48 protein-coding genes, 1 tRNA gene and 1 pseudogene (1 of these 50 only partly in view) are annotated in these 57,339 nt (G+C 69.7%); 25 read left to right on the plus strand and 25 right to left on the minus strand.

Translation table 11 applies throughout. The features are described 5' to 3' along the window. Positions 1 to 13 precede the first annotated feature (13 nt). Positions 14 to 841, plus strand: coding sequence for a nucleotidyltransferase domain-containing protein (locus tag ACIHIX_RS09730; RefSeq protein WP_399952365.1), 828 nt, complete (start codon positions 14 to 16; stop codon positions 839 to 841). Here ACIHIX_RS09730 and ACIHIX_RS09735 read toward each other — a convergent pair whose 3' ends face one another. The 4 genes from ACIHIX_RS09735 to ACIHIX_RS09750 form a co-directional block, all read right to left on the minus strand. Further along, positions 842 to 1,672 carry an MBL fold metallo-hydrolase gene (locus ACIHIX_RS09735; RefSeq protein WP_399952368.1) on the minus strand — a complete coding sequence of 277 codons (831 nt, stop codon included), beginning with the start codon at positions 1,670 to 1,672 and terminating at the stop codon, positions 842 to 844. Between the two features lie 110 nt (positions 1,673 to 1,782). Next, positions 1,783 to 2,652 (minus strand): NUDIX hydrolase, encoded by an 870-nt coding sequence (locus ACIHIX_RS09740; protein WP_399952370.1) that lies wholly within the window; start codon positions 2,650 to 2,652, stop codon positions 1,783 to 1,785. 85 nt (positions 2,653 to 2,737) lie between these two features. Beyond that, complete coding sequence (locus ACIHIX_RS09745; protein WP_399952373.1) at positions 2,738 to 3,205, minus strand: RidA family protein; 468 nt, start codon at positions 3,203 to 3,205, stop codon at positions 2,738 to 2,740. Further along, positions 3,202 to 3,360: a DUF4177 domain-containing protein gene (locus ACIHIX_RS09750; protein ID WP_003967454.1), complete on the minus strand. Its 159-nt coding sequence runs from the start codon at positions 3,358 to 3,360 to the stop codon at positions 3,202 to 3,204. The genes ACIHIX_RS09745 and ACIHIX_RS09750 overlap by 4 nt, the downstream gene beginning before the upstream one ends. Before the next feature lie 118 nt (positions 3,361 to 3,478). Here ACIHIX_RS09750 and ACIHIX_RS09755 point away from each other — a divergent pair, with 118 nt between their 5' ends. Next, positions 3,479 to 4,456, plus strand: coding sequence for an ArsA family ATPase (locus tag ACIHIX_RS09755; protein WP_399952376.1), 978 nt, complete (start codon positions 3,479 to 3,481; stop codon positions 4,454 to 4,456). Next, positions 4,453 to 5,727, plus strand: coding sequence for an ArsA family ATPase (locus ACIHIX_RS09760; protein ID WP_399952378.1), 1,275 nt, complete (start codon positions 4,453 to 4,455; stop codon positions 5,725 to 5,727). Before ACIHIX_RS09755 ends, ACIHIX_RS09760 begins: the two co-directional genes overlap by 4 nt. 181 nt (positions 5,728 to 5,908) lie before the next feature. On the opposite strand, the gene wblA is transcribed toward ACIHIX_RS09760, so the two are convergent. Further along, entirely contained in the window at positions 5,909 to 6,247 is a 339-nt protein-coding gene (gene wblA, locus ACIHIX_RS09765) for a transcriptional regulator WblA (RefSeq protein ID WP_362943536.1), read from the minus strand. 474 nt (positions 6,248 to 6,721) lie between these two features. On the opposite strand from wblA, the gene ACIHIX_RS09770 reads away from it, so the two are divergent. Further along, positions 6,722 to 8,992 carry a transglycosylase domain-containing protein gene (locus tag ACIHIX_RS09770; RefSeq protein ID WP_399952381.1) on the plus strand — a complete coding sequence of 757 codons (2,271 nt, stop codon included), beginning with the start codon at positions 6,722 to 6,724 and terminating at the stop codon, positions 8,990 to 8,992. A 221-nt stretch (positions 8,993 to 9,213) separates the two neighbouring features. On the opposite strand, the gene ACIHIX_RS09775 is transcribed toward ACIHIX_RS09770, so the two are convergent. Beyond that, positions 9,214 to 9,681, minus strand: a complete 468-nt coding sequence (locus ACIHIX_RS09775) for a GatB/YqeY domain-containing protein (protein ID WP_399952383.1) — start codon at positions 9,679 to 9,681, stop codon at positions 9,214 to 9,216. Positions 9,682 to 9,781: 100 nt separating this feature from the next. Between ACIHIX_RS09775 and ACIHIX_RS09780 the strand changes: the two genes are divergently transcribed. The 4 genes and pseudogenes from ACIHIX_RS09780 (at position 9,782) to ACIHIX_RS09795 (ending at position 13,074) form a co-directional block, all read left to right on the plus strand. Beyond that, on the plus strand, positions 9,782 to 10,708 hold the full coding sequence (locus ACIHIX_RS09780; protein ID WP_399952386.1) for a metallophosphoesterase: 927 nt from the start codon (positions 9,782 to 9,784) through the stop codon (positions 10,706 to 10,708). A gap of 372 nt (positions 10,709 to 11,080) precedes the next feature. Next, the gene (locus ACIHIX_RS09785) at positions 11,081 to 11,875 is read left to right on the plus strand and encodes a Pr6Pr family membrane protein (RefSeq protein ID WP_399952389.1); all 795 of its coding nucleotides are present in this window, start codon (positions 11,081 to 11,083) and stop codon (positions 11,873 to 11,875) included. A 42-nt stretch (positions 11,876 to 11,917) separates the two neighbouring features. Beyond that, positions 11,918 to 11,991 (plus strand) — tRNA-Pro (locus tag ACIHIX_RS09790). Positions 11,992 to 12,195: 204 nt separating this feature from the next. Continuing rightward, positions 12,196 to 13,074: pseudogene (locus ACIHIX_RS09795) on the plus strand (IS5 family transposase). Here the strand turns inward: ACIHIX_RS09795 and ACIHIX_RS09800 are convergent. Continuing rightward, positions 13,017 to 13,277, minus strand: a complete 261-nt coding sequence (locus ACIHIX_RS09800; RefSeq protein ID WP_399952392.1) for a hypothetical protein — start codon at positions 13,275 to 13,277, stop codon at positions 13,017 to 13,019. The pseudogene ACIHIX_RS09795 and the gene ACIHIX_RS09800 overlap by 58 nt on opposite strands. 198 nt (positions 13,278 to 13,475) lie before the next feature. Next, positions 13,476 to 14,816 (minus strand): helix-turn-helix domain-containing protein, encoded by a 1,341-nt coding sequence (locus tag ACIHIX_RS09805; protein ID WP_399952394.1) that lies wholly within the window; start codon positions 14,814 to 14,816, stop codon positions 13,476 to 13,478. Positions 14,817 to 14,988: 172 nt separating this feature from the next. Between ACIHIX_RS09805 and ACIHIX_RS09810 the strand changes: the two genes are divergently transcribed. From ACIHIX_RS09810 to ACIHIX_RS09820, 3 genes are read left to right on the plus strand one after another with little or no spacing between them, the layout of a single operon-like run. Next, entirely contained in the window at positions 14,989 to 18,441 is a 3,453-nt protein-coding gene (locus ACIHIX_RS09810) for a helicase-related protein (RefSeq protein ID WP_399952397.1), read from the plus strand. Continuing rightward, positions 18,438 to 21,122 carry a DUF1156 domain-containing protein gene (locus ACIHIX_RS09815; protein ID WP_399952400.1) on the plus strand — a complete coding sequence of 895 codons (2,685 nt, stop codon included), beginning with the start codon at positions 18,438 to 18,440 and terminating at the stop codon, positions 21,120 to 21,122. Before ACIHIX_RS09810 ends, ACIHIX_RS09815 begins: the two co-directional genes overlap by 4 nt. A 41-nt stretch (positions 21,123 to 21,163) precedes the next feature. Next, complete coding sequence (locus tag ACIHIX_RS09820; protein WP_399952403.1) at positions 21,164 to 23,959, plus strand: ATP-binding protein; 2,796 nt, start codon at positions 21,164 to 21,166, stop codon at positions 23,957 to 23,959. Between the two features lie 820 nt (positions 23,960 to 24,779). On the opposite strand, the gene ACIHIX_RS09825 is transcribed toward ACIHIX_RS09820, so the two are convergent. After that, the gene (locus ACIHIX_RS09825) at positions 24,780 to 25,727 is read right to left on the minus strand and encodes a DMT family transporter (RefSeq protein ID WP_399952406.1); all 948 of its coding nucleotides are present in this window, start codon (positions 25,725 to 25,727) and stop codon (positions 24,780 to 24,782) included. Continuing rightward, entirely contained in the window at positions 25,724 to 26,335 is a 612-nt protein-coding gene (locus tag ACIHIX_RS09830; protein ID WP_399952409.1) for a TetR/AcrR family transcriptional regulator, read from the minus strand. The genes ACIHIX_RS09825 and ACIHIX_RS09830 overlap by 4 nt, the downstream gene beginning before the upstream one ends. Positions 26,336 to 26,478: 143 nt before the next feature. On the opposite strand from ACIHIX_RS09830, the gene ACIHIX_RS09835 reads away from it, so the two are divergent. From ACIHIX_RS09835 to ACIHIX_RS09845, 3 genes are all read left to right on the plus strand, one after another. Beyond that, positions 26,479 to 27,480: a formylglycine-generating enzyme family protein gene (locus tag ACIHIX_RS09835; RefSeq protein ID WP_399952412.1), complete on the plus strand. Its 1,002-nt coding sequence runs from the start codon at positions 26,479 to 26,481 to the stop codon at positions 27,478 to 27,480. Between the two features lie 141 nt (positions 27,481 to 27,621). Beyond that, positions 27,622 to 27,945: a zinc-ribbon domain-containing protein gene (locus tag ACIHIX_RS09840; protein ID WP_399952414.1), complete on the plus strand. Its 324-nt coding sequence runs from the start codon at positions 27,622 to 27,624 to the stop codon at positions 27,943 to 27,945. Further along, on the plus strand, positions 27,935 to 28,411 hold the full coding sequence (locus ACIHIX_RS09845; RefSeq protein WP_399953750.1) for an O-methyltransferase: 477 nt from the start codon (positions 27,935 to 27,937) through the stop codon (positions 28,409 to 28,411). The genes ACIHIX_RS09840 and ACIHIX_RS09845 overlap by 11 nt, the downstream gene beginning before the upstream one ends. Here ACIHIX_RS09845 and ACIHIX_RS09850 read toward each other — a convergent pair. Beyond that, entirely contained in the window at positions 28,401 to 29,201 is an 801-nt protein-coding gene (locus ACIHIX_RS09850; RefSeq protein ID WP_399952417.1) for an NAD(P)H-dependent oxidoreductase, read from the minus strand. The genes ACIHIX_RS09845 and ACIHIX_RS09850 overlap by 11 nt on opposite strands. 125 nt (positions 29,202 to 29,326) lie before the next feature. Here ACIHIX_RS09850 and ACIHIX_RS09855 point away from each other — a divergent pair, with 125 nt between their 5' ends. Beyond that, the gene (locus ACIHIX_RS09855) at positions 29,327 to 30,160 is read left to right on the plus strand and encodes a helix-turn-helix transcriptional regulator (RefSeq protein WP_399952420.1); all 834 of its coding nucleotides are present in this window, start codon (positions 29,327 to 29,329) and stop codon (positions 30,158 to 30,160) included. A 414-nt stretch (positions 30,161 to 30,574) separates the two neighbouring features. On the opposite strand, the gene ACIHIX_RS09860 is transcribed toward ACIHIX_RS09855, so the two are convergent. Next, positions 30,575 to 31,282, minus strand: coding sequence for a TIGR03943 family putative permease subunit (locus ACIHIX_RS09860; protein ID WP_399952422.1), 708 nt, complete (start codon positions 31,280 to 31,282; stop codon positions 30,575 to 30,577). Further along, positions 31,279 to 32,304: a permease gene (locus tag ACIHIX_RS09865; protein ID WP_399952425.1), complete on the minus strand. Its 1,026-nt coding sequence runs from the start codon at positions 32,302 to 32,304 to the stop codon at positions 31,279 to 31,281. The genes ACIHIX_RS09860 and ACIHIX_RS09865 overlap by 4 nt, the downstream gene beginning before the upstream one ends. Positions 32,305 to 32,522: 218 nt before the next feature. Here ACIHIX_RS09865 and ACIHIX_RS09870 point away from each other — a divergent pair, with 218 nt between their 5' ends. After that, positions 32,523 to 34,421 carry an NAD-binding protein gene (locus ACIHIX_RS09870; protein ID WP_399952428.1) on the plus strand — a complete coding sequence of 633 codons (1,899 nt, stop codon included), beginning with the start codon at positions 32,523 to 32,525 and terminating at the stop codon, positions 34,419 to 34,421. 544 nt (positions 34,422 to 34,965) lie between these two features. Here ACIHIX_RS09870 and ACIHIX_RS09875 read toward each other — a convergent pair. Next, entirely contained in the window at positions 34,966 to 36,825 is a 1,860-nt protein-coding gene (locus ACIHIX_RS09875) for a prolyl oligopeptidase family serine peptidase (protein WP_399952431.1), read from the minus strand. A gap of 158 nt (positions 36,826 to 36,983) precedes the next feature. On the opposite strand from ACIHIX_RS09875, the gene ACIHIX_RS09880 reads away from it, so the two are divergent. After that, entirely contained in the window at positions 36,984 to 37,358 is a 375-nt protein-coding gene (locus tag ACIHIX_RS09880) for a nuclear transport factor 2 family protein (protein WP_399952434.1), read from the plus strand. A gap of 52 nt (positions 37,359 to 37,410) precedes the next feature. Beyond that, positions 37,411 to 38,196: an SURF1 family protein gene (locus tag ACIHIX_RS09885; protein ID WP_399952437.1), complete on the plus strand. Its 786-nt coding sequence runs from the start codon at positions 37,411 to 37,413 to the stop codon at positions 38,194 to 38,196. Positions 38,197 to 38,251: 55 nt separating this feature from the next. Here ACIHIX_RS09885 and ACIHIX_RS09890 read toward each other — a convergent pair whose 3' ends face one another. From ACIHIX_RS09890 to ACIHIX_RS09905, 4 genes are all read right to left on the minus strand, one after another. After that, positions 38,252 to 39,409 (minus strand): hypothetical protein, encoded by a 1,158-nt coding sequence (locus ACIHIX_RS09890; RefSeq protein WP_399952439.1) that lies wholly within the window; start codon positions 39,407 to 39,409, stop codon positions 38,252 to 38,254. Continuing rightward, positions 39,406 to 39,981 carry a SigE family RNA polymerase sigma factor gene (locus ACIHIX_RS09895; RefSeq protein WP_079309383.1) on the minus strand — a complete coding sequence of 192 codons (576 nt, stop codon included), beginning with the start codon at positions 39,979 to 39,981 and terminating at the stop codon, positions 39,406 to 39,408. The genes ACIHIX_RS09890 and ACIHIX_RS09895 overlap by 4 nt, the downstream gene beginning before the upstream one ends. Before the next feature lie 460 nt (positions 39,982 to 40,441). Beyond that, the gene (locus tag ACIHIX_RS09900; RefSeq protein WP_399952442.1) at positions 40,442 to 41,512 is read right to left on the minus strand and encodes an aspartate-semialdehyde dehydrogenase; all 1,071 of its coding nucleotides are present in this window, start codon (positions 41,510 to 41,512) and stop codon (positions 40,442 to 40,444) included. Beyond that, complete coding sequence (locus ACIHIX_RS09905; protein WP_399952445.1) at positions 41,512 to 42,789, minus strand: aspartate kinase; 1,278 nt, start codon at positions 42,787 to 42,789, stop codon at positions 41,512 to 41,514. The genes ACIHIX_RS09900 and ACIHIX_RS09905 overlap by 1 nt, the downstream gene beginning before the upstream one ends. Positions 42,790 to 43,066: 277 nt before the next feature. On the opposite strand from ACIHIX_RS09905, the gene ACIHIX_RS09910 reads away from it, so the two are divergent. Genes ACIHIX_RS09910 through ACIHIX_RS09925 form a run of 4 tightly spaced genes read left to right on the plus strand, consistent with a single transcriptional unit; the run spans position 43,067 to position 47,077 of the window. After that, a complete protein-coding gene (locus ACIHIX_RS09910; RefSeq protein ID WP_399952448.1) occupies positions 43,067 to 43,795 on the plus strand; it encodes a tRNA-dependent cyclodipeptide synthase in 729 nt (242 codons plus the stop codon). Continuing rightward, entirely contained in the window at positions 43,785 to 44,972 is a 1,188-nt protein-coding gene (locus ACIHIX_RS09915) for a cytochrome P450 (RefSeq protein WP_399952451.1), read from the plus strand. The genes ACIHIX_RS09910 and ACIHIX_RS09915 overlap by 11 nt, the downstream gene beginning before the upstream one ends. A 60-nt stretch (positions 44,973 to 45,032) precedes the next feature. Further along, positions 45,033 to 45,725: a response regulator transcription factor gene (locus ACIHIX_RS09920; RefSeq protein WP_399952454.1), complete on the plus strand. Its 693-nt coding sequence runs from the start codon at positions 45,033 to 45,035 to the stop codon at positions 45,723 to 45,725. Beyond that, positions 45,722 to 47,077, plus strand: coding sequence for a sensor histidine kinase (locus tag ACIHIX_RS09925; protein ID WP_399952457.1), 1,356 nt, complete (start codon positions 45,722 to 45,724; stop codon positions 47,075 to 47,077). The genes ACIHIX_RS09920 and ACIHIX_RS09925 overlap by 4 nt, the downstream gene beginning before the upstream one ends. Here the strand turns inward: ACIHIX_RS09925 and ACIHIX_RS09930 are convergent. Then, positions 47,043 to 47,552 carry an SgcJ/EcaC family oxidoreductase gene (locus ACIHIX_RS09930; protein ID WP_399952460.1) on the minus strand — a complete coding sequence of 170 codons (510 nt, stop codon included), beginning with the start codon at positions 47,550 to 47,552 and terminating at the stop codon, positions 47,043 to 47,045. The two genes, ACIHIX_RS09925 and ACIHIX_RS09930, sit on opposite strands and share 35 nt — an antisense overlap. A gap of 159 nt (positions 47,553 to 47,711) precedes the next feature. Beyond that, positions 47,712 to 49,781, minus strand: coding sequence for a tetratricopeptide repeat protein (locus ACIHIX_RS09935; RefSeq protein ID WP_399952463.1), 2,070 nt, complete (start codon positions 49,779 to 49,781; stop codon positions 47,712 to 47,714). Between the two features lie 63 nt (positions 49,782 to 49,844). Between ACIHIX_RS09935 and ACIHIX_RS09940 the strand changes: the two genes are divergently transcribed. Then, on the plus strand, positions 49,845 to 50,576 hold the full coding sequence (locus tag ACIHIX_RS09940) for a TSUP family transporter (RefSeq protein ID WP_399952466.1): 732 nt from the start codon (positions 49,845 to 49,847) through the stop codon (positions 50,574 to 50,576). Here the strand turns inward: ACIHIX_RS09940 and ACIHIX_RS09945 are convergent, their stop codons facing one another. The 4 genes from ACIHIX_RS09945 to ACIHIX_RS09960 all read right to left on the minus strand — a co-directional run bounded on the left by ACIHIX_RS09945 (position 50,577) and on the right by ACIHIX_RS09960 (position 52,892). Further along, positions 50,577 to 51,071 (minus strand): Uma2 family endonuclease, encoded by a 495-nt coding sequence (locus ACIHIX_RS09945; protein ID WP_399953753.1) that lies wholly within the window; start codon positions 51,069 to 51,071, stop codon positions 50,577 to 50,579. It abuts the gene before it with no gap. A gap of 128 nt (positions 51,072 to 51,199) precedes the next feature. Beyond that, on the minus strand, positions 51,200 to 51,859 hold the full coding sequence (locus ACIHIX_RS09950; protein WP_399952469.1) for a DUF5063 domain-containing protein: 660 nt from the start codon (positions 51,857 to 51,859) through the stop codon (positions 51,200 to 51,202). Continuing rightward, positions 51,852 to 52,451, minus strand: a complete 600-nt coding sequence (gene recR / locus ACIHIX_RS09955) for a recombination mediator RecR (RefSeq protein ID WP_329336605.1) — start codon at positions 52,449 to 52,451, stop codon at positions 51,852 to 51,854. Before recR ends, ACIHIX_RS09950 begins: the two co-directional genes overlap by 8 nt. A gap of 99 nt (positions 52,452 to 52,550) precedes the next feature. Beyond that, positions 52,551 to 52,892, minus strand: a complete 342-nt coding sequence (locus ACIHIX_RS09960) for a YbaB/EbfC family nucleoid-associated protein (RefSeq protein ID WP_399952472.1) — start codon at positions 52,890 to 52,892, stop codon at positions 52,551 to 52,553. Positions 52,893 to 53,189: 297 nt separating this feature from the next. Here ACIHIX_RS09960 and ACIHIX_RS09965 point away from each other — a divergent pair, with 297 nt between their 5' ends. Continuing rightward, positions 53,190 to 53,939, plus strand: a complete 750-nt coding sequence (locus tag ACIHIX_RS09965) for an SLATT domain-containing protein (RefSeq protein WP_399952475.1) — start codon at positions 53,190 to 53,192, stop codon at positions 53,937 to 53,939. A gap of 154 nt (positions 53,940 to 54,093) precedes the next feature. Here the strand turns inward: ACIHIX_RS09965 and ACIHIX_RS09970 are convergent, their stop codons facing one another. Further along, complete coding sequence (locus tag ACIHIX_RS09970; RefSeq protein ID WP_399952478.1) at positions 54,094 to 56,055, minus strand: protein kinase; 1,962 nt, start codon at positions 56,053 to 56,055, stop codon at positions 54,094 to 54,096. 215 nt (positions 56,056 to 56,270) lie between these two features. Here ACIHIX_RS09970 and ACIHIX_RS09975 point away from each other — a divergent pair, with 215 nt between their 5' ends. Further along, positions 56,271 to 57,339, plus strand: the 5' portion of a protein-coding gene (locus ACIHIX_RS09975) for an aspartate aminotransferase family protein (protein ID WP_399952481.1). It continues 287 nt past the right edge of the window; 1,069 of the gene's 1,356 nt are visible here — the first part of the coding sequence; it begins with the start codon at positions 56,271 to 56,273; the stop codon falls past the right edge of the window.

Genomic DNA, 57,339 nt, shown 5'->3' on the forward strand with positions numbered 1-57,339 from the left:
ATGTAGTGGGCCCATGTCTGAAAAGGTGCCCTCCAGAGGTCTCGACCCACAGGGCTACATCGCGCGCGAAGGCGCCCTCGCGCGCGTGCCGCACGACTTCCGCCCCGTGGTCGCCGCCGCGCGTGACCGCGTCCTCGACCTCTTCGGGGGCCGGCTGCACAGCGCCTACCTCTACGGCTCGATCCCGCGCGGCACCGCGCGCGTGGGGCGCAGCGACCTGGATCTGCTGATCGCCCTGCGCGAGGAGCCCACGGCGGCCGACCGGGACGCCGTACGGGCACTGGGCGAGGACCTCGACAAGGAACACCCGGCGATCGACGGCGTCGGGACGCTGCTGTACAGCCGCGCGCGGCTGCTGAGCGAGCCGGAGACCTACGACCTGGGCTGGTTCGTGGCCTGTCTGTGCACCCCGCTGCTCGGTGACGACCTCGCCGAGTTCCTGCCGCGTTACCGGCCCGACTCCCTGCTCGCCCGCGAGACCAACGGGGACCTCGCCCTGCTGCTGCCGCGCTGGCGCGCCCGCATCGAGGCCGCCGACGACAGCGAAACGTCCCTGCGGCCGCTCGTGCGCTTCATGTCCCGCCATCTCGTCCGCACCGGCTTCACCCTCGTCATGCCCCGCTGGAACGGCTGGACCAGCGATCTGCGGGAGATGGCGGAGGTGTTCGGCGCGTACTACCCGGAGCGGGCCGAGCAGCTGCGGGCGGCGGCGGTGCGGGGCCACGAGCCCACGGGTGACCGCGCGGTGCTCACGTCGTACGTCGACGACCTCGGGCCCTGGCTGGCGGGGGAATACGCGCGCGTGCACGGCGTGAAGGCGCCCCGCCCCGACGGGCCCTAGCTAGATGAGCCCGTGCTCGTCCAGGTAGTCCATCTGCGCGCGCACCGACAGCTCGGCGGCCGGCCACAGGGAGCGGTCCACGTCGGCGTAGACGTGGGCGACGACCTGGGACGGCGTCAGATAGCCGTCCTCGACCGCCGTCTCCACCTGGGCGAGCCGGTGGGCGCGGTGGGCGAGATAGAACTCCACCGCCCCCTGGGCGTCCTCCAGGACGGGACCGTGGCCCGGCAGGACCGTGTGGACGCCGTCGTCGACCGTGAGGGACCGCAGGCGGCGCAGGGAGTCCAGATAGTCGCCCAGGCGGCCGTCGGGGTGCGCCACGACCGTCGTACCGCGGCCCAGGATGGTGTCGCCCGTCAGGACGGCCTGATCCGCCGGGAGATGGAAGCACAGGGAGTCGGAAGTGTGGCCGGGGGTCGGGACGACCCTCAGCTCCAGGCCGCCGACGGTGACGACGTCCCCGGCCGCCAGCCCCTCGTCGCCCAGCCGCAGCGCCGGGTCCAGCGCACGCACGCGCGTGCCGGTCAGCTCGGCGAAACGGGCGGCGCCCTCGGCGTGGTCCGGGTGACCGTGCGTCAGCAGGGTGAGCGCGACGCGCCGGCCAGCCTTCTCGGTGACGTCGACGACATGGCGCAGGTGGCTCTCGTCCAGCGGTCCGGGGTCGACCACGACGGCCAGTTCGGAGTCGGGCTCGGCGAGGATCCAGGTGTTCGTGCCGTCCAGCGTCATCGCGGACGCGTTGGGCGCGAGGACGTTCACGGCACGCGGGGTGGCGGGACCGGAGAGGGCCCCGCCGCGTGGCTGGCCGGGAAGGGCTGCTGCGTCCGTCATGCGAGCGCTCCTTGGGGCGGCGTCGACCGTACCCTCATGCGAGGGCTCCGTCCGATGGTGTGGACCGGATCGTCATGCGAGGGCTCCGATTGACGGTGTGGACCGGATCGTCATGCCGGGGCTCCACCGGTCGGGATGTGTTTCGTGAACTCCTCGTGCCCCGGCCAGGACAGCACAATCTCCTCGCCGTCCAGCCTGGCCCGCGCCAGGACCGGCGTCAGGTCCCGGTCGGGCGCCGCCGCGAGCGCCTCGGCGGCGGCGGGGTAGGCGATCAGCTGGCGCAACGTCGCGATCGTGGGCGGCATCATCAGCAGCTCGCCCTTGTCGTACGAGGCCGCCGCGTCCGCCGGACGGATCCACACCGTGCGGTCCGCCTCCGTGGACGCGTTGCGCGTGCGCTGGCCGGCCGGGAGGGCGGCGACGAAGAACCAGGTGTCGAAGCGGCGGGACTCGAACTCCGGGGTGATCCAGCGCGTCCACGCCCCGAGCAGGTCCGAGCGCAGGACCAGGCCGCGGCGCTCCAGGAACTCGGCGAAGGACAGGTCCCGCGCGACCAGGGCCGCACGGTCGCTCTCCCAGTCCGCGCCGGTCGTGTCCCCGACCACCGAGTCGGCGGTGGGGCCGGCGAGCAGGACGCCCGCCTCCTCGTACGTCTCGCGGACGGCCGCGCAGACGATCGCCTGGGCCTCCGTCTCGGTCACCGCGAGCCTGCGGGCCCACCACGCGCGCGTGGGGCCCGACCAGCGGATCCCGTGGTCGTCGTCGCGCGGGTCGACGCCGCCGCCCGGATACGCGTACGCGCCTCCGGCGAAGGCCATGGAGGCGCGTCTGCGCAGCATGTGCACGGCGGGGCCGGTGTCGGTGTCCTTGAGGAGCATGACCGTGGCCGCGCGCTTGGGGACGACCGGGGTGAGGGTGCCCTCCGCGAGCGCGCGGATGCGTTCCGGCCAGTCCTGCGGAAACCACTGCCCATTCGCCATGGGCGGAGGCTATCCCGTGGTGCGCGAATGTTCGAGAGGGGCCCTCAGGTGCGGCGATGCCGCTCCAGGGGCCCCAGGAGCCGCTCTACGCCTCCGTGAGCTCCACCTGGACCTCGACCTCCACCGGGGCGTCCAGCGGCAGCACCGCCACGCCCACGGCGCTGCGCGCGTGCACGCCCTTGTCGCCGAGGACCTCGCCGAGCAGCTCGCTCGCGCCGTTGATCACGCCGGGCTGGCCGGTGAAGTCCGCGGCCGAGGCCACGAACCCGACGACCTTCACCACGCGCGCGATCCGGTCCAGGTCACCGGCGACCGACTTGACGGCCGCCAGCGCGTTCAGCGCGCAGACGCGGGCCAGCTCCTTGGCCTCCTCGGCGGTGACCTCCGCCCCGACCTTGCCGGTGACGGGCAGCTTGCCCTCCACCATGGGGAGCTGTCCGGAGGTGTACACGTACACGCCCGAGCGCACGGCCGGCTGGTACGCGGCCAGCGGCGGCACGACCTCGGGCAGCGTCAGACCGAGTTCGGCGAGCTTCGCCTCGACCGCGCTCACGCCTTCTCCCGCTTGAGGTAGGCCACCAGCTGCTCGGGGTTGTTCGGCCCGGGCACGACCTGGACGAGCTCCCAGCCGTCCTCGCCCCAGGTGTCCAGAATCTGCTTCGTGGCGTGTACGAGCAGCGGCACAGTCGCGTATTCCCACTTGGTCATGTGGCCGACTTTAGCCGCTGCCCGCACCCGGCCCCGCGGCCGTGGGCCCCACAGGCTCCGGCCGCCTTATCCACAGCCTGCTGCTTGACGCGCACGCCGAGTGGTTACGCTCGAAGACGTGAGCAGGCTCCAGGTCGTCAGCGGCAAGGGCGGAACCGGTAAGACCACGGTGGCCGCAGCCCTCGCGCTGGCCCTGGCCACCGAGGGGAAGCGCACGCTTCTCGTGGAGGTCGAGGGCCGGCAGGGCATCGCACAGCTCTTCGAGACGGAGGCGTTGCCCTACGAGGAGAGAAAGATCGCGGTCGCACGGGGCGGCGGGGAGGTGTACGCCCTCGCCATCGACCCCGAACTGGCCCTTCTGGACTACCTCCAGATGTTCTACAAACTCGGCGGCGCCGGCCGCGCCCTGAAGAAGCTCGGCGCCATCGACTTCGCCACCACCGTCGCGCCCGGCCTCAGGGACGTGCTCCTGACCGGCAAGGCGTGCGAGGCGGTGCGGCGCAAGGAGAAGTCCGGGCGGTTCGCCTACGACTACGTCGTGATGGACGCGCCGCCCACCGGGCGCATCACGCGCTTCCTGAACGTGAACGACGAGGTCGCGGGCCTCGCCAAGATAGGGCCGATACACAATCAGGCGCAGGCCGTGATGCGGGTGCTGAAGTCGCCGGAGACGGCCGTGCACCTGGTGACGCTGCTGGAGGAGATGCCGGTCCAGGAGACCGCGGACGGCATCGCCGAGCTGCGGGCGGCGAAGCTGCCGGTGGGCCGGGTCATCGTGAACATGGTGCGTCCGGAGGTGTTGGACGCGGCCGAGCTGGAACTCGTACGCGGCACGGCTCGTTCCTCCTTCGCGCAGTCGCTGTCCGCCGCGGGCCTCGGCGGGGCGCGGCGCGGCGGGCATGCCGAGCGGCTGGTGGATCCGCTCCTGGCCCAGGCCGAGGAGTACGGCGCGCGGTACACGCTGGAGCACGAACAGCGCGCGGTCCTCGGCGCGCTGGACCTCCCGCTGCACGAACTGCCGCTGCTCGCCGAGGGCATGGACCTGGCGGGGTTGTACCAACTGGCCACGGAACTGCGGAAGCAGGGGATGTCATGAGCCCGGACGCCGAGCGGCAGCACCGCCTCTCCCCCGCGCGCGTGCTCGATCTCGACCCCCTGCTGGACGACCCGGCGACCCGCATCGTGGTGTGCTGCGGCTCGGGCGGGGTCGGCAAGACCACGACCGCGGCGGCGCTGGGGCTGCGGGCCGCCGAGCGGGGCCGGAAGGTGGTCGTGCTGACCATCGACCCGGCCCGCCGGCTCGCCCAGTCCATGGGCATCGACTCGCTGGACAACACCCCGCGGCGCGTGAAGGGCGTCGAGGGCGACGGCGAGCTGCACGCGATGATGCTCGACATGAAGCGCACCTTCGACGAGATCGTCGAGGCGCACGCGGATCCCGAGCGGGCCTCCGCGATTCTCGGCAATCCCTTCTACCAGTCGCTCTCGGCGGGCTTCGCGGGCACGCAGGAGTACATGGCGATGGAGAAGCTGGGGCAGCTGCGGGCGAAGGACGAGTGGGACCTGATCGTCGTCGACACCCCGCCGTCCCGGTCCGCGCTGGACTTCCTGGACGCGCCCAAGCGGCTCGGGTCCTTCCTCGACGGCAAGCTGATCCGGGTCCTGCTGGCGCCCGCGAAGGTCGGCGGGCGGGCCGGGATGAAGTTCCTGAACGTCGGGATGTCGATGATGACGGGCGCCCTCGGCAAGCTGCTCGGCGGCCAACTGCTCAAGGACGTCCAGACGTTCGTGGCCGCCATGGACTCCATGTTCGGAGGGTTCCGCACGCGCGCGGACGCGACGTACAAACTGCTCCAGGCGCCCGGCACGGCGTTCCTGGTGGTGGCCGCCCCGGAGCGGGACGCGCTGCGGGAGGCCGCCTACTTCGTGGAGCGCCTCGCGGCCGAGGACATGCCCCTCGCGGGGCTGGTGCTCAACCGGGTCCACGGCAGCGGAGCCGCCCGGCTGTCGGCCGAGCGGGCACTCGCCGCCGCGGAAAATCTTGAAGAGTCCCGCATTGTGGATCAGGAGGCCGGGAAAGCTGGAGTTCGTAACTCTCCCGACACAGACGGCAGTTCAGGTTCCCCCACCTCGGACCAGACCGTCGGACAACTCACCGCGGGCCTGCTCCGGCTGCATGCCGAGCGCATGCGGCTGCTCTCCCGCGAGCAGCGCACGCGCGACCGCTTCACCGCGCTCCACCCCGAGGTGGCGGTGACAGAGGTGGCCGCGCTGCCCGGCGACGTCCACGACCTCGCGGGGCTGCGGGACATCGGGGCACGGCTCGCGGCCGCCCGGCCGGAGCTGCCCGAGAGCGCGGAGGAATGACCCGAGGGTGCCCTTGCGGGCCCAGGCCCTGACAGGGGCCCCGACGGGTTACCGAAGAGCCCGATGAGCGGCCCGGAGGTCCTATGGAGGCCCAGGAGCTCGATGGAGGCCCGGGGACCCCGATGGACGGCCCTAAGGCCCCGATGGACGGCCCGAGGGCCCCAATGGGCGGCCCGGGGGCTCAGCCCACCGCCGCGTAGTTCTCGTACACCTCGTCGTCGTCGAGGGGCAGGATGCCGGCCCCTCGTTCGTACTCCGTGCGCGCGGTCTCGAGGAGCCGGCGCCAGGAAGTGACCGTTGGCCGCCTGCGCAGCAGTGCGCGGCGCTCCCGCTCCGTCATGCCTCCCCACACGCCGAACTCGACGCGGTTGTCGAGCGCATCGGCCAGGCACTCGGTCCGCACCGGACATCCGGTGCACACCGCCTTGGCCCTGTTCTGCGCTGCTCCTTGAACGAACAGTTCATCCGGATCGGTAGTGCGGCAGGCCGCCTGCGCACTCCAGTCGGTTACCCAGCCCATACCGGCGCCGTCCTCTCCCGAATCGAGGCTCCCCCACGGCGGCAGCGGCATATTCACCGCCGCCAGTTGAGGACGTTACGGAAGGTGGGCACAGCGCAACACCCCCTTCGGGCCCAATCTTGAATGGCCCGAACGGACTATGCGTAAGCGGCAGATCACCCGGGGGAGTGAGCCCGCGACATGCGTGATCATCCCGGCAAAGCGGGACAGTTCTGTTGAGTCACAACGGGCACCAGGTGACACACAAGGCGGATTCGGACACGCCCCCACCAGAAAGTCGGGGAACCTCCGGAACGATTCGGGGTCGCCGGACGTATTGATACGTGGCCGCACTGCTGTGACAGTTGAGAGCAGCTTAGGCCAAGGCCTGCGCGCGTGTCCGGCGAATGAGAAGGTAGGCCCTCTCTTTGCCATGCGCTCGAAACGGCCTGCCGTCTTCGTCGAACGCTCATGAGTACGGATTAGGCTGCCCCCATGTCGAAGAAGCGCTCCGGTGGCGGTCTCTCCCCCACCCAGCAGGCCGCGAAGTTCCTCGGTGTCAGCGTGCTCGCGGGTGCGGTGCTGGCCGGCATCGCACTGCCCGCCTTCGGCGCGCTCGGACTCGCGGCCAAGGGATCGGTGGAGAGCTTCGACGAGCTTCCGGCCAACCTGAAGACCCCGCCGCTGAGCCAGCGCACCACGATCCTCGACGCCAAGGGCGGCACCATCGCCACGGTCTACTCGCGGGACCGCACGGTGGTCGAGCTCAAGGACATCTCGCCGTACATGCAGAACGCCATCGTCGCGATCGAGGACTCGCGCTTCTACAAGCACGGCGCGGTGGACCTGAAGGGCGTGCTGCGCGCCCTCAACAAGAACGTGCAGAGCAGCGGGGTCGCCGAGGGCGCCTCGACGCTGACCCAGCAGTACGTGAAGAACGTCTTCGTGGAAGAGGCGGGCGACGACCCGACGAAGGTCGCCCAGGCCACCCAGCAGACCATCGGCCGCAAGATCAAGGAGCTGAAGTACGCGATCCAGGTCGAGGAGGAGCTCGGCAAGAAGAAGATCCTCGAGAACTACCTGAACATCACGTTCTTCGGCCAGCAGGCGTACGGCGTCGAGGCCGCCGCCCAGCGCTACTTCTCCACGTCCGCCAAGGACCTCACCCTCGCCCAGTCGGCGCTGCTCGCCGGCATCGTCCAGTCGCCGAGCCGGTACGACCCGATCAACGACGAGGCGGAGGCCACCAAGCGGCGCAACGTCGTGCTGCAGCGCATGGCCGAGGTCGGTGACATCTCGGCGGCGGAGGCCAAGAAGGCGCAGAACGAGAAGCTGGGCCTGAAGGTCAGCAAGCCGAGGAACGGCTGCATCACCGCGGTCGACGACGCCGGGTTCTTCTGTGACTACGTGCGCAACGTCTTCCTCACGGACCCGGTCTTCGGCAAGACCAAGGAGGCCCGGGCCAAGACCTGGAACCAGGGCGGCCTGACCATCCGTACGACGCTCGACCCGCAGGCCCAGGACTCCGTCAAGCAGTCCCTGAAGGACCACGTCTACGAGAGCGACAAGGTGGCCGCCGCGGCCACCCTCGTCGAGCCCGGCACCGGCAAGATCGTGGCGATGGGGCAGTCGAAGCCGTACGGCACCAACGCCAAGCAGCACCAGACGGTGATCAACTACTCCGTCGGCTACGGCATGGGCGGCTCCAACTTCGGCTTCCCGACCGGTTCGACGTTCAAGCCGTTCGTCGCGGCGGCCGCGCTGGAGGAGGGCAGGCCGGCCGACCAGGAGTACTCGTCGCCGTACCAGATGGAGTACCCGAGCCCCGTGCAGACCTGCGACAGCAAGCCGTGGGTCAACACGAGGGGCGAGAAGCTGGAGAACGAGTCGGAGTCGGAGAAGGGCCCCTACCGCCTGCGCAAGGCGATGGAGCTGTCGGTCAACACCTACTTCGTGCAGATGATCTCCGATATCGGCCTGTGCCCTGTGGTCAACATGACCAACAAGCTCCAGGTCGTCCAGGGCAACGGCGACAAGCTGCCCGAGGTGCCCGCCATCGCGCTGGGTTCCAAGGGCATCTCCCCGCTGACGATGGCGACCGCGTACGCCGCCTTCGCCGCCCGCGGCATGTACTGCACGCCGGTCGCCATCGAGTCGATCACCCAGAAGGTCGGCCAGGAGAAGAAGTCCCTGGAGGTGCCCAAGTCGACCTGCTCGCGCGCCATGTCCGAGACGACCGCGGACACCGTCAACCAGCTCCTGAAGGGCGTGGTCGACTCCGGCACCGGCAAGACGGCGGGCCTCTCCGACCGTGACAACGCCGGTAAGACGGGTACGACGGACTCCCGCAAGAACGCCTGGTTCGTCGGCTACACGCCGAACCTCTCGGGCGCCGTCTGGGTGGGCAGCGCCTCCCAGAAGGTCGAGATGAAGAACATCTACATCGGCGGCGAGTACAACTCCCTCGTCTACGGCGGCCAGGTCCCGGGCCCGATCTGGAAGGACGCCATGACCGGCGCCCTCGCCGGCAAGGACGCCCCGAAGTTCAACTTCGTCGACATCCCGGAGGACAACCCGGGCCGCGGCGACGGGAACGGCGATGGCAACGGGGACGGAAACGGCGACGGGGACAACGGCGACGGAAACGGCAACACCGGCGGCCAGGGCGACGGCGGTACCGACGGCGGTTCGTTCCCGACGCCCACCTTCTCCATCCCGGAGAACCTGTTCCAGGGCAACAACGGCAATGGCGGTGGCCGCGGATAGCGGGTCGTTCCCGCCCGGCGGAGCGAGCGGGCCAGGACACCGGAGGCTGCGGCTTCCGGCGTCCTGGCCCTGTGCTGTCCGGCCACGTCGGCGTGCTGGTGTGAAACCCCTTCAAGGCAGGCCGCGTTGAGGCTCATTCCTCAGGCTGCACCTGCTGTATTCGGCCGCAGTTGGCCGTAGGCCGTACTCGGGCCACACTCGGCCCGCACACGGGCTGTTGCTCAGCCGGCGAGCAGCTTCTTCACCACGGCGGCGACGCGGCCGCCCTCGGCGAGACCGGCGACCTTCGGGTTCACGATCTTCATGACGGCGCCCATGGCCCGCGGCCCCTCGGCGCCCGCCGCCTTCGCCTCCTCGACGGCCTGGCCGACGATGTCGTGCAGCTCGTCGTCGGACAGCTGCTTGGGCAGGTACTCGGAGAGCACCTCGCCCTCCGCCTTCTCCCGCTCGGCGCTCTCGGCCCGACCACCCTGGGCGAACGCGTCCGCCGCCTCGCGGCGCTTCTTCGCCTCCTTGGTGATCACCTTGAGGACCTCGTCGTCGGAGAGCTCACGCTTCTCCTTGCCCGCGACCTCCTCCTTGGTGATCGCGGCGAGGGTCAGCCGGAGCGTCGAGGAGCGGAGCTCGTCGCGCCCCTTGATCGCGGCGTTGAGGTCTGCCTGCAGCTTCGACTTGAGCGTGGTGGTCATGGGTTTGATTGTCGCAGGTGTACGACGAGAGACGCCCGTGCATTTACGGGACCCCGGCCGACTGGTCAAGTGCGCGCCCGCCATCTGACACGATGGAGGCATGCGCGCGCGATACGGAGTTCCTTTGGGAATGGCGGCGGTTGGCGCCGCCGGACTGCTGTACTCGGCGGGCTTCGAAGCCCGCTCCTTCCGCCTGCGACGGGTGACGGTCCCCGTCCTGCCCGCCGGCATGCGGCCCCTGCGCGTGCTCCAGGTCTCCGACATCCACATGGTCGGCGGCCAGCGAAAGAAGCAGCGCTGGCTGCGCTCGCTGGCGGGCCTCCGCCCGGACTTCGTGATCAACACGGGCGACAATCTGTCGGACCCGGAGGGCGTGCCCGAGGTCCTGGACGCGCTGGGTCCGCTGATGGAGTTCCCGGGGGCGTACGTCTTCGGCTCCAACGACTACTACGGCCCGAAGCCCCGCAACCCCGCCCGCTACCTCCTGGAGAAGATGAGCGGCCGGCACGGTCTGAACGGCAACCCGCCCGCGGTCGGCGTGGTCCACAACCCGTGGGAGGACCTGCGGGACGGTTTCGACGCGGCGGGCTGGCTCAACCTGACGAACACGCGCGGCACGCTGAAGGTCGAGGGCGTGTCGGTGGAGCTGACGGGACTGGACGACCCGCACATCAAGCGGGACCGGTACGCGGAGGTGGCGGGCGGCCCGTCGTCCTCGGTGGACTTCTCGATGGGCGTGGTGCACGCGCCGTATCTGCGCGTCCTTGACGCGTACGCGGCCGACGCCTACCCCTTGATCCTGGCCGGCCACACGCACGGGGGCCAGCTGTGCATCCCCTTCTACGGCGCCCTGGTCACCAACTGCGACCTCGACACGGACCGGGTGAAGGGTCTGTCGACGCACACGGCGGAGGGCAGGACGTCGTACCTGCACGTCTCGGCGGGCTGCGGCACGAACCGCTACACGCCGGTACGGTTCGCGTGCCCGCCGGAGGCGACGCTGTTGACGTTGGTGGGGCGGGGGTAGGGCGGGGTTGTTGCGCGGGTAGGGCGGGGTTGGTGCGCGGGTAGGACGGGGCTGTTGCGGGGGGGGTAGCGCGGGGCCTTTGCGGGGGGCAAGGCGGGGCTGTTGCGGGTGGGGTGACTGGGCGGGCCGGGGGATTGCTCGGGAGCGGAGTCTGGGCGGGCCGGGGGACTGGGCCGGCCGGGGGCACCGGACGCGCAGGGAGACTGCGCGGGCGCGGAGACCGGGGCAGGCGCGGAGTCTGGGCAGGCGTGGAGTCTGGGCGGACGCGGAGTCTGGCTGGTCAGGGAGACTGAGCGGTCAGGGAGACCGGGCGGTTAACCCGCACGGCCCGCCCGTATCGCCCCTTTTGTCACCCCTGCTTAGCGTGAGGGCATGACCGCCCCGATACCCAGGGACATCCCGGATCTTCCCGCGATCCCAGGCATGCCCGCGCTGCTGGCCTCCCCCGTCCCCGCCACGGCGGTGGTAGCCCCTGTACGCCGCCCGCTGACCGCCGCGTACCGCCTGCTGGTCGCTCTGACGGCCGCCGCGGCGGTGACGATCGACCTGCTCCTGGGCAGCCCGCCCCGAGTCCTGAGCTACTTCACGATCCAGAGCGCCGTGCTGCTGGCGTTGGTCTCCACGGCGTCGGCCCGCAGGGCCTGGACCGCACGCCGCCCGCTGCCGGCCGCACTGACCGGTGCGACGCTGTTGTACGTCCTGCTCACGGGCCTGGTGTACCACCTGCTCCTGGCAGAGACGACTACGCCGTTCTCCATGACGGACACGGTGGCGCCGACGGGCTGGGCGAAGATCACGAACGTGGCCCTGCACACGGCCCTGCCGATCGCGGCGACCCTGGACTGGCTGCTCCTGACGGCCCCCGGCCGCCTGCGCCTACGCAACGCGGCGACCTGGCTGGTGTTCCCCCTCGCCTACCTGGCCTTCTCCTTCACCCGAGGCGGGCTGCTGCTGCCCGGAACGCCGGCCCGCTACCTCTACCCGTTCCTGGACGTCGACCTCCACGGCTACAAGACCGTCCTCGGCAACGCCCTCCTCCTCGGCCTCTCCTTCTACGCCCTCGCCGTCCTCCTCGTCGCCCTCGACCACATCCGCCCGAACCCCCTGCGCCACCGCACCCACCACCGCGCCAAAACCGGATTTCGTCTCCAGCCACCAGTGGGCTAAAGTAAACGACGTCGCCGCGACAAGCAGGATCTGCAGCGACATCGGGGTGTAGCGCAGCTTGGCAGCGCGCTTCGTTCGGGACGAAGAGGTCGTGGGTTCAAATCCCGCCACCCCGACAGTGAAGTACCAGGTCAGGGGCCTGATCCAGTTGCTGGATCAGGCCCCTGAGTGGTTCCTGGAGATCGCTTGGGAGAAATCTGGGAGAAGATCTTGATCGGGTTCTCCCAGTGGGTGACTGGTGAGGCCGTCTGAAGTGCGGCGGCTTAGGTCCTGTCCGGCGGATCATGTGACTGTCGGGTCGCTGGCTCGTTGTCCTCGGTGTGGGGCGGGGTGATCTGACGAACGCGGAGTGGGTGCGGCTTCAGCCGCATCTGCCTCCGCCAGGGCTGCGTGGCGGTCGGTGGAACGACCACCGTTCGGTGGTCAACGGGATCCTGTTCCGGGTCCGCACCGGCATACCGTGGCGCGACCTGCCCGAGCGTTTCGGCAGCTGGAAGACCGTCTATGAACGCCACCGGCGGTGGTCGGCAGACGGCACCTGGGACCGGATCCTCGCGGCCGTCCAGGCGGACGCCGACCTGGCCGGCCGGATCGACTGGAGCATGGTCGGCGTGGACTCGACGTCCTGCGGGCCCATCAGCACGCGGCCGGTGCACGCAAGACTCCGCCACGCGTCCCGAAAAAAGGTCGACGCCCCGAAACCACCACCCCGACGAGGGACTTGGACGGTCCCGGGGCGGCCTGACCTGCAAAATCCATCTGGCCGGAGAAGGCGGATGCCGCCCCCTGGCCGTCCTGCTCACACCGGGCCAGTCCGGTGACGCCCGCAGATGATCGAGGTCCTCGACCGCGTCCGCGTTCCCCGCCCCCAGGGCGGACGCCCGCGCACCCGGCCGGATCATCTCAGCGCAGACAAGGCATACAGCTCCCGCAGAAACCGCCGCTACCTGCGAAGACGCCAGATCAAGCACACCATCCCGGAACCGAAGGACCAACGGGCCCACCGCAAAAGACGCGGCAGCAAGGGCGGCCGGCCCGCCGGCTTCGACAGCGAGATCTACAAACGCCGCAACGAGGTCGAGCGGACCATCAACCGGCTCAAGAACTCCCGGGCCGTCGCCACCCGCTACGACAAGCGGGCCTACGTCTTCCACGGCACCGTCACCGCCGCAGCCATCAGGCTATGGCTCCGACCATGATCCGCCGGACAGAACCTAGTCGGAACGCCCATCTCCCGCGCGACCAACACCAGCCGCAACGGCTGCCCATCGGCCAGCGAGCCGAAATCCAGCACCCTCGGATGGCGCGCGAGGAGTTCCTGAAACTCCTCCTCGGTCTCGAACGCGGCTGGCTCCAGGGCCTCCAGATTGCTGCCCAGGACGAATACCGGCTGATCAGTCACTTGCTGCCCCAACCTTGTCGTCTTGCGATGGTGTTCACTGTTCGCTTCCGCATTGCTTGATGCCGAAGGCCACCAACCGCAGCGACTCCACCACCTTGCCGGTATCGGCCGCCTGGCTCCAACTTGTCTTTCAGCACGCCAAGTTCGGGCGAATCACCGACAGGCCAGTCATGCCCGCTGAAATGATCCGGGATCGTTTCAGTTCGAGTCCGACGTGGACGCGAGCCACGCTTCCATCTCGGCCCGCTCACGCTGCGCGAGGCGCTGCGACCGGACGGTCGCGTCTGGCCTCAGCAAAGTCGGTTCGTACACACCGTAGTCGGCGAGCAGATCGGACGAGATGGCATGGGCCATCGTGCACAGCTGCATGCTTCCATTGCACAGGGCTTCCAGATATCCAATGCGATGGCACGGACTTCCCGTATCACTCGACACCGGCACCCCCGGCACGAAGCGGGCGGTTCCATTGAGCGGCGTGCGGTCCAGGAGCACCTGTGCAGGAGACGAAGTGCCGGCGAGCACATCGGCATCTCCATAGGCTCCGGCCCACTCCGCATAGGCGCACGCGAGATGAAGACCGTAGAGCACGCTGGCTTCCAGACGGGTGAGGTTCAGCACGGGGGCGGCTGCATCCTCTGCCGTGGGCGCAGGTTCCGAAGCCAGATCGACCTGAAGGTGAGCGCTGCCGTCGGAGTGCCAGACCGCGTGGACGCCAGGTCCGGAGATCCGCATGCGGCCCCGGCGGATCACCGGAGCGTGGCCCAGCAGGTCGCGGGACAAAGCGGCCGACGGTGCACCCCCGGGTCGCGCTAATGCACCGAGGAACCCTCGCACATCCTGGAGGAAAGTGCGGTCGATGCGGCGCTCCGCTCGTCCCGTAGGGACCAGAGAAATGTCCAGTCTGATGCTGCCATCAACGGGAGCCGCCAACCACGCGCAGTCGTCCTCGAACTGTGCGGTTACCCGATGGGAGTGGTCTTCTGCCAGCTTGAAACGGTCGCGATAGAGGGCCGCTATCTCTGATTCGTCCAGCCAGGCAGTGGTCCGGCCCAGCCGACGCGCGTACCCGTACCGCTGCTGCCCCTTACCTCCGGTGGGGCGAACGGCGTGCGGGGCGACCGGACTACGCGGAACCCCGATCAGGATGTAGCCGCACTCCGGAGTGGTGGGACTGTCAGCGATCATGCGTATGCGGAAGTCCGGGGGCAGGAAGGGGAAGACACGACTACGTAGGCCCTGGACAAGCTGGTTGTGCAGTTTGTCGCTGATCGTGATGGGGTTCAAACGCTCCGCGTTACCCTGGTCGTTCTCGGTGACGCCGACGACGATCAGGCCGCCTCGCGCGTTGGCCATGGCTGACACGTCCTTGGCGAATTCGTCCAGTCCATCGGCGTCCTTGGTGTACGCGTTGTCCTGTTTGAAGTCCAAGTCCACGTCTTCGGCTGCATGCTGGTCGCAAAGCTCGACCAGATGGCTTCGATCCAGGCCGTCGAAGTCCGCGCCGAGCAACTGAGCAAGTCTGGGGATCCTCACCGTCACCTGCGCAGGTTACGCCCGATAGGCGCAACGGAAACCTCAACTCTGCGATGTGTACTGCCCGTTGAGACGTACCCTGAAGGGTGACTCCCTGTCGACGGTGTGTACGCTCTCCGAATCTACGAACGGTCGAGGCGCAGCTCAGGCGCAGCGGCTTGTCGGGGGAGGGACGTAGATGTCACTTTTCGATCCGCAGAAGCTGATCGCGGGCGCACGATTAAGGCTGCCGGGACACACCGAGCCTGTCACCGTGATCCAGGTCCAACCAGGTGCCTACTGGGAGTTCCTGGTCAAAGGCGACGCCGGGGACTACCGGAGTGTCAGTCTGCCCGAGGACGAGCTCCCGGGCATCGAGGTGGTCGACGCCGGCGGAGAGCGCCCCTACGACTCGGACGCGCGAGTCTTCCGGCTTGGTGTGGAAGCCCGCAGGATCCGCACACGCTTCCAGAACGACATGGGGGCTCTTTCCGTCTCTAGCATCGAACCGCTGCCGCACCAACTCGAAGCGGTGTACGGCAGGTTCCTGGAAGAGCCCCGGCTGCGCTTCCTGCTCGCCGATGACCCTGGGGCCGGCAAGACCATCATGACTGGGCTCTACATCAAGGAGCTCCAACTCCGCGGTGCGGCCGACCGAGTGCTGATCGTCGCCCCTGCCAACCTCGGCTTCCAGTGGCAGCGCGAACTCGACGAGCGCTTCCGGATCGCGGCCCGCCGCATCACCAGGGACACCTTGGACGCGGACCCCATGGCCAACCCCTGGGAGTCCGACGGCGTTTTCATCGTCTCCCGCGATCTACTGAAGACGGAGGCAGTCCTCGCGTCCTTCGCCGCCGCGCAGCGCCCTTGGGACCTGGCGGTCCTCGACGAGGCCCACGGCTACACCCTGAAGGTCAATAAGCGTGGGGCGATCGATAACCGCACCGGCCGGTACAAGGCCGCCGAGCGCGTGGCGCGTCACACTGAGCGACTGCTACTCCTCACAGCAACTCCGCACTCGGGCCGCGAAGAGTCCCTGTGGGGGCTGATGCGGCTGCTGGATCGCGATGCATACGGCGACCGTTGCCCTGACCGCGTAGAGATCATGCCGCATCACTACTCCAGGACCACCAAGGAGCAAATGGTGGACCTCCGCGGCCAGCCCCTCTTCCGGCCACGCTTCGCGCACACGGTCGCCTACGCCCTCGACGGTGCGGAGCTCGACTTGTACAACCGGGTGTCCCAGTTCATCACCCAGGGTCTCGCTGAAATCCGTCGTGAGCGCACCGACGGCGGCCGCGCGTCCGTGTCCGGCTTCGCCCTGACGACCATGCAGCGTCGGCTGGCGTCCTCCGTACGGGCCATCTGCCGGACCCTGCAACGCAGGGTGGAGCGTCTGGAGCGGGAACTGGAGCAGCCGACAGCGACAGCAACGGACGTCGGCTCCACCCTGCTGGACAAGAACACCAACGGTGACCGTCCCGAGGACGAGCGCTGGGCGCTCGAGGAGCAAGCTCTCGATCAGCTCTCCCTCTTCAGAGACCCGGAGGAGATCGAGGCTGAACTCGGCCTTCTCCGCCCGCTGCTTGCGCAAGCCGAGGATACAGCGCTTCTGGGCGGGGAGATCAAGCTGCAGGAGTTATGGAAGATCCTGGATCAGTATGGGGTCGGCGATGACGCCTCGAAGAAGCTCCTGGTCTTCACCGAGCACAAGGACACCCTGGACTTCCTGGTCCACGAGCTATCCCCGCACTTCGACGTGGCTGTCATCCACGGTGGCCTGCGTCCCGCGGAACGGGTACAGGCTGAGCGTGACTTTCGGGAACACGCCCAGATCATGGTTGCCACCGAGGCGGCCGGCGAAGGGATTAACCTCCAATTCTGTCACCTCATGGTCAACTACGATATTCCGTGGAACCCCAATCGCCTTGAACAGCGCATGGGACGAGTGCACCGCATCGGTCAGACCGAGAACGTTCATATTTTCAATCTTGTCGCGGCCAACACCAAGGAGGGGCATGTACTGGCCACGGTGCTCGGAAAGATCGAGACCATGCGCCAGAACGAAGCCTTGGGGGACCAGGTTTTCGACGTCATAGGCGAGATATTGTCCGGCTACCGCCTCCCCGAACTACTCGAAGCCGTCGTATCAGGCGAGAGGACGTCCGAGGACGCGGCAGCCCAATTCGGCGCAGATGACGGGGAGTTCGACGCGCAGCTCATCGCGCGCATGCGTGAACTATCCGAGAAAGCCCTGGTGACGGGGCACATCGACTGGCGGATTCAGCGCCAGGAGACGACCCGGGCAGAGGAACGACGTCTGCCCCCGGAACATCTCAAACGCTTCTTCCTCGACGCCGTCGACCATCTGGATGGCCAGGCGCGCGAACGGCTGGACCACGCCAGTATCAGGGTCACCCGGACCCCCGACATCCTGATCGCCCGCGACCGTGATCTGGGTACGCTTCGCCAGCTGCAACCGTCATACGAGCGAGTCACCTTCGACAAGAGTGTCGCCGTGCAGCGGCTGGCGCAGGACGCGGAGTCCGGGGCGCCCCGGGCTGAACTCTGCGGTCCGGGGCACCCTTTGTTCGAGGCGATCTTGGACCTGGTCATCGAGCAGACAGCGAGCGCTCTGCAGCGCGGCGCCGTCTTCCACGATCCCGGACTCAGCACTCCCGCACTGCTGCACATCCTGGAAGGCGAAGTCACCGACGGTCATCGCTCGACAGTCCATCGCAGCATGGCTTCCGTCATCGAGGCCGCCGGCGAGTTCCTTCCCACGAGCGGCGCCCTGTATGACCTGCTGCCTGGGAAACCCGCGCAGCCAAACGGAGAAGAGTTAACGCCCGCCCGTCCGGAATCCCAACTCGTCGCGTGGGCAAGAGGCAATATCTACGAGGCTCGACTGCGCGAAGTGCGAGAGCGCCGTGCCCGCACGGCCGACATTCAAGAGGAGTTCCTGACCGCCTCATTCCGTACCTTGCTGGCTCGCTACGACGCCGAACTACTCGATCTTGACGAGGAGTTAGAGGAAGGAAGAGCCGGTGCCGAGGGCCGTCATCGCAGGACGGAGCTTATTCGGCGCACAGTGCTCGAACGCCGTGACAGGCGTATCGCGGACACGGCTCGCACTCGGCAAGTGGACCGCGGACCTGTCACCGTCCTAGCGCAGGCACTGCTCCTGCCTCCGCCCGCGTCGTCCAATCCTGTCGATGCCTGGGCCGAGCGTGCGGGGAACGGGCGCGGACTCAGCGATCCGGAGATCGAACGGATAGCCGTGCAAGTCAGCATGGACCACGAATACTCACATGGTTCCGAAGACCTCAGGTCCGTCGAAGCCGACAACCTGGGCTTCGACCTTGTCTCCCAGCGAGCCGAAACCACTCGATATATCGAGGTGAAGGGACGTGCTGGGGTGGGGTCCGTCGAACTCACCTGGTCCGAGTACATCGCTGCCGGCAAGTTCGGCCCTGCCTATTGGCTTTACGTGGTGCTCGACTGCGCCACTGATCATCCTCGGCTCTACCGCATCCAGGATCCGGCCGTCGCCCTTGCCGGGAACTTCCGGCCCACGCATGAGGTGCGCTACAGCGTCGCCCCTGGACCCGTCGTCGAAGCAGCGCAAGCCGCGGAAGGAGACACACAGTGAGACGTGCGCTCATCGAGGAGAAGCTCCCGCTGACCCCCGTCAATGCCGCTTCCGGTCGGGAGAAGCACCTGCGACACGGCCACATTTCCACCATGCACTTGTGGTGGGCCCGGAGGCCCCTCGCTATGGCCCGAAGCGTGGTGCTCGCCAGCCTGGTCCCCGACCCTGGAACCGGCAGCCCGCACGCCCGCGAAAGGCTGCTCACCGATATCGGCCAGGCCGCCTCTTTCGAGGCTTCTTCCCGACCCGCCTTTCTGGCCCCACTGCGCACTGCCCTCGCCACCGCTTGGCCCGAGCGTCCCCCCAAGGTCCTTGACTGCTTCGCAGGAGGGGGCGCGATCCCTCTGGAAGCTGCGCGCCTCGGTTGCGACACCACCGCTGTCGACATCAACCCCGTCGCCCATCTCATCCAACGCTGCGTTCTGGAGTACCCCGCTCGCTTCGGCGGTGTGGGCGAGGATGGCGGTCGTCCTTTCATCGACGAGTTGGCCCAATGGGGCCAGTGGGTACGTGAGACGGCGGACGCCCGCCTTGCCGAGGCCCTTCCACGCAGTGAGGACGGCACCAGGCCAGCCGTGTACTTCTGGGCGCGCACCGTGCGGTGCGCGGACCCGCACTGTGGCCGGACGGTTCCGCTGATCTCCTCGCGCAAGCTCGCCGACTCTACCCGGCACCGGATTCGTCTCGACTACGACATACAACCGGACCGGATCGAACTGCGCCTTGCAGAAGGCCCGCCTGCCGACGGCAGCGACTGGAAACTCGGCACCAAGACGAGTCGCGGCTCCCAGGTGACTGTCACCTGCCCGGTCTGCGGGACCGCCCGTCCAGACCGGGAACTGCGCGGCTATGCACGTGAGCACGGCTTCGGTCACTACCTTTATGGGGTCCTTGACATCGATCCCGATGGGATACGCATTTACCGAGAGCCCACCGCTGCCGACCATGCCGCGGTCGAGCAAGCCGAAGCCATGGTGCAGAGCTTGGACGACCATCCGGACGGAACCAGCGCTATACCAGACGAACTGGTGACGCGTTCCCAGTATCGGCGCTATCCGAATCTCACGTACGGCATCGACACCTGGGCAGGCATGTTCACCCCCCGCCAACGGCTGGTCCTCGCCATACTGGCCCACACTGTTCGGTCCGCCCACGCGGCAATGCTGGAGAGCGGCACAGAGCCGGAACGGGCCCTGGCTCTGGCGACCTATCTGGGATTGGCGGTCGACCGGGTGGTCGACTACAACTCATCTTTCGTCACCTGGCGGCCCACCGTGGAAGCGCCGCGCAGCACCTTCCCTCAGCAAGCCATCCGCATGGCCTGGGATTTCACCGAGATCGACCCGTTCAGCGATGGGCCGAGCGGCTGGTCAAGCGCCCTCAATTGGATCACCCAGTCCTTACGCCACTGTGCTGCCGCGACCGAAGGCAATCCCTCTCGAGTCCAGCGTGCCAACGCTCAGCATCTCCCCTTTGCCGACGGTGAGTTCGACGCGGTCATCATCGACCCGCCCTACTACGACGCCTTTCAGTACGGCGATCTCTCGGACTTCTTCTACGTCTGGCTCAAGAGGTCCATCGGACACCTGTACCCCGAACTCTTCGCCACCTCACTGACTCCCAAGCGTGCCGAGGTAATCCAGAATCGGGCCCAGCGCGACTCCGCCGAGTACATATCCCGCGACGAGTTCGAGGCCCGCCTTCAGCGCGCTCTGGACGAGGTCGCCCGAGTCGTCGCGGACGACGGCATCGTTTCGTTGGTCTTCGCCCACACCGACAACGCCGCCTGGGAACACCTGCTGCGCGCCCTGCGTCGGGCCGGCCTGAAGGTCACGACGTCATGGCCAATGCAGTCCGAAAGGGCGGGACGCACCACCGACAACGTCGGCTCAGTGCTGGCCTCCTCAGTGGTACTCGTCTGCCGCAAGGTGGGCGATGCCACCGACGGCTTCTACGACGACGTGGTCCGCGACCTGGATGCCCGCATCGCCGAACGCCTTGCTGTCTTCGATGACATGAAACTGTCCGGCGCGGACTACTTCGTCTCTGCCATCGGCCCCGCCTTCGAGGTCTTCGCCCGCTACTCCCGTGTCCTGCGCCTGTCGGGAGACGAGGTGGGAGTCAACGAGCTGATGGTGCTGGCTCGTCAAGCTGTGGCTCGACACGCCACCAGGTCGCTCACTGGAGGCGAATCCCTGGAGCGCCTGGACAGCCGTGCACTCTTTTACCTCACTTGGCGCTGGGCGTACGACGGTCTGGCAATTCCTGCAGATGAGGCATACATGCTGTGCCGCGCGTTCGATCTTCATCTGGATGCCCTCACCGTACGGGGAGGGTTGATACGAAAGTCCGGCTCCGACTACAAGCTGCTCGGACCTCATGAACGCCGCAGTATCACGCTCGGCCAGCGTCCCTCCTGGGTGGATGTGATGCACTCCGCCTGCCTGCTCTACGACGAGGGCCGCCGCCAGGAACTCGACGCGCTGCTAGGCGCCAGTGGCGCGGGCACCGAGCCTGCTTTCTGGGCGCTGGTCACCGCCGTCACCCAGCTCTTGCCGGAAGGCTCTCGTGAGCGCACGCTCCTGCTCGGTCTCGGTGGCAACCGCGACGACCTGGCGGAACGGGCTGCCAAGTACTCCCCGGACTTCGAGGAGCTCACCCTCTTCGGCACGCAGCCCTAATACCGCTCCAGCACCCGCATAGCGAAAGGAACGTCCGTCCCGTGGCCGGCCTCAAGAGTTGGAACGAGATAACCCCTCCGCACCTGGACATTGTCAACGGCTCGTTCGACGAGGCGCTGTTCGCCGCAGACCTGGGCCTGGTCAGCAAAGGAGAAGGCCCACAGGATTACCGCGATGCCCAAATCTTCGTACAGAAGACATATTTGACGGAGAATCTGCGCACCGCTCTTGTCGATATCGGAAATCGGCTAGCCGGTGACCCCGCTGCCAAGGCAGTACACAGAATGCAGACGGAATTCGGTGGCGGAAAGACCCACACCCTACTGTCTGCCTACCATCTCTTCGGCAACGCCCGCGCACTGTCGCGTACCCGGCTCGCGCGCCAGCTCGCCCCCTCCATCGTGGATGGCCGCCTTCCGCAGGCCACTGTCGTAGTCCTCGACGGCTCCGGTCTGACCCCAGATCGTGCCGAGGAGAACCGTTCCCCGGGCCGTACCCTGCTCGGTCATCTCGCCTTTCAACTTGGCGGGCAAGAAGCGTACGAGAACGTTCGAGCCGAGGACGAGGCCCGCCAGGCGACCTCCACCGCCCATCTCGTGGCCCTGCTCAAGCGCTACACGCCCTGTCTCATCCTTATGGACGAGACTCTCGAATACCTGGCGAAGACCATCACTGCCGATGGCGACCAGGGCGCTCTGACCACCAACACGCTCGTCTTCATAAAGGAGTTGACCACCGCTGTCGCCAATACCCCCGGCGCCTGCCTGGTCGCGACCCTCACCGCTTCCCACCTCGAAGACTTCACAGGTATCAACCATGAAGACCTGCTGGAGCGCTTGGCGAAGATATTCGGCCGGACGGAGAACGTCATCACGCCTGTCGAAGGCGATGACATCTTCCCTGTCCTGCATACCCGGCTGTTCCAGAGCACTGGAACTCCTGCCCAGCGCCGTGCGGTAGCGGACGCTTACGGCGACTACTACGCCGAGCAGTTCGGTGACGCTCTCCCGGCTGTTTACCGTGATCCTGCCTACCGCGACCGTATCGAGGCCGCTTATCCCTTCCACCCCGAGCTGATCGACTTGCTCACCCATCGCTGGGGCTCTCTGTCCGGCTTCCAGCGCACGCGCGGTGCACTGCGCACCCTCGCGCACAGCATCAAGGCTCTCCATGCAGAGGGGCGGGTCTCCCCACTCATTCACCCGGGAGACATCCCTCTTCATGATCCTGGGGTGCGGGCCGAGATTTTGAAGATCACCGGTGGTTCCTACCTGTCGGCTCTGAACGCCGACATCATTCGCGAGGACTCGCGAGCCCGCATTGAGGATCAGCGCCGCGGCGGCGAGATCGAGAAGCTGCGACTCGCGACCAAGCTCGCCACGACAGCCTTCGTTAACTCCTTCGGCTCCGACAGGGTCCTGGGGGCATCCGACGCCCAGATGACCGTCGGTGTGGGCCGACCGGGGCTGTCTCGCGGCGCCCTCGAAGATGTCCGGGACACTGTTAAGAATGTCGCCTGGTACATGCGCTACGAGGGCGGCCGCTACCGTTTCACCACCGAGCCCAACCTGAACAAGGTCATCGTCGAGCGTGAGAGCGCTGTACCCGAGGACGCGATCGCCGAGCTACTGGAAGAGGCCACCAAGAGTGTGGCTCCGGCCAAGTCCCCCTGGCGCACGCAGACCGGCGTCCTGAGCTCTTCGGATGTCCGTGACGAACCTCGTCTGACACTCGCTCTGCTCGATCCTGAGCACCGGATCGAGCCCTCGGAACCCGGCACCGTCAGGGACGCAGCCCATCGAATCCTGAGCGAATACGACCAGTCCGGCCGCACCAACAAGAACGCACTGGTCGTAGTCGCTCCCGACACGGGCGCCCTCGGCCGTGCCCGTGCACTGGCGCGGACCCTGGCGGCGATGCGCGAACTGCGAGACGACGTACACCGACTGAAGCGGTTCAATCAGGAACAGCAGGACGACCTGCGCGAGAGGGTCGTGCGCGCCGAGGACCGACTCCCCGCGCTGCTCACCATGGCTTATCGCCATGTGTTCTTGCTTGCCAACGGCACAGGCGGATCCCCGCCCTCCACACAGCACCTCGACCTCGGGGCCGCACGTGCCAGCGAGACCGTCACCTCACGGGTCACGGAACGGCTGCGGTCAGGTGACGGTCTACTCGACAGGCTCGCTCCCGCCGCGTTGTTGTCGGACCGCTTCGACCTGCTTCCAACAGACGTGGAGGCTGTCGAGATAGAGGACCTGCTCAAGGCATTTCGGCGCTTCCCAAGGCTACCGAAACTCGCCTCTGCCGAGGTGCTGCGAGACTGTCTCACCGAGGGGGTAAGGCGTGGAGTCTTCGGCCTCATTTCGGGCGCCACCTGGCAGGCGGCCGACGCAGTGATCCGCATCGGGGAAGAGATCTCACCGGATGAGATCGACTTCCAGCCGGGCACGTGGCTGGTACGGGCCGCTCGCGCCCAGGCCCTGCGCGGCCCCGAGGCACCGACTGCGCATCCTTCTGACACGAGCAGCCCGCGAACAGCGACGGCTGCTGTCCCCGGGACCAAAGAGCCGACGGCCTCAGAGGTACCAGCGCCAAGGCCGCCCTCAGCAGGCCCCACTGGTCTTCGGCTGCATATTGCAGATGTACCAGCCGACAAAGTTCGCGATGTCGTCAAAGTGGCGGTGCTGCCTTTCGCAGCACAGGGCGCCGAGGTCCGCGTAGAACTGGACGTCTCCGTTCGAGCCTCGAAGCCGATACCCCCGCACGTCATTGACTTGGTCGTTGAGGAGGGCCTCGGCCAGCTTGGTCTCCGGGCTGAGACGTACGAACAATAGGCGGCGATGTCCTCGATGCCGGCAGCGAAAGGCACGGCATGGCCTCGGACTGCCAAGTGACAGCGCGCTCGCGCAAACTTGCTCATGCAACGTGAGACACGACCACGGCCATCTCACCGCTGGTCCATCTCCTGGGAGAAAACTGGGAGAAGATCTTCTCCCAGAACCCCTGCCGAGCCATCCCAGACCAACCGAGACCAATGATCTGACCTGCATAGACAGCATCCAGAGCAGGTGAAGATCTTGATCTGACCTAGTTCGGGACGAAGAGGTCGTGGGTTCAAATCCCGCCACCCCGACAGCCAAAACAGCAGGTGAGGCGCCTAGGAACCTTCCTAGGCGCCTCACCTGTTGTCGTGCGCGTGCCTACCGCTCCAGAGCCGACGGCCGAGGAGAGGGCGAAGCCGTGTTACTCCCAGGGGGCACCGGCGGTGAGCCGATTCCGTCCCCGATCTTCGAATCGGTTACCGCTGGCCTGCGTTCGAGCGGTACGGCCTCCGGGGGCTGGCCTTGGGGCCGGCCTCCAGCTTCGTGGGGAGCGCGTCGCAACTACCTTCGGCGTCGGATGTACCAGCCGGCCACCAGCGCGATGACGATGGCAACGACGAATGCCCACACGGTCGTTGCGCCGTGGTACGTGCGGTAGGCAATCAGAGCAAGCATGTTCAGGCGGATACCCCGGGCGGGGGGCTTCAGCCGGTCCGCGTCGCCCGCCCTCTGCCGTATGCGAGTCGAAGACGCCGCGCGTCTGCGTTCGTCGGGCGGCCGAAGAACGCGAGGTCAGCGGGCCCGGGACTCAGTTGTGTCGTGAGGGGGTCGTTCAGAGGGTGTCCAGTGTCGGTGTTGGGGTTGGGGTTTGTTGGGGTGCTGGGTTGGTGGTGGTCAGTGTCGCCAGGCATGCGACGACCAGGGCTATGCCGGTCCAGGCCAGGGTGGGGAGGTGTTCGTTCAGGAGTAGGACGGCCAGTAGTGCCGCTACCGCCGGTTCCAGGAGGGACAGGGTGGTTGCGGTGCTAGCGGGGATGTGGGTCAGGCCGCGGCCGAAGAGGACGTAGCCGAGGAACATCGGGATCAGGGCCATGTAGGCGCCTACGGCTGCGTTGGGCCAAGAGGTGAGGAGGGGGGCGCCTGTGGTGAGGAGGATCGGGAGGAGCAGGACGCCGCCTGTTCCGAATATCGTGCCCATGGCCGCTGGTGACGCTATGCCCTTGTTGATCAGGCGGTGGGCCGTCCAGGAGTAGAGGGCGTAGGTGCCGCCCGCTATCAGGCCCAGGCATACGCCCAGCACCGTTCCGGTGGCGGATTCCGTGCCCTTCGATGCGTCTGTTGCTTTCGCCGCGCACAGGAGTGCCGTTCCTGTCAGGCCCAGCGCCGCGCCTGCCATCCAGCGCGGGGTCAGGCGGTGGCCGTCCGCGGTGCGTTCTATCAGGGCCGAGGCGAGCGGCGCCGAGCCGATCGACACCACCGTTCCCGTTGCTACGCCGGCCAGGTGCATGGAGCTGTAGAACGCCAAGGGGTAGGCGGCCACGGCCAGTGCGCCCAGGAGGACGATGCCGGACTGTGCTCGCAGGTTCTCGGACTCTCTGCGGATGCTCGGGGCCGCTGCCAAGGCTTGCAGTAGTCCGCCTGCTCCCATGGCCACCGCTCCGATCGCCAGCGGGCCCACCTCCGGCGCGAACGTCGCCGCCGTGCCCGTCGTGCCCCACAGCAGCGATGCCAGTAGGACGCATACCGTGCCGGTGAGGTGATGGCTGGTGAAGGGACTCACAGGCGGTCCAGCATTTCCGCGGCCATCTTGCGGGCGTGCTGGAGGCGGGTGTCCGCGCCTTCCAGGCCTGCCCTCGCCATCGCTCCCTCCAGCAGGAACGACAGGTGCTCCGCCGTCGCGCGGGTCTGTTCCGGTGCTTGGTCGGGGAGCAGTTCTGTCAGGTGGGTGGACAGGAGCCTCTCGACTTCTTCCTTGTGGCGGCGTACCACCGCCCGGCCCTCGTCGTCCGCGGGCAGCTCCGCCGCGGCGTTCAGCAGGCCGCAGCCTCTGAAGCCGTGCTCGTAGGCGAAGTTGGCGTGGTCCGCGTACGCGTCGAAGACGGCCAGTACGCCGGCCCGCGCGTCCGGGGCTGCCGCCAGGCGGCGGGTGTAGAGGTCCAGCCACTCCTCGTGTCGTGCGTCGAGGTAGGCCCTGACCAGGTCGGCCTTGGAGGAGAAGTTGTTGTAGAGGCTCATCTTCGCCACGCCCGCCTCGGCGGTGATCGCGTCGATGCCCGTCGCCGACACGCCGTCCGCGTAGAAGCGTCGCGCGGCTGCCGCGAGCAGCCGTTCCCTTGCGGCGCCCCGGCGTCTGCGGGGCTTCGGTGCCGTGGTCTCGGGGGGAGCCATGACAGCCCCTTTCCATTAAGTAATTAGGTAGGTCAGTCTACCTAATTAATGACCGGGCGCTTCCGGGGGGCCTCTCAGGAAGTCCCTGTACGTTCGGCGGAGTCAGCCGGGCCCAGGACCGGCCCCCGAGGAGCGGAAACGTCATGAGCGAAGCCCAGGCAAGCGGGCACTGCTGTATGCCCTCGGTCGCCGGGCAGTCGGTCGGTGACGCGGGACGGGTGCAGCCCCCGCGACAGCAAGCCGACCCGGCAGACCCGCCGGATCCGGCAGATCCGGCAGATCCGGCAGACGTCCTGCTACCCGGCGGTGAGTTCCTCATGGGCGCCGAGGACCCCGACGGCGTCGCGGGGGACGGGGAGGGGCCGGTTCGGAGGGTGCGGGTCGCGTCGTTTCGTATCGATGCGCACGCCGTCAGCAACGCGCGGTTCGCCGCCTTCGTCGCCGACACCGGGTACCGCACCGACGCCGAGCGCCTCGGGTGGTCGTACGTCTTCGCCGGGTTTCTGCCTGCCGCGTTGCGGCGTGGGGCGGCTCGGCCCGAGGCGACTCCCTGGTGGTGTGCGGTGGGTGGGGCCAGTTGGCGGGAGCCCGAGGGGGCCGGCAGTGGGGTGGCGGGGCGGGAGGACCATCCCGTGGTCCATGTGTCCTGGTACGACGCCGCCGCCTACGCCGCCTGGGCCGGGAAGCGGCTGCCCACCGAGGCCGAGTGGGAGTACGCGGCCCGGGGCGGGCTGGAGCAGCGGCGTTATCCGTGGGGGGACGAGCTCGATCCGGCGGGTGAACACCCGTACCGGTGCAATATCTGGCGCGGGGTCTTCCCGACCAGGAACACCGCCGCCGACGGGTATCGGGGGACCGCGCCCGTCGACGCCTTCGCACCCAACGGGTTCGGGCTGTACAACATGTCCGGCAACGTGTGGGAGTGGTGCGCCGACTGGTGGGCCGTCGGACATCAGGGCCGGCCCGACCGTCCCCTCGTCAACCCGCAAGGACCCCCCGACGGCACCCGCAAAGTCATCCGCGGCGGCTCCCACCTGTGCCACGCCTCCTACTGCAACCGCTACCGCGTCGCCGCCCGCACCGCCAACACCCCGGACAGTTCCAGCGGGCACACCGGGTTCCGGTGTGTCGCGTCCGCCCCTTGAGCCGGAGGCTTGCTCGCGGTCGTACGGCATCCCCGCCATTGTCGGCCTGACGTCCCGCCGAGGCGACCCGGGTCAACCACGCGAGCCGTAGCCTTGGGCCGCAGGAATCGACCCGATGAGCCCGCTAAGGACGTCCACCCAATGATCATCTTCGGCACCAAGGGATACCTCTACCAGCTCGCGATACTCACGCTGGTCTGCGGCGGCTGTGGCAACCCCGCCGCCCACACCCTCAGGAAGCGCGTCACGAAGTTCACGCTGTTCTTCGTGCCGCTGTTCCCGATCTCGACCAAGTACGCGACGCAGTGCACCTTCTGCGGCACGGAGGTGAAGATCGGCAAGGAGCAGGCCGAGCAGCTCCAGGCGCAGGCGGCGGGCGCCCAGGCCGGACAGGGACAGGGACAGGGCCACGGGTACGGGCCGGGGCAGGGGTACGGGCAGCCGCAGCAGCCGTATCAGTCCTGAGGAACTCGATGGTGCGGCGGCCGGGCTTCCGGAGCATCAAGTCGCCGCCAACCAGGGCAAGTTGCTCCACCTGATCGCGCGCGTCCAAGGGGCGCGTTCGGTGCTGGAGATCGGCACCCTCGGCGGTTACAGCACCATCTGGCTGGCCCGCGCCCTGCCCGGGGGCGGGCGGCTGGTGACGCTGGAGGCCGATGAGCGGTGCGCCGAGGTGGCCCGGGCCAACGTGGCGCGGGCCGGGCTCGGGGACGTCGTCGAGCTGCGGCCCGGCAGTGTCATCGTCGGCGACAACGTCGTCCGGGACGGTGCCGTCACCGACCCCGACCCCGACAGCGACGACCCCCGCGTCCAGGGCATCCGCCGGTTCACCGAACTCATCGCCGAGGAGCCCCGGTTGACGGCCACGACCGTGCAGACCGTCGGATCCAAGGGGTACGACGGTTTCACGCTCGCCCTCGTCACCGGCTGAGCCCGGGGCGGGGAGCCGGGCGCGTGTGCAGGTCCAGGCCTTCCGTGCCCGGGCGCTCCCGTCCCGGCAGCAGCCGCATGTCGTGGTCGTAGTCGCCGCCCGTGAGGGGGCGGAACGGGACCGGGGTCTCCGTGAACAGGGCGTCCAGGCGGCGTGCGTACGCCTCGCGGGCCGGGGCGTAGCGCTCGGCGGGCATGCGGTCCGTGTCGTACACCGCGAAGGGTTCGAGCGGGGTCATGCCGGTGAACCAGAACAGGCCGTGCTGGAGCGGGTGGAGTACGTCGGTGAGGCGGCCGTGGATGCCCCGGTCCGAGAACGCCGTCTCGCGGGCGCCCAGCGTCACCGAGAGCAGGGCCCGGCGGCCGGCCAGGGCGCTGCCGTTGTCGTCGTACGGCGGCGGGACCTCCGGGCCGTAGCCGAAACCGCTGGTGAACACCCGGTCGATCCAGCCCTTCAGGATCGCCGGGGTCGAGAACCACCACATCGGGAACTGCAGGATCAGCGCGTCCGACCAGCGGATCTTCTCCTGTTCCGCGGCGATGTCCGGGGCGAGGCGGCCGCTCAGCGTGGCCTCTTCGGAGTCGCGCATCACGTGCAGGCGGCGATCCTCCTGGGACACGTGGTCCGGGAAGTCGTCGGCGTCGACCGTCGGCTTCCACTTCATCGCGTACAGGTCGGAGAGCCGTACCTCGTGGCCCGCGGCCCGCAGGTGGTCGACGGCGAAGGCGGTCAACGCCGCGTTCAGGGAACGGGGTTCGGGGTGGGCGCTGACGATCAGGATCCTCTTCATGTCGCCACGGTCTCCCGGCGGCCGAGGCGTAGCCAGAACCCTCTTCGACCGGTGGAACGCCAGTCCTGGTACTGCGAGGGCCACTCACCGCCGATGGCTCCACACCGCCCCGCATACTGGAAGTCATGGACGACGGGATCTACGACAGCCGACGTGCCCTCGGTGGATTTCTGCGCGCCCGTCGTGGGCGGGTCACCCCGGAGACGGTCGGTCCCGCCGGAGTGAGCAGGCGGCGTCGGGTGCGGGGGCTGCGGCGCGAGGAACTGGCCCAGCTCGCCGGGATCAGCGTGGACTACTACGTCCGTCTCGAACAGGGGCGGGCCACCCAGCCGTCCGTCGAGGTGCTCGACGCCCTGGCCCGTGCGCTCGGCCTCGACGCGGCGGAGCGGCGGCATCTGGACACCCTGGCCGCCGCGCGGCCCGACCCCGTGCCGAGGACCCGGATCGGGCCCGGGCTGCGGCGGGCGATCGACGCGATGGAGGGGCTGCCCGTCTTCGCCACCGACCACCGGCTCGACGTGGTCGCCTGGAACCGGCTCGGTGCCGCGCTGATGGGAGGCCTGGACGTGCCCGGCCGTCGCGACGCCAACAACGCCCGGTTCGTCTTCCTCGACCCCGCCGCCCGGGATCTGCACCCCGACTGGGCGGACCGGGCCGCCGAGGCCGTGGGGCAGCTGCGGGTCGCAATCGGGCGCCATCCCGACGACCGTGAGCTGACCGGTCTCATCGCCGAACTGGCCGACGTCAGCCCGGAGTTCCGGCGGATCTGGGACTCCGGCGAGGTCACCATGTGCGCGGCGGGACGCAAACGGCTCCGCCATCCCGTCGTCGGGCTGCTGGAGCTGGACTTCGAGACCCTGCACGTGCCGGCGGGGCCCGGGGAGCCCGGGCTGGTCCTGCATGTGTTCAGCGCGGCGGAGGACAGCCCGGAGGCCGCCGCCCTGCGAACACTGGCCTAGTCGGTCGCCGACGCCTCGCGGGTGCTGACCTGGCCGGCCGCCGGTCGCCGGTCGCCCGCCGAGAACTGACCCGGCCGATCACCAACGCCCCGCAGATGCTGCCCCGGCCCGTCGCCGATCGCCCTGCCGAGAACCGACCCGGCCGATCACCAACGCCCCACAGACGCTGACCCGGCCCGTCGCCGATCGCGCTGCCTAAAACCGACCCGACCGATCACCGACACCCCACAGACGCTGACCCGGCCCGCCGCCAGTCGCCCGCCGCGAACTGACCCGGCCGATCACCAACGCCCCACAGACGCTGACCCGGCTCGTCGCCAGTCGCCCGCCGCGAACCGGCCCGGCCGGTCGCCGACGCCCCGCGGGGGCTGGCCCGGTCGGTCGCCTTCGCCTGCGGGAACCAGCCCAGCCCGGTCAGTTGTTCCAGGTCTCGTCGTACGGGTCCTTGGGCGTCGCCACCGGGCGGGCCGAGGTGACCTTCAGATACGGGATGGGGCCGTTGTTGACCGGGTCCGTGGTGCGCTCGGGGGTGTAGCCGCCGGTGACCTCAAGCCAGGCGTCCGGTTGCAGCACCGGCGGTATCTTCCCGGTCAGCGCGATCTTGACCGGCTGGGCGTCCGCGGCACAGCAGTTGAGGGCCATGCGGACGAGGTAGGGGCGGCCGGACCTGTCCAGGGCGACGAAGCCGGTGACCTTGATCTCGCGTCCGCGCAGCTCACGGCCGTGGTCGTAGACCGCGCGGCCCGCGTAGTCGGCGACACCGAGGCGCAGCGGGCCGGTGGCGGGCAGGTCCTCGTAGCCGTACGCCTGCTGGAGGGCCGTGCCCGTGCGCATGGCGCTGTAGGAGCCGAGGGCGGGCGGGGCGACGAGGACCAGGGCGAGCAGGGGAAGGATCAGGAGCCAGGAGACCCGGGGCTCGGGGTGGTGGTGGTCGTCGTCGTGAGTGGTCCGGCGTTCGTACCAGAGCGTCGCCAGCGCCGCCGCGATCAGGACCGCGCCGGAGAGCAGGAGCAGCGGGCGCAGACCCGCCTTGACGTAGCGCAGGTAGAGGTCGGTGGAGCCCGCGTGCAGCAGGGTCGCGCCGAGCAGGAACATGACCGCCGACTGTGCGTGCCGGTTCACAGCAGCACCGCCCCCGTCAGCACCGCCACCAGGACGGCCAGGGCGAAGGTGGCGGGCGCGAAGCGGAGCGCGAAGCCGCGGCCGAAGGTGCCCGCCTGCATCGCGAACAGCTTGAGGTCGATCATCGGGCCGACCGTCAGGAACGCCAGCCGCGCGGTCAGCGAGAACTGCGACAGCGACGCCGCCACGAACGCGTCCGCCTCCGAGCAGATCGACAGCAGGACGGCGAGGACGGCGAGGGCCAGCACGGACACCACCGGGTTGCCGGCCGCCGTACGCAGCCACTGCTCCGGTACGACCGCCTTCAGCGTCGCCGCCGCCATCGCACCGACGACCAGGAATCCCCCGGCGTGCGTCACGTCGTGCCGTACCGAACCCCAGAACGCCGCGCCTCTGCCTTGGCCGTCGTAGGCGGCACGGGTCGGTGGGCGCAGCCAGTCCGCGCGGCCCAGGCGCAGCCACAGCCAGCCCATCGCGCAGGCGGTCAGCAGGCCCGCGACCAGACGGGCCAGCACCATCTCCGGGTTCCGCGGGAAGGCGACGGCCGTCGCCGTCAGCACGATCGGGTTGATCGCCGGGGCGGAGAGCAGGAAGGCCAGCGCGGCGGCCGGGGTGACGCCCCGTCGTACCAGCGCCCCGGCCACCGGCACCGACGCGCACTCGCAGCCCGGCAGCACCGCCCCCGCCACCCCGGCGACCGGCACCGCCAGCGCCGGGTTCTTCGGCAGCGCGCGGGCGAAGAACGCCGGCGGCACGAACACCGCGATCGCCGCCGACAGCAGTACGCCGAGCACGAGGAACGGCAGCGCCTGCACGGTGACCGCCACGAACACCGTCATCCAGCTCTGCATCACGGGGGCGGCCAGCGCGCCACGGATCGGGCCCTGGAGCAGCAGGACCAGAAGCAGGAGCATGGTGAGGAGGAGGGGGGAGTTCAGGTGGCGGGCCTGTTCATCACCCTTGGGCGGCGGGGGTGGCGTCGGTTCCGCCGCCGCGGGCGGGGCTTCTTCGGTGATCGCCACGGGCGAGGTACCTCCGGTGGTGCGCGCGGGCGCGGGTTTCACGTGGTTTCCCTCCCTTTCAGTACGGCGGTCCCGGCGCGGGTGTTCAGCGCGTTCCGATCACTTCTGGAACCACCCGTCTCATTGAGGCAGTCTTTTCCCTCGTGGCGAGCCTTCCGCAGCAGAGTCAGCAAGGTCAGCATGGTCAACAGAGTCGGCAGGGTGACACAGCCGCGCACATGGTGGTGTGCGGGGACGACGGGCTCGCCCACCGGCTGGCCGCCGAGTTGCGGGGTGTGTACGGGGAGCAGGTCACCCTCGTCGTACCGGCGGCCGAGCGGACCGTACGGCCGCCCGTGGTCGGGCGGGCCCGGGCCGCCTCGGCGGCGCTGCTGGACCGGGTGGTGAACGCCGCCGCCGGGCGGACCGGCGGGAGTGAACCCGTCGGTGGCGAACGGCTGGTGGAGGCCGCGGAGGCGACCGAGGCCGTGCTCGCCGACGCGGGTGTGGAGCGGGCCGCCGCGCTGGCGCTCGTGTACGACGACGACGAGACCAACATCCGTGCGGCGCTGACCGCCCGCCGGCTCAACCCTCGGCTGCGGCTCGTACTGCGGTTGTACAACCGGCGGTTGGGCCAGCACATCGAGGAACTCCTCGATCAGGCCGCGGCCTTGGCCGCAGGTGACGACAGCGGCGGTGGCTTCGATGCCTCGACGACCGTGCTGTCCGACGCCGATACCGCCGCACCGGCGCTGGTGGCCTCCGCTGTCGCCGGGACCAGCAAGGTCGTACAGACGGACGGGTTGTTGCTGCGGGCGGTGGAGCGGGTGCCGGGGCAGGGGGGTGGGGCGGGGCTTGCCACGTTGGCGCTCCTGTCCGGGACCGGTAATGGTGTCGGAGGCGGTGCCGGTGCCGATGGCGGTGTCGCCGGGGAGCAGGGGCCCGAGTTGCTGCCGGACGCGGTCGCGGTGCGGGACGCGGTGGGGCGCGGCACCGTGGTGCTGGAGCAGGTGTCGTACGCGGGGCCGTCGTTGCCCGCGGGGCGGGGTGGGGTCGTGCCGCCGTTCGCCTCGTTGTTCTCGCGGCGGTTGCGGTGGTCGCTGGCCGGGCTGGTCGGGTGTGTCGCGGCGCTCGCCGTCGCGCTGTCCGTCGTGACGGGTGAGCATCCGCTGTTCGCGACGTACGAGACACTGCTCGATCTCTTCGCCATCAACGATCCCGCGCTCGGGGCGCCGATCGGGCGGCAGATCCTGCAACTCCTCGCCGGGTTGGTGGGGTTGCTGCTGCTGCCGGTGCTGCTGGCCGCGGTGCTGGAGGCGCTCGGGACCTTCCGGTCCGCGTCGGCGCTGCGGAAACCTCCTCGGGGGCTGGGTGGGCATGTGGTGCTCCTCGGGCTCGGAAAGATCGGTACGCGGGTGCTGACCCGGTTGCGGGAGCTGGACATTCCCGTGGTGTGTGTCGAGGCGGGGCCGGAGGCTCGGGGGCTGGCGACGGCTCGGCGGTTGCGGGTGCCGGTGGTGCTCGGGGATGTGACGCAGGAGGGGGTGCTGGAGGCCGCGAAGATCCATCGGGCGCATGCGTTGCTGGCGGTGACCAGTTCCGATACGACGAATCTTGAGGCCGCGTTGTACGCGCGGTCCGTGCGGCCCGATCTGCGGGTGGTGCTGCGGCTGTACGACGACGACTTCGCGACGGCGGTGTACCGGACGCTGCGGGCGGCGCATCCGCGGGCGTCGACGCGGAGTCGGAGTGTTTCTCATCTGGCCGCGCCCGCGTTCGCCGGGGCGATGATGGGGCGGCAGATTCTGGGGGCGATTCCGGTGGAGCGGCGGGTGTTGCTGTTCGCGGCGCTGGAGGTGGGCGGGCATCCGCAGTTGGAGGGGCGGACTGTGGGTGAGGCGTTTCGGGCGGGGGCGTGGCGGGTGCTGGCCTTGGACACGGCCCCCTCCGGTTCCGGGTCGTCGGAGCCGGCTGTGGAGGGGGCGTACGAGGAGGCGGCGGTGGCTTCGGGGCTGGTGTGGGATCTGCCGGACACGTATGTGCTGAAGGCGGCGGATCGGGTGGTGTTGGCGGCTACGCGGAGGGGGTTGGCGGAGTTGCTGGGGCGGCGGGGGGAGCGGGAGCGGGCGGGGGCGTAGGGGGGTGCGGGCTGCTGGGGCTGGGCGGGGGCGTGGTGGAGTGCGGTTCGCTGGGGCTGGGCTGGGGGCGTGGTCAAGGTGCGGTCCGCTGGGGCTGGGCGGGGGTGGGTTTTCGCTTGCCCGCGCTGGCGGGGTGCCGCTGCGCCCACCCGTGCCGCCCCAGCGGCACGACTGCCCGCAGCTACGTAGGCAGACTGGCCGCAGCTAGGCAGCCAGACTGGCCGATACCGCTGCCCGGGCGGGCACCGACCCTGCCGCGCGGCTGCCCGCAGCTAGGTAGGCGGACTGGCCGGTGCCGCTGCCTGGGCGGGCGCCGACCCCGCCGCACGACTGCCCGCAGCTACGTAGGCAGACTGGCCGCAGCTAGGCAGCCAGACTGGCCGATGCCGCTGCCTGGGCGGGCACCGACCCCGCCGCGCGGCTGCCCGCAGCTACGTAGGCGGACTGGCCGGTGCCGCTGCTTGGGTGGGCGCCGGCCCTGCCGGGTGGCTGGCCGCAGGTGCGGTGGATGTCTGTGGGCAGGGTGGATGGGCTGTGCCCGCGGCTATGCAGACGCGTTGTTGCCCAAGTGCCGCTCCGCGAAGTCCAGTTCCAACCTCACCTGTTTGATGCGCTCGTCCACCACCAGCGAACCGTGGCCCGCGTCGTAGCGGTACACCTCGTGGGTTGCGCCTCTTGTCTCCAGGCGCTTCACGTAGTTGTCGATCTGGCGGATCGGGCAGCGGGGGTCGTTGACACCGGCTGAGATGTAGACCGGGGACTTGACCTGGTCGACGTAGGTGAGGGGGGACGAGGCCTCGAAGCGGTCCGGGACTTCCTCCGGGGTGCCGCCCAGGAGGGTGCGGTCCATGGCCTTCAGGGCTTCCATCTCGTCGTGGTACGCCGTGACGTAGTCGGCGACCGGGACCGCGGCGATGCCGAGGGTCCAGGCGTCGGGCTGGGTGCCGAGGCCGAGGAGGGTGAGGTAGCCGCCCCAGGAACCGCCGGTGAGGACGAGACGGGTGGGGTCGGCGAGGCCGGACGTCACCGCCCATTCCCTGACCGCCGCGATGTCCTCCAGCTCGATGAGGCCCACCCGGTGCTTGAGGGCGTCCGTCCAGGCGCGGCCGTAGCCGGTCGAGCCGCGGTAGTTGACGCGGACCACCGCGTAGCCGTGGTCCACCCAGGCCGCCGGGCCCGCCGCGAAGGCGTCGCTGTCGTGCCAGGTCGGGCCGCCGTGGATGTCGAAGACCGTGGGCAGGGGGCCGGTCGCGCCGGCCGGCCTCTGGACCAGGGCGTGGATGCGGCCGCCGGGGCCCTCCACCCACACGTCCTCCACCGGCACCGAGCCCGGGGACTTCATGCCGGGCGGGTCGAGGACGACCGCACCGGAGGTGGAGCGGACCGTCGAGGGCTCGGCCGCCGAAGACCAGAGGTACTCCACGCTGCCGTCGGGGCGGGCCGTGGCCCCGGAGACCGAGCCCGCGGGGGTGGGGATCTTCACCAGGTCGCGGCTCGCCAGGTCGTAGCGGAACAGCTCGCTGCGGGCCTCGAAGCTGTGGGCGATGAGCAGACCCGTGCCGTCCGGGAACCACTCGGCGCTGACGTCACCCGGCAGGTCGAGCGCCAGGTCCGTCTCCTCCCCCGACGTCACGTCCCACACCAGCGGCTCCCAACGCCCCCGGCGCTGATGCCCGATGAGCAGGCGGCTGTCCCCGTCGACCGGCGCGAAGCCGAGGACCTCCAGACCCAGTTCCTCGGTACCGCCCTTGGTGTCGTCCAGTTCGGCGACCGGCGTGCCGTCGAGGCGGACCACGCGCAGCGCCGAGTGCATCGCGTCGCCGTGCTCGGTGTGCTCCAGGGCGATCAGCGAGCCGTCGTGGGAGAGGTCGCCGACACCCGCGGACTCGCGGTGCCGGTAGATCTCCACCGGCGGCTCCGCCGGTGACGCGCCGGTGCGGGCGACATGGATCGTCGTACCGTCCTCGTCGGTCGAGCGGCCCACCACCGCCGTACGGCCGTCGCGACCGAGAGCCAGGCCCGCGGGGTAGGAGGCGTCAAGGCCCGGCGCGGCCGGTTCGTCCGCGCCGCCCGTGAAGGGCTGGCGGCGCCAGACGCCGAACTCGTCGCCGTCCTTGTCGTCGAACCACCAGATCCACGCGCCGTCCGGGGTGAGCACGCCGTCCGTCGTGCCGTTCGGCCGGTCGGTGACCTGGCGTTGGGCGCCGGTGGCGCGGTCCCAGGCGTACAGCTCGTACGTCCCTGTCGCGTTCGACACGAACAGGGAGCGGTCCGGGGCGTCCTCCGCCCAGTCCGGCAGGGAGACCCGGGGCGCCCGGAACCGCTTCTCCCACTCCGGCATCGTCTGCCGCCGGTCGCTCTGCTCGTTCTGCTCGGGCGCCGCGGACCCGTTGCTCTCAGTCATGGGCCCATACTGCCCGCCCGCACAGACAAATCACTGGCGGGGTCCTCAGCCTGTGGACAACTTCGCGGCCCTGCGCGGCACCGGGCCCGCCGCTGCGGGCGGGCGACAGCTGACGCGGGCCGGGGCGATTGTCAGTGGCCGGGTGCAGACTCGTCCGCATGACCGAGCTGCGCAAGACAGTCGAGACCTTCTGGGCCTGTGCGGAGGCGCGGGACTGGGAGACGTTCGCGGGGACGCTGGCCGCGGACGTGGTGTACACGCTGCCGCAGACGCGGGAGCGGGTCAGCGGGCGCGAGCGGTACGTGCGCTTCAACCGGGAGTACCCGGGCGACTGGCATCTGCGGATCGAGCGGATCGTCGCCGAGCCGGAGCAGGTGGTCACCTGGGTGCACTTCACGGTGGGGCTGGAGGAGATGTACGGCATCTCGTTCTTCACGGGGGACGGGGACGGGCGGATAGCCGCGGTCACCGACTTCTGGCCGGAACCGTACGAGCCTCCGGCCGGGCGGGATCATCTCACCGAGCGGTACTGACGGTGCCCACCCCGCGGGTGGGCGCTTGTGGGCTGCCCCGTACCGTTGGGGTGTGTACCGGTTTCTGCTGACGCCCCGTTGGTGGGGGATCAACGTCTTCGTGCTGCTCGCCATTCCCTTCTGTGTGTTCATGGGGTCCTGGCAGCTGAGCCGCTTCGAGGAGCGGATGCAGAGCCACGACCAGGCGACCGCGCAGGCCGCGTCCAACAAGCGGCAGGCCGCGGCCCCGCTGGCCGAGCTGCTGCCCGTGGACCAGGAGACGTCCGGGCGGCAGGCCACCGTGAGCGGGCGGTACGGCACGCAGTTGCTGGTGCCGGGACGGGAGCTGGACGGCAAGCGCGGGTTCTATGTGCTGACGCTGCTGCGCACCGACGGAGGCAAGGCGCTGCCGGTGGTGCGGGGCTGGCTGCCCGGGAACGCCGATCCGGCGAAGGCACCGGCCGCCCCGAAGGGCGAGGTGACCGTCACGGGGCCCTTGCAGGCGTCGGAGCAGCCCGGGGAGAACGGGGTCAGTGCGCAGGGCGGGCTGCCCGCGGGGCAGACCTCGGCGATCAGTGCGGCCTCGCTGGTGAACCTGGTGTCGTACGACCTGTACGACGCGTGGGTCACCCTGGACAAGGCCGATCCGGGGATGAAGACGGTGCCCGCGAGCGCGCCGGCCGACAGCGGGCTGAACCTGAAGGCGTTCCAGAACCTGGGTTACACCGGCGAGTGGTTCGTGTTCGCCGGGTTCGTGGTCTTCATGTGGTTCCGGCTGCTGCGGCGCGAGGTGGAGTTCCTCCGGGACGCGGAGCTGGGTCTTGTGCCCGAGGAGAGCGAGCAGCGAGCGGCTGTTTGACGCCGGTCGGCAGCGCACAGCGCTCCGAACAGCGTCAAAAGCCCCCTCGGGCGTCCTACGACGCCGCCAGCACGCCCGTCCAGTAGATCGTCCCCGCGCACGCGTTGCTCACCGTCGTGGTGGCCGACGCGACGCCGCCCTCGGCGGAGTTGGTGACCGTGACGCTGCCGTCGGCCGTGCCGCCGTCCTCCGTGACGAGCTGGGTGGTCGTGCCCGTGTCGCCGCCGGTGGAGGTGCCCTCCGTGGTGGTGCCGGTGTCGCCGCTCGGGGTCGGGTCGGGGGACGGGTCCGGGTCGCCGCTGTCGACGGGGCAGGTCTCCGAGGGGACCCAGGCGAACTGGACGTCGTAGGAGGCGCCCGGCTGGAGGACCAGGGAGGCGAGTTCCGTGGACGGGTCGGGGAGCGAGGCCGCGGCGTCACCGGCGACATGCCGGACCTGGCCGACCTTCGCGGAGTCCGCCGCGCCCGCCACCGCGAAGCTGATCGAGCCGGGGCCCGCGACCGTGCAGGCGGCCGTGGAGGTGTTGGTGTAGCGGAAGGTGCCGTAGACCGCGCCGGCGGTGTCGGCGGCGCCGGAGCTGGCGGTCGCCGAACCGAGGTCGGCGGCGGTGCAGACGGGGACGCCGACCGTACTGGTCGCGGACGGGTCGGTGGCGCCCGCGGAGCCGCCGCCGGCGCTGGAGCCCTTGCCCTCCGCGTCGCCCTTGTGGTCGCCCTTGTCCTTGTCCTCGACCTTGCCGGAGCTGCCCCCGGAGGTGGACTCGCCGCCGTCGGGACCCTTGCCCTGGCTCGCGCCGCCCTGGGCCTGCGAGTAGTGGCCCGCGTTCAGCGGGTCGGCGTCGGAGCCGGTCGCGCCGGAGACGTGCAACAGGGCCGGGACGGCGGTGCCGATGAAGAGCGCCGCGGCGGCCATGCCCACCAGGGCCTGCCGCTTGCGGGCCCGGCGGGCCGGTACCGCGTGCCGCAGGTGGTCCAGTGTGCCGTCGCGCGGCTCGATCTCCTGGACCGCCTGGTGCAGCATGCGGCGCAGTGCCAGCTCGTCCGAGTCGAGCCCGCTGCCGGGGCTCTGGTCGTCGAGGCCGTGGTTCACAGTTCCGTTCCCAGCGTGTGATTGCTTCGGGGTGTCCTGCCCGTCCCCGCCCGGCTCGTGCCAGTCGAAGGGCTGGTGCAGGTGGCGCCGCCCGTCCCGGCCCGCGTCCTGGTCCCCGCTCATGCCGGTGCCTCCATGGCGACGCGGAGCGCGGCGATGCCGCGGGAGCCGTACGCCTTCACCGAGCCCAGGGATATCCCGAGCGTCTCGGCGACCTGTGCCTCGGTCATGTCCGCGAAGTAGCGCAGGACGAGAACCTCGCGCTGGCGGCGCTGGAGTCCCTTCATCGCCTTGATGAGGGAGTCGCGCTCCAACTGGTCGTACGCCCCCTCCTCGGCGCTCGCCATGTCCGGCATCGGCTTGGACAGCAGCTTCAGTCCGAGGATGCGGCGGCGCAGGGCCGAGCGGGAGAGGTTGACGACGGTCTGGCGCAGATACGCGAGCGTCTTGTCGCGGTCACGGACGCGCTTGCGCGCGGAGTGGACGCGGATGAAGGCCTCCTGGACGACGTCCTCGCAGGAGGCGGTGTCGTCGAGGAGGAGGGCGGCGAGACGCAGCAGGGAGCTGTAGTGCGCCCGGTAGGTCTCGGTGAGGTGGTCGACGGTCGTACCGGCCGCCGTCACATCCTCGGCGCCGTCACGCTGGTTCGGTATGCGGGCGGGCCGCGCTGCGGGCATGGGCGCGATCACCGGCATGCCGCCGGGCGCGCCGGGCATGCGGGGTCGTAGGGCCGCGGGGCGGGGCCGAAGGGCCGTACCGCCACGTGCCGCGCTGAAGTCGAGTACCTCTGCCACGCCTGTTGGACACCGTGACCCCCGTGAGGGTTGTACGTGCCTCGCGTCACTTTTGCGTCGGTCGGCGCGACGCCCTGGGATCCAGCCCCCCGTCTTGTGTCAGGCAGCACTACTGACCGTGCGTCAAGCGCCCTCATGCCTACCCGCTCTTCCCCTATGTCCTGAATGGTTCGGGGCGTCCCCACGCCCCTTGCAGCATCCGCGCGCCCCCTGAAGGGCGTTCGCAAAGACGCTCCCCGCCCTTCGCGTGGTTGCGGAGAGCGGGGAGGAAAATCTTCGGACGACAACGACGTCCACAGCAAGTGGTCCGGACCATCGACCGGCTCACACTTGGTTCACAGATCTTACAAACCCGTCGAGCTCAGCCGCTCTTGAATTCGCCCGCGACCAGCTCGGCGATCTGCGCGGTGTTCAGCGCCGCCCCCTTGCGGAGGTTGTCGCCGCACACGAAGAGTTCGAGGGCGGTCGGGTCGTCGAGGGCCCGGCGCACCCGTCCCACCCAGGTGGGGTCGGTGCCGACGACGTCGGCGGGCGTCGGGAACTCCCCGGCCGCCGGGTTGTCGAACAGCACCACACCCGGCGCGGTGGCGATGATCTCGCGCGCCTTGGCCACGGTGACCTCGCCCTCGAAGCGGGCGTGCACGGTCAGCGAGTGGGTGGTGACCACCGGAACCCGGACGCAGGTGACGGCGACGGGCAGTTCGGGCAGGCCGAGGATCTTGCGGGTCTCGTCCCGCACCTTCATCTCCTCCGACGACCAGCCGTCCTCCCGCAGGGACCCGGCCCACGGCACGACGTTCAGCGCGACGGGCTCCGGGAACGGCCCGGTGTTGTCGCCGACGGCCCGCCGTACGTCCCCGGGGTGCGTCCCCAGTTCCGTACCGGCGACCAGCGCGAGCTGCTGGCGCAGCGTCTCGACCCCGGCCCGGCCGGCCCCGCTCACCGCCTGGTACGAGGACACGACCAGCTCGCGCAGCCCGAACTCGGCGTGCAGCGCGCCCAGGGCGACGATCATCGACAGGGTCGTGCAGTTGGGGTTGGCGATGATGCCGCGCGGTCGCACCCGGGCGGTGTGCGGGTTGACCTCGGGGACGACGAGGGGCACCTCCGGGTCCATCCGGAAGGCGCCCGAGTTGTCCACGACGATCGCGCCGCGCGCCGCGGCGACCGGCGCCCACTGCGCGGAGACCTCGTCGGGTACGTCGAACATGGCGACGTCGACCCCGTCGAAGGCCTCCTCGGTCAGGGCCACCACCTCGACCTCCTCGCCGCGCACGGCCAGCTTGCGGCCGGCCGAGCGCGGGGAGGCGATCAGGCGGATCTCGCCCCAGATGTCCGCGTGCTGGGACAGGATCTGGAGCATGACGGTGCCGACTGCTCCGGTCGCCCCCACGACCGCGAGCGTCGGCCGCGCCGATCCTGTCCCGGCCATCAGCGTCCCGTGCCTCCGTAGACGACGGCCTCGTCGCTGTCGGAGTCGAGCCCGAAGGCGGTGTGCACGGCGCGGACGGCCTCGTTGACGTCGTCGGCGCGGGTGACGACCGAGATACGGATCTCGGAGGTCGAGATCAGCTCGATGTTCACACCCGCCTCGGAGAGCGCCTCGAAGAAGGTCGCGGTCACGCCCGGGTTGGTCTTCATACCGGCGCCGACCAGGGAGATCTTGCCGATCTGGTCGTCGTAGCGCAGCGACTCGAAGCCGATGCCGTCCTTGTGCTTCTCCAGGGCGTCGATGGCCTTGCGACCCTCGGCCTTGGGGAGCGTGAAGGAGATGTCCGTCAGACCGGTGGAGGCGGCGGACACGTTCTGCACGATCATGTCGATGTTGATCTCGGCGTCGGAGATCGCCCGGAAGATCGTGGCGGCCTCGCCCGGCTTGTCCGGCACGCCGACGACCGTCACCTTGGCCTCGGAGGTGTCGTGCGCGACACCGGAGATGATGGCCTGCTCCACGGGCTTGTCCCCTTGCTTGATCGGCTCACTGCTGACCCACGTGCCCTGAAGCCCGCTGAAGCTGGAGCGGACGTGGATCGGGATGTTGTAGCGGCGGGCGTACTCCACACAGCGGTGGAGCAGCACCTTGGAACCGGAGGCCGCGAGCTCCAGCATGTCCTCGAAGGCGATCCAGTCGATCTTCTTCGCCTTCTTCACCACGCGCGGGTCGGCGGTGAACACGCCGTCCACGTCGGTGTAGATCTCGCACACCTCGGCGTCGAGGGCGGCGGCGAGGGCGACGGCGGTGGTGTCGGAGCCACCACGACCCAGGGTCGTGATGTCCTTCTTGTCCTGGCTGACGCCCTGGAAGCCCGCGACGATGGCGATGTTGCCCCGGTCGAGGGACTCCCGGATGCGGCCGGGCGTGACGTCGATGATCCGCGCTTTGTTGTGGACCGAGTCGGTGATGACACCTGCCTGGCTACCGGTGAACGACTGGGCCTCGTGGCCCAGGTTTTTGATCGCCATGGCCAGCAGGGCCATGGAGATACGCTCTCCGGCGGTCAGCAGCATGTCGAACTCACGCCCGGCAGGCATCGGGGATACCTGCTCGGCGAGATCGATCAGCTCGTCCGTCGTGTCGCCCATCGCGGAAACGACGACGACCACCTGGTGGCCGTTCTTCTTCGCTTCCACGATCCGCTTGGCGACGCGCTTGATGCCCTCGGCATCGGCTACGGAGGAGCCTCCGTACTTCTGCACGACAAGGCCCACGTGCGCTCCTCGCTCAGTCAGTCTCTATCCGCACATACGCATATGTACTGCGGTCGGCTCAGTCTATCGAGCGTCCGAAATCGACCTTCGTGAAACCACATGGTGAGACCCGGACGCCCAGCACGACCCTGCCCATCCCCACGATGAACACTCGGCAAAGTGGGCCAGGTCACCCGTTGACGCTCTCCGTAGTCGAACGCTAACTTCGCGTCGTCGTCGCCACACCAGGAGCACTCGGCTCCCCCGGGACTAGCGACGCGCGAAGGACTCCCTTCCCTTGACGACTGCGACCGTCTCAGAGATCCAGCACGTCACCCCCGCCGGCCTCTTCGAGGTCCGCCCCTTCACCGCGCACTGCGAGGTCATCCGGGCGGCCGGCGACCACGCCGTGATCGGGGTCTCCCCCGGCAACAGCTACTTCTCCGCCCGCCGGGTCCTGGACCTGGCCCGCTGGGCACTGGCCCACTTCGAGCGGGCCGACTTCGTCTACACGGACCTGCACGTGGCCGAGATGTACGAGGCCTCCGGCTATCCGGCCGACGAAGCGCGCCGCAAGGCGGTGAAGAATCTGCGCGGGGTGCGCGCGAAGGTGCAGGCCGCCGTCCGGGCGGCGGACCCCGGCGGGACCCGCCTCCTCGCCCATGCCATGTCGGACCTGCGGACCGTCCCCGCCTACCGAGACCTGCACGCCCACCTCACCGCCCGCCTCACCACCGACGACGAGTTCCGCACGACCTGCGAACAGCTCGTCGGCACCTTCCTCGCCGGCAGGTCGACGGACGTGACCGAGGCGCAGCGCCAGGTCTGCATGGCGTACGTCTGCGCCGAGGCCCCGCTCTTCCTGGACACCCCGGCGATCCTGGGCGTCCCGTCCTCCCTGAACTGCTACCACCAGCTCCTGCCGATGGCCGAGCTGCTGTACGCCCCCGGCGCCGGCCTGCGCGCCTCGCGCAACCAGGGCCACGCGATCGTGACGCCCGCCGAGGAGGTGCGTGTTGTCCGCTGACACCCTCATCGACTTCCCGTTCTCCTGGCGCGGCGACCGACTCCCGGCCGAGGTCGAGGAGTTGCGGTGCAACTCCCCCGTACGCCGGGTCCGCACCATCGCGGGCGACGAGGCCTGGCTCGTCTCCTCCCACGCCCTGTGCAAGCAGGTCCTCGAAGACCCCCGCTTCAGTCTCAAGGAGACCTCGGCGCCGGGCGTGCCCCGGCAGTACGCGCTGACGATCCCGCCCGAGGTCGTCAACAACATGGGGAACATCACGGGCGCCGGGTTGCGCAAGGCCGTACTGAAGGCCCTGAATCCGAAGTCGCCGGGGCTGGCGGACTGGATGCGGGGGTACGCCGGTGAGCTCGTCGACGGTCTGGTCCGCGAGGGCGCTCCGGTGGATCTGCGGGGCGGTTTCGCCGACCCGTACTCGGCCGGCATGCACTGCCGCATCCTCGGCGTCCCGCGGGCGGACGCGCCGCGGCTGATGCGGAGCCTGGACCTCGCGTTCATGAACTCGGCGTGCCCGGTGGCCGGGGCCCGGCTCAACTGGGACCGGGACATCGCGTACATGACCGAGCGGCTGGACGACCCGGCGACGACCGGTCTGATGGCCGAGCTGGCCGCCCTGCGCGCCGACCCCGACTACGCGCATCTCACCGACGGGATGCTCGCGACCGTCGGCGTCACGATGTTCGGCGCGGGGGTCGTCTCCACCGCCGGGTTCCTGACCATGGCCCTGGTCTCGCTGCTCCAGCACCGGGAGCTGCGGGCCGAGCTGGTCGCCGACCCCGGGCGGATCCCGGCGGCGGTGGAGGAGCTGCTGCGGATCAACCTGTCGATCGGGGACGGACTGCCGCGGCTGGCGCTGGCGGACGTACGACTGGGGGAGGTCCAGGTCAGGGCGGGCGAGCTGGTCCTCGTCCTCGTCGAGGGCGCGAACTTCGACCCGGCCGCCTTCCCCGACCCGCACCTCGTCGACCTCGCCCGCCCCAACAGCGCCGCGCATCTGTCCTTCGGCGGCGGCCGGCACTACTGCCCGGCGACCGCCCTCGCCCGGCGGCACGCCGAGATCGCCCTGGAGGCGCTGCTGGAGCGGATGCCGAGATTCCGCCTCGCGGTGCCGATCGAGCAGCTGGTGTGGCGCACGGGCTTCATGAAACGCCTCCCGGAGCGTCTGCCGGTCATGTGGTGACCACGCGCTGAGGGCCTCGGTGACCGGCCGTCTTTAAACTTCAAGCACTATGGTTCGCCTGTGCGCGTACTGCTGGTGGAAGACGATGAACCGGTCGCCGAGTCCCTGCGGCGAGGACTGCTGCGTTACGGCTTCGAGGTGGCCTGGGTCACCACGGGCGGCGCCGCCCTGAGGCACGACGAGCCCTACGACGTCGTACTCCTCGATCTCGGTCTGCCCGACACCGACGGCCTCGACGTGTGCAAGGCGCTGCGCGAGCGCGGCAACATGCCGATCATCGTGATCAGCGCGCGCAGCGACGAGACGGACCGGGTGGTCGGCCTTGAGCTCGGCGCGGACGACTACGTCTCCAAGCCGTTCGGGGTACGGGAGGTCATCGCGCGGATAAGGGCGGTGATGCGGCGCGCCCAGCCGAAGACGGGCGTCGCGGCCGGCCCCGACCGGTACGGCGACCGTCTCACCGTCGACCGCAAGGCGGCGCGGGTCCGGCTGGACGGCGAGGAGGTGGCCCTCGCGCCCAAGGAGTACGACCTGCTGGCCTTCCTCACCGAGGAGCCGGGCGCGCTGATGTCGCGCGAGCAGATCATGGAAGCGGTCTGGGACGCGAACTGGTTCGGCCCGACGAAGACGCTGGATGTGCATGTGGCGGCGCTGCGGCGGAAGTTGGCGGGCGCGATCACCATCGAGGCGGTGCGGGGGGTCGGTTTCCGCCTGGAGATCGTCAAGGACGACGGGGCTGACGGGACGTCATGAACCGTCAGCTCATCCGGAGTTACATTCTTCTCGTCGCGGTGGCGATCCTGCTGTTCACGGTTCCGGTGGCGTTCACGCTCACGAGCCAACTGCGGGGCGACACCAAGCAGTCCGTCCTGCGCGAGGCGAACACCATGGCGCTGTTGCTGGGCAACGGCGACCGCACCTCGTGCGAGGCACTCAACGAGGTGGCCCAGGCCTACGACGAGAAGACCCCCGGCACCGTCGAGGTGACGCCGACCAGCGACTGCGTCCCCGACCTGCCCGCGCCGTCCTCGGACACGGCGCTGGACCGGGCCGTCCACGAGAACGCGGCGACGACCGACTGGGGTTCCGACTTCGTCTGGGGCAAGCATCTGACGGTCACCGTCCCGGCCGAAGGCGAAGCCGCCGTACGGATCGTCTACTCGACCTCGGACATGACGACCAGGCTGTGGCAGATCTGGGGCTTCCGGGCCGGGCTGGCGGTGCTGGTGCTGGCCGCCGCGGCGGCGATCGGCGCGTACGCCGCCCGCCGGATCACCGCCCCCTTCCGTGAACTCAACGCCATGGCCAGCAAGTTCAGCGACGGCGACCTCACCGCGCGCTCGCCGGTGACCGGCCCGCCGGAGACCCAGACGCTGGCCCGCACCCTGAACCAGGGCGCGGAACGCCTGGACACCCTGGTCGCCTCACAGCGCATCTTCGTGGCGGACGCCTCACACCAACTCCGCACTCCCCTCACGGCGTTGCGCCTCTCCCTGGACAACATCGCGGACGGTGTGGACGACGAGTTCGTGCGGGAGGACGTGGAGCAGGCGACGGCGGAGGTGGTCCGGATGAGCCGCCTGGTGAACGGACTGCTGGTGCTGGCGCGGGCGGAAGCGAAGGTGACGGCCGCGGAGCCGCTCTCGTTGCGGGACATCGTCGAGGAGCGGCTGGCGGTGTGGAGACCGGCCGCCGACGAGCGCGGAGTCACCATCGCGCTTGGGGGGAGTAGTGCCGACGGCCGGCCGTCTGTGCTGGCCAGCCCCGGTCATCTGGACCAGGTGCTGGACAACGTGCTCTCGAACGCCCTGGAGGTGTCACCGGACGGCCGCACGATCACGGTCTCCTACGAGACGCGGGGCGACGAGGTCCTGCTGTCCGTCCTCGACCAAGGTCCCGGCATGTCCGACGCGGAGAAGTCCCGCGCCTTCGACCGGTTCTGGCGTGGCCAGGGTCTGACCGGGCGCTCCGGGTCCGGGCTGGGCCTCGCCGTCGTCAAACAGCTGGTGACCGACGACGGCGGGACCGTGACCCTGGCGGATGCGCCCGGGGGTGGGCTGGCGGTGCGGATCAGCCTTCGGGCATCGCCGAGGAGTGGTGGTTGACGATCTTCCACTCGCCGTTCCGCTTCTCGTACTCGTAGGTGTAGCGGGCCTCGACGACGCGCTTGGCGCCGGTGTCGGGGTCGGTGAGCGTGAACTCGTAGACGCCGGCGTCGAGGGCGGAGTTCTTGTCGAGGACGTTGATGTGCGTCTCGATCTTCTTGCCGACCGGCTTGTTCTGGAGGAAGTGCTCGAAGTAGTCGACGATGCCGGCGCGGTCGGTACGAACCTTGTTGGAGACGGTCGGCAGCAGCACCGCGTCCTTGGCGTACCGGTCGGCGACGGTCTCGGCGTCGCCGGTGCGCAGGGCGGCGTTCCAGCCGTCGAAGAGGGCGGCGATCTCGGCCTTGGCAGGCTTCTTGCCCTGCTTCGCCTTCTCCGGCCCGGCGACACCGACGCCGGCGGCGAAGGTGCCGACGGCGACGAGGGCACCGGCGGTGACGATGGCTGCACGCTTGGTTATCGGGCGAGGGGTCATCTCATCTCCAGTGCGGGCGAGTTGCTTCGGGGGTTGCTTCCGGTTGCGGTTGCGTTTCCGCCCTTTCGGAAGTGACTCCAGACTCGCGTGGCGCTGGTTAGGGGTGGTGCAGGTGAGATGCAGGGGAGGGACAAGAAGCGGACAAGGTACGGAGGGTGATCACCCGGGCGCTTCAGGTGAGGAGGTCAGACGGGCGTAGTACGCACGAAGCTCTTCGAGATGCGGGGTCTCACCGAGCAGTCGCTCCCAGTCGCCGATGAGCTGGACGACCAGCTCGCGGGCACGGTCGGAGGCGCCGACCGTACGCCACAGGAACGTGGCGAACGCCCGGCGGGTGTTGAGCGTTGCCCGGCTCGTCTCACCGTAGATGCGCTCCCTACGCGCGATGCACCGCTCGAAGTCGGCCGTGGCCTCCTCGATGTCCCCCGCGGCTGCGCGGGCCCAGATGAGCTCCCAGTGGACCTGGTCGTAGAACCTGTTGCCCTCCCCCCGGGTCGCCTCCATCCTGGCCAGCCACCGCTCGATCGTGGCGGCGGCTTCGGTCGCAGCGGCGCCTTCGCCCTCCTCGACGCTGTACCTCAGCGCCTTGGCCCACACCGCCCACACGTCGAGAGCGACGTCGTGGTCGCTCCCCAGGACCCGTTCGGCTCGCGTCGCGTTCTTCTTCGCCAGCTTCAGCGCTTCCCGCAACCGACCGGCATCCAGCAGAACTTGGGCCAGGACCGCCCGGGTCTCGAATGTCTCCGGGTCCATCGCGCCGAACACCCGCACCTGGTCAGCCAGATGCCGCTCCAGTAGCTCGGTCGCGCGGGCGTGGTCATCGACGTACCAATACGCCTCGGCCCGATTCCGGCGCAGAGCGAAGGTGACCTCGTCGCGGGGCCCGAAGGCACGCTCCGCCGCCGTCACCGCCCGCTCGTGCAGTTCCATCATGCGGCTACGCCCATACTCCTCCGAGGACTTGAGTCCGCCCATGTTGAACAGCCAGGCCTCGGACTCGCCGTCGGTCTCCGGGTCGGTGTGCCCGGCGAACGCCTCCAAATGCGTGAGCCACCGCACGTCCGCGTCGATGCCACGGAAGGTGTCACTGTTGTCGAGCAGCACGCGTGCGGCCTCATGCCCCGCGCCGCTCTCCGCCCGAGCCACCGCCTGCACCAGCCGGTGCACCGAGATGGTGTCGCCGTCGTGCACCTTGACCAGACTGTGCGCAGCCAACCGCCGCACGGCCTCCGTGACCTCCACCGGAGTCCCCATCGCCTCCAGATAGGCCCGCGGAATCCCCTCCGGCGCCCACCACCCCACAACCCCCAGGATCCGCCCCGCCAACGGCGTATCGGCCAGCCGGTCCAAGGAGACCCGCCACACCCGCGCCACCGTACGGGCCCGATCGGTCCCCTCGGCCGACTGCGCGAACACCGACTCGGGATAGGCGGCCAGCAGTTCCAGGTACCGCCCCGCCGAGATCCCCGCCTCCGCGCAGTACGCCGCCGCCTGCTCGACGGCGAGCGGCAGATACCCCAACTCCCGGCACAAGGCGTCTACTTCCTCCCCCGGCCCGTCGATCCGCTCGAACAACTCGGCCGCCTCCGCCGGGGCCAGCACGTCCAGCGACAGCGGCCGCGCCAGCTGATGCCACCCACTGGCCCGCCGCGTAGTGATCAGGAACCGTCCACCCGTGGCCCGCCCCAACAACGGCCGCACATCCGCCGGATCGGACACGTTGTCCAGCACCAGCAGCCACCCCTCATGCCCCGCCAGCCACTGCACGGCCCGCTCACGCAGCGCCTCCCGGGACAGCACGTCCCGCAGCGCGGGCTGTAACGCGACCGCCAACTCGGCGAGCCCGGCGTCGAGATCGGCCACCGTCTCCGCGGTGATCCACCAGACCGGGTTGTACGACCCCACCCGCCCCGCCGCCCAACGCGCCGCCAGCGTCGACTTGCCGATGCCGCCGAGCCCGTGGACGGCCTGTACGACCACGCCGTTGGCATCCCTGAACGCATCGTCGAGCAGAGCGAGTTCGCGTTCACGACCGACGAACAGCGAGGTCCGATCGGGCAGGTTCACCAGCCCCTCCGGTGCCGAGGAGGGCAGCGCGAACGCCTCCGCCGGGAAGGACTTCTCGGCGTACATCGCGATCGAGCCGTCCCCGGTGAGCGCCTGCCGTATCCCGTGCCCGGCCGCGATCGACCGCCGCCCCGCCGCCTCGGCCCTCGACTCCCCCGTCATACGGTCATCATGGCGCCCGCGAACACGCAGACGCACCACGTTCCGGGCGAAGGAGACCGAACCATGACAGGCGGATGGCAGGGCGACGTACTACTGGGAGGCATCGTCCTGCTCGGCTCCTCCGTCCAGTGGCTCACCGGCATGGGCTTCGCCCTGGTCGCCGTACCCGCCCTGATCCTGCTGCTCGGGCCGGCGCAGGGGGTGGTGCTGGCCAACTGCGCCTCGGGGGTGATCTGTGTCGTGGGGCTGATGGACGGGTGGCGGCGGGTACGGCTCGCGGCGATGGTGCCGTTGTGTGTGGCGGCGGCCTGCACGGTGCCTGCCGGGGCCTGGATGACCCGCCAACTCCCCGAACCTGTGCTCCTGTTGGTCATGGGAGGGCTGGTGACCGTCGCCGTCCTGCTGGTCATGCGCGGCGCCCGCCTCCCCGCCCTGCGCGGCACGAAAGGGGCCGTGGCCGCCGGGGCGGCGGGCGGGTTCATGAACTCCGCGGCGGGGGTGGGCGGCCCGCCGATATCCCTGTATGCCCTCAACGCGGGTTGGACGGTACGGGAGTTCGTGCCGAACGCCATGTTCTACGGCGTCGTCGTCAACGCGTTCTCCGTGGCGGCGAACGGGGTGCCCGAGCTGAGCGCGCCGAGGTGGCTCACGGTGGTCGCGGCGATGGGGGCGGGCGGGGTCATCGGCAGGGGCCTCGCTTCCCGCATTCCGGAGAAGCGGGCCCGCTTGCTCGTGCTGCTGCTGGCCCTGACGGGCGGGGTCACGGCGCTGGGCAAGGGGTTGTGGGGGCTGTGATCAGTCGGCGAACTCCTTGAGGGGCTCGGTGTCGAGGGTGATGTTCACCGGGGCGGGGAGCTTGACGGTGGCTCCGAAGGGTTTGTTCAGCTGCCGGCGGTAGCGGCCGTCCTCTGGCTCGGTGAATACGGTCACGGTGCAGTCGTCCCGGTCGATGAGGAGGTAGACCGGGACACCGGCGGCGGCATAGCCATCGGGCTTCTCGACGCGCAGGTACGGGTCCGTTTCGGGGTCGCGTGCCGTGACCTCGACCGTCATCAAGACCCCTGCCGGATCGCTCCACTCACCGTGTCCGACGAAGTGCCGTGCCGGTGCGAGTACACCGTCGGCCGGCACGCGCCCTCCGCCATCGGCCTCCGTCCGCAGGCCTCGGTACGGGTAGAGCCATGGGCCGCTCGACTGCCCCGCCCACCGTCGTTGCAGCCAGGCGAGGATCTCGCTCCGATTCCCGTCCGGTCCGGGCTTCACCGTGAGACGGCCTCCGATGAACTCCAGCGCTCGGTGACGTCGATGACCTCGGCGGCGCCTGGCAGGCCGCCGCCGTTGCGCGGGGTGGGGAGGAACGTGTCACGTTGTGGGGCGCAGCGTACTCGCCGCGCCCCACAACGTACGGAAAAAGCCGGTTACTTCGCCGGCCGTACCCCCAGCGGCTCGCCGATCTCCTCCGCCATCACCCGGCCCGCCTCGAATTCCAGCGTCTCGTCGCCCATGCTCTGGTCGGTGTCGAGGCCGTCGAGTTCTTCGAGGGGCTGGTTCAGGCGGACGTGGGCCAGCACGGAATGCAACGCCCTGAGCGTCGCGGACGCCGTCGTGCCCCAGTTGGAGAAGTAGGAGAACTGCCACCACCACAGGGCCTCCGTGGTGCGGCCCGCGCGGTAGTGGGCCATGCCGTGGCGGAGGTCGGTGATGACGTCCGTGAGGTCGTCGGAGATCCGGGCCGGGACCGGGGACTTGCGCGGCTCGTAGGGGTCGAAGACCTCCGAGTAGACGTCGATCGGCTCCAGGAGGCGGGCGAGGTTCTCGCGGAGTTCGTCCACGTCCGGCTCCGGGCCGAGGTCGGGCTCGTAGCGCTCGTCCGGCACGATGTCCTCGTGCGCGCCCAGGCGGCCGCCCGCCAGCAGGAGCTGGGAGACCTCCAGGAGGAGGAAGGGGACGGCCGAGTCGGGCTCGTCGCCCTTCGCCACCTCGGCCACCGCCACCAGGAAGCTCTCGATCTGGTCGGCGATCTGGACGGCGAAGTCGTCGGGGTTGTGCGCGGTCGCGTGCAGTGTGGCGTCAGACATCTAGGAGTCGTCTCCCCTCGAAGGCGCGGCCGAGGGTCACCTCGTCCGCGTATTCCAGGTCGCCACCCACCGGGAGGCCGCTGGCCAGGCGGGTGACCTTGAGGCCCATGGGCTTGATCATGCGGGCGAGGTAGGTGGCGGTGGCCTCGCCCTCCAGGTTGGGGTCCGTGGCCAGGATCAGTTCCGTGACCGTCCCGTCGGCCAACCTGGCGAGAAGTTCTCGTATACGCAGGTCGTCCGGTCCGACCCCCTCGATCGGGCTGATCGCGCCGCCCAGGACGTGATACTTGCCCCGGAACTCCCGGGTGCGCTCGATCGCCACCACGTCCTTCGGCTCCTCCACCACACAGATGACGGTGGGGTCGCGGCGGGGGTCACGGCAGATGCCGCACAGCTCCTCCTGTGCCACGTTGCCGCAGGTCGCGCAGAAGCGGACCTTCGCCTTGACCTCCATCAGAGCCTGTGCGAGGCGCCGTACGTCCGTCGGTTCCGCCTGGAGGATGTGGAAGGCGATCCGCTGCGCGCTCTTGGGACCGACGCCGGGCAGCCGCCCCAGTTCGTCGATGAGGTCCTGGACCACGCCTTCGTACAACGGACTGCCGTCCTTCCTGGGGTTCCTTACACGTACGTACGGTAGTTGGCGGACCGCCTTCTTCGGAAGGCAGGCCCGGTCCGGAGGGACAGGCCCGTCCTAGAAGGGCAGGCCGGGGATGCCGCCGCCCCCCAGGCCTTGCGCCAGCGGGCCCAGTTTCTGCTGCTGGAGCGTCTGCGCGTTCTCGTTGGCCGCCTGTACGGCCGCCACGATCAGGTCGGCGAGGGTCTCGGTGTCGTCCGGGTCCACGGCCTTCGGGTCGATCTTCAGGGCGCGCAGCTCACCGGAGCCGGTGACCGTCGCCTTCACCAGGCCGCCGCCGGACTGGCCGTCGACCTCGGTCCGCGCCAGTTCCTCCTGTGCGTTCGCCAGGTCCTGCTGCATCTTCTGGGCCTGCTGGAGCAGCTGCTGCATATTGGGCTGGCCACCACCGGGGATCACGATCAGCTCCCGCTCTTAGGTCTGTGTCTTGCGCTCGTCTGGTGCTCGTCTGGTGCTCGTCCTGTCCTCTGCAATGAGCCTACGTGCTCCGCGCAGCCATCGCCCCAGCACTCTTTCGAGTGAGATGACGTCGAGTCCTATACCTGATCAAGCCCCACTTCCGGGCGGAAAAGAGGTGAAAGCTGTCCCTTCGCCACCCATTGGGAGGTAGGAAAGGTCCGGCACGTCGGCATCATGCGTCACACGTGCATTACGCAGCGTGATCGATCGTGGTCGTGGTCGTGGAGGGAGTGCCGGGTGGGTCAGCCGGAGATGCAGCCCGAGGGTCCGCCTCAGGACGGGCGGGGCGAGGGGGCGGCCGGACTGCGGCCGGGCGATCTGATGGGACGCTCCTTCCCGCTCGGCGACTGGGGGGAGCCCGCGCTGCGGCTGGACGAGCTGTACCGGTGGGTGGAGCGCGGGGCGCTCGACACCGCCGCCTGGTATCTCATCGACCGGGTGTGGAAGCGGCGCGGGGCGCGGGCGCTGCGTACGGGCGCCGCGGCCGGGGCGGTGGCCGGGGCGGCGCTGCCGCTCCTCGACCTCACCGGGGTCGTCGGCGGGGGCGCGCCCTGGGGGTATCTGGCGCTGCTGCTCGCCGGCGCGTGCATGGCCGTCGACCGGTTCTTCGGGGTGACGTCCGGGTGGATAAGGGATGTGGCCACCGCCCAGGCCGTGCAGCGTCGGCTTCAGGTGTTGCAGTTCGACTGGGCCGCCGAGAGTGTGCGGGAGGTGCTCGGTCCCGCGGAGGGCACGGCCGGGGAGGCCGCGGAGCGGTGTCTGGGGGTGCTGCGGCGGTTCTCGGAGGACGTGACCGAGCTGGTGCGGGTGGAGACGGCGGACTGGATGGTGGAGTTCCGGACCGGGCCCGCGCCGCTCGGGATCCAGTCGGCGGTGGCGTCCGTGCCGCGGCAGGACGGGGGTGGGGGGCAGGGGCGGTTCCCGTTGCCGCCGGGGAACGGGGCTCGGCCGAACATGCCTCGGCAGCGGCCGCCTGAGCCCAGGTGACCGGGCGCCTCGGGTGGCGTCTCGGCGGCGGTCGCGCTGCGGTTGGGCGCACCTCGCCCTCGACGGCGACGAGGTTCTCTGCGCTCAGCCGTTCCACCGACGGGACCGTACGAGTGCGCGGCCTCAACTTCCCTGCTATGGCGCCGACTTCGGGCTACTGCTTGGTGTACGTCAGCTTCTCCCCGTTGCTCGTGTTCACCCGCTCCAGGGTGCCGTCGGAGCGCAGGATGATCTCGGTGGCCGCGCCCGGGGTGCAGGAGGAGGCGGGCTGGCCGACGGACACCGTGGACGGGCCGATCTCCAACGGGCCGTCGCTGCCGGGGGATTCGGTGAGGGCGGCCCGGAAGACGCAGTGGTAGTCGGGGCCGTCGGCGACGAGGGAGAGGACGGTGTCGCCCACCTTGCCCTCCTGGATGGTGAGTTGGCGGGCGTGCTGCCCCTCGGCGTTGTCGATCGTCGCGGTCCACGTCCCGAGGTAGCCGGCGGGGACCGTGCCGTCGGCCGGGGCCGAGGTGGAGGCCGACGGGGACGGCGAGGGCGAGGGGGCGTCGGTGGTCGGGCCGGGGGTGGTGGGCGCGGTCGCCGTGGGCGTACCTCCGTCGCCTCCGCTCTTGTCGTCCGCGTCGCCGCCGTTGCTCATCAGCGCGTAGACCGAACCACCGGCGCCGAGCGCGACGACCAGCGCGACGGCGACGAGCGCGATCGTGGAGCGGCCGTTGCGGCGCGGGGGGTCGGGCTGGGGGTGCGGTTGCGGCGGGTAGGGGGCGCCCCCGGGGCCGTAGGGAGGGGTCGTACCCGGGCCGTACGGAGGGGTCGTACCCGGGCCGTACGGAGGGGTCGCGCCGGGTGCACCGGGTGCGCCGCTGTACGGGTTGTACGGCGCCGGGGCTCCCGGCGTCCATGCCTGCTGCGGGTGGCCGTAGGCGGGAGTGGCCGCGGGCGGCTGAGGGTGATGCTGGGGATACCCGTAGGCGGGGTGGGCGGGCGGTGGAGTCTGCGCGTGGCCCGCCTGGCCCGCGTATCCCGCCGGGGTGGCCGGAGTGGGTGGAGGCGTCACCTCCCCCTGCTGCCCGACCACCGTCGGCAGATGGTTCAGCGGTGCCCCCGGCTGACTCGGCTGGGGCGGCGCGGAGGCGCCCTCGGCGGCGGCCGGCGCGTGCTCGGGAGGCACCTCACCGCTCGCCCCGTCCCCGCTCTCCGGATCCTCCGTGTCCAGCAACTGCACGGCATGGCGCCCGAGTTGGGCCACCAGGGCGCTCGGCAGCCACGGGTCGCGGGAGCGTCCACCGGACACCGTGTCCTCGGCGCCGGTGCGGTCGAGGACCTGGTCCAGGGTGGGCCGGGCGGCCGGGTCCTTCCGCAGACAGTCCCGGACGAGATCGGCGAGGCCCTCCGGCACTCCCTCCAGGTCGGGTTCCTCCTGGGCGATCCGGAACATCAGGGCGTGCACCCCGCTGCCCCCGGCGCCGAAGGGAAGCGTGCCGGTGGCGGCGTACGCGAGCACGGAGCCGAGGCAGAAGACGTCGCACGCGGGCGTGATCCGGTCGCCCCGCACCTGCTCGGGCGCCATGAAGCCGGGCGAGCCGACGAGTGCGCCGGTCCTGGTCAGGCCGCCGTCGGTGACCGTCTCCAGGGCCCGCGCGATGCCGAAGTCGATGACCCGGGGCCCGTCGATGGTCACCAGCACGTTGGAGGGCTTCAGGTCCCGGTGGATGATCCCGGCCGCGTGGATGTCCTTCAGCGCGTGGGCGAGCCCGGCGGCGAGGATCTTCACCGACCGCTCGGGCAACGCGCCATGGTCATGACCGACGACCTGCTGGAGGCTGGGCCCGGCGACGTACCCGGTGGCGAGCCAGGGCACGGCGGCCTCGGTGTCGGCGTCGAGGACGGGCGCGGTCCAGTGGCCGCCGACCTGCCGGGCGGCCTGCACCTCCTGCCGGAACCGGCCCCGGAACTCCTCCTGCTGGGCCAGCTCCTCACGCACCAGCTTCACGGCGACGGTCCGCCCCCGGTCCGACCGGGCGAGGTACACCTGCCCCATGCCCCCGGCCCCGAGCCGCGCCAGCAGCCGATACGCCCCGATCCGGTGCGGATCCCCGGCCCCCAGCTTCTCCATCGCAGGCCCTCCCCGACGTCCCCCGTTGTGCGCCTGTGCAACAGCCCCACGATAGTGCGGGGGCAGGGGGAGATGAGCGGGCCGGGTTCGACGGTTCCGTAACGCCGGGCCGGCGCAGAACAGGCTCCAAGCCCGACAACCTGTCGCGGAAACCCCCCGTCCACAGACAGGACGCCGATACCGCTTCCGCATCGCGGACATTTACGCTCACGGACATGACCCCTCAGCCCAACCCCGAGGTCGGCGCCGCCGTGAAGGCCGCGGACCGTGCTCATGTGTTCCACTCCTGGTCCGCGCAGGAGCTCATCGACCCGCTCGCCGTCGCCGGCGCGGAGGGGTCGTACTTCTGGGACTACGACGGCAAGCGGTACCTGGACTTCACCAGTGGCCTCGTCTACACCAACATCGGCTACCAGCACCCGAAGGTCGTCGCCGCGATCCAGGAGCAGGCCGCGACCCTGTCCACGTTCGCGCCCGCGTTCGCGATCGAGGCCCGCTCGGAGGCGGCCCGGCTGATCGCCGAGCGGACGCCCGGCGACCTGGACAAGATCTTCTTCACCAACGGCGGGGCCGACGCCGTGGAGCACGCGGTACGGATGGCCCGGCTGCACACCGGGCGCCCCAAGGTGCTCTCCGCGTACCGGTCGTACCACGGTGGTACCCAGCAGGCGATCAACCTCACCGGTGACCCGCGCCGCTGGGCCTCCGACAGCGGCTCCGCCGGTGTCGTGCACTTCTGGGCGCCGTACCTCTACCGCTCCCGTTTCTACGCGGAGACCGAGGAGCAGGAGTGTGCCCGGGCGCTGGAGCACCTGGAGACCACGATCGCCTTCGAGGGGCCGGCGACCGTCGCCGCGATCATCCTGGAGACCATCCCCGGCACGGCCGGGATCATGGTGCCGCCGCCCGGCTATCTCGCCGGGGTGCGCGAGATCTGCGACAAGTACGGGATCGTCTTCGTCCTCGACGAGGTCATGGCCGGGTTCGGGCGCACCGGTGAGTGGTTCGCGGCGGATCTCTTCGACGTCGTGCCCGACCTGATGACCTTCGCCAAGGGGGTGAACAGCGGGTACGTCCCGCTCGGCGGTGTCGCCATCTCCGGCGCCATCGCGGAGACCTTCGGGAAGCGGCCGTACCCCGGCGGTCTGACGTACTCCGGGCATCCGCTGGCCTGTGCCGCCGCCGTCGCGACGATCAACGTCATGGCGGAGGAGGGTGTCGTCGAGAACGCCAAGAGCCTGGGGGCGGCCGTCGTCGAGCCCGCCCTGCGCGAGCTCGCCGAGC

The sequence above is a fragment of the Streptomyces sp. NPDC051913 genome (genome assembly GCF_044593635.1).
In the GTDB taxonomy this organism is placed as follows: domain Bacteria; phylum Actinomycetota; class Actinomycetes; order Streptomycetales; family Streptomycetaceae; genus Streptomyces.

Bases quoted from the DNA above. Each gene is read 5' to 3' on its own strand.
- ACIHIX_RS09875 (WP_399952431.1), bottom strand. From the start codon at position 36,825: ATGACTGAGAGCAACGGGTCCGCGGCGCCCGAGCAGAACGAGCAGAGC.
- ACIHIX_RS09835 (WP_399952412.1), top strand. From the start codon at position 26,479: ATGAGCGAAGCCCAGGCAAGCGGGCACTGCTGTATGCCCTCGGTCGCC.
- ACIHIX_RS09830 (WP_399952409.1), bottom strand. From the start codon at position 26,335: ATGGCTCCCCCCGAGACCACGGCACCGAAGCCCCGCAGACGCCGGGGC.
- ACIHIX_RS09770 (WP_399952381.1), top strand. From the start codon at position 6,722: ATGTCGAAGAAGCGCTCCGGTGGCGGTCTCTCCCCCACCCAGCAGGCC.
- ACIHIX_RS09890 (WP_399952439.1), bottom strand. From the start codon at position 39,409: ATGAGCGGGGACCAGGACGCGGGCCGGGACGGGCGGCGCCACCTGCAC.
- ACIHIX_RS09855 (WP_399952420.1), top strand. From the start codon at position 29,327: ATGGACGACGGGATCTACGACAGCCGACGTGCCCTCGGTGGATTTCTG.
- ACIHIX_RS09810 (WP_399952397.1), top strand. From the start codon at position 14,989: ATGTCACTTTTCGATCCGCAGAAGCTGATCGCGGGCGCACGATTAAGG.
- ACIHIX_RS09900 (WP_399952442.1), bottom strand. From the start codon at position 41,512: ATGGCCGGGACAGGATCGGCGCGGCCGACGCTCGCGGTCGTGGGGGCG.
- ACIHIX_RS09935 (WP_399952463.1), bottom strand. From the start codon at position 49,781: ATGACGGGGGAGTCGAGGGCCGAGGCGGCGGGGCGGCGGTCGATCGCG.
- ACIHIX_RS09730 (WP_399952365.1), top strand. From the start codon at position 14: ATGTCTGAAAAGGTGCCCTCCAGAGGTCTCGACCCACAGGGCTACATC.
- ACIHIX_RS09785 (WP_399952389.1), top strand. From the start codon at position 11,081: ATGACCGCCCCGATACCCAGGGACATCCCGGATCTTCCCGCGATCCCA.
- ACIHIX_RS09760 (WP_399952378.1), top strand. From the start codon at position 4,453: ATGAGCCCGGACGCCGAGCGGCAGCACCGCCTCTCCCCCGCGCGCGTG.
- ACIHIX_RS09950 (WP_399952469.1), bottom strand. From the start codon at position 51,859: ATGTCTGACGCCACACTGCACGCGACCGCGCACAACCCCGACGACTTC.
- ACIHIX_RS09925 (WP_399952457.1), top strand. From the start codon at position 45,722: ATGAACCGTCAGCTCATCCGGAGTTACATTCTTCTCGTCGCGGTGGCG.
- ACIHIX_RS09895 (WP_079309383.1), bottom strand. From the start codon at position 39,981: ATGCCGGTGATCGCGCCCATGCCCGCAGCGCGGCCCGCCCGCATACCG.
- ACIHIX_RS09750 (WP_003967454.1), bottom strand. From the start codon at position 3,360: ATGACCAAGTGGGAATACGCGACTGTGCCGCTGCTCGTACACGCCACG.
- ACIHIX_RS09940 (WP_399952466.1), top strand. From the start codon at position 49,845: ATGACAGGCGGATGGCAGGGCGACGTACTACTGGGAGGCATCGTCCTG.
- ACIHIX_RS09740 (WP_399952370.1), bottom strand. From the start codon at position 2,652: ATGGCGAATGGGCAGTGGTTTCCGCAGGACTGGCCGGAACGCATCCGC.
- ACIHIX_RS09870 (WP_399952428.1), top strand. From the start codon at position 32,523: ATGGTGGTGTGCGGGGACGACGGGCTCGCCCACCGGCTGGCCGCCGAG.
- ACIHIX_RS09780 (WP_399952386.1), top strand. From the start codon at position 9,782: ATGCGCGCGCGATACGGAGTTCCTTTGGGAATGGCGGCGGTTGGCGCC.
- ACIHIX_RS09840 (WP_399952414.1), top strand. From the start codon at position 27,622: ATGATCATCTTCGGCACCAAGGGATACCTCTACCAGCTCGCGATACTC.
- ACIHIX_RS09775 (WP_399952383.1), bottom strand. From the start codon at position 9,681: ATGACCACCACGCTCAAGTCGAAGCTGCAGGCAGACCTCAACGCCGCG.
- ACIHIX_RS09850 (WP_399952417.1), bottom strand. From the start codon at position 29,201: ATGAAGAGGATCCTGATCGTCAGCGCCCACCCCGAACCCCGTTCCCTG.
- wblA (WP_362943536.1), bottom strand. From the start codon at position 6,247: ATGGGCTGGGTAACCGACTGGAGTGCGCAGGCGGCCTGCCGCACTACC.
- ACIHIX_RS09735 (WP_399952368.1), bottom strand. From the start codon at position 1,672: ATGACGGACGCAGCAGCCCTTCCCGGCCAGCCACGCGGCGGGGCCCTC.
- ACIHIX_RS09930 (WP_399952460.1), bottom strand. From the start codon at position 47,552: ATGACCCCTCGCCCGATAACCAAGCGTGCAGCCATCGTCACCGCCGGT.
- ACIHIX_RS09880 (WP_399952434.1), top strand. From the start codon at position 36,984: ATGACCGAGCTGCGCAAGACAGTCGAGACCTTCTGGGCCTGTGCGGAG.
- ACIHIX_RS09970 (WP_399952478.1), bottom strand. From the start codon at position 56,055: ATGGAGAAGCTGGGGGCCGGGGATCCGCACCGGATCGGGGCGTATCGG.